The 57,671-nt window shown below is 72.6% G+C and carries 44 protein-coding genes (1 of these 44 running past the window's edge); 31 read left to right on the top strand and 13 right to left on the bottom strand.

Going from position 1 to position 57,671, the window contains the following annotated elements; genetic code table 11:
• On the top strand, positions 1 to 490 hold the 3' portion of the coding sequence (locus ACIBTU_RS13755; RefSeq protein WP_399126276.1) for a response regulator transcription factor. The gene continues 344 nt to the left of window position 1, outside the view; only the last 490 of its 834 coding nucleotides appear in the window; the start codon falls outside the window, past its left edge; its stop codon occupies positions 488 to 490.
• Positions 491 to 556: 66 nt separating this feature from the next.
• Complete coding sequence (locus ACIBTU_RS13750; protein WP_399126572.1) at positions 557 to 1,165, top strand: LysE family translocator; 609 nt, start codon at positions 557 to 559, stop codon at positions 1,163 to 1,165.
• A gap of 69 nt (positions 1,166 to 1,234) precedes the next feature.
• Here ACIBTU_RS13750 and ACIBTU_RS13745 read toward each other — a convergent pair whose 3' ends face one another.
• On the bottom strand, positions 1,235 to 2,335 hold the full coding sequence (locus ACIBTU_RS13745) for a winged helix DNA-binding domain-containing protein (RefSeq protein ID WP_399126274.1): 1,101 nt from the start codon (positions 2,333 to 2,335) through the stop codon (positions 1,235 to 1,237).
• A gap of 113 nt (positions 2,336 to 2,448) precedes the next feature.
• On the opposite strand from ACIBTU_RS13745, the gene ACIBTU_RS13740 reads away from it, so the two are divergent.
• The 3 genes from ACIBTU_RS13740 (at position 2,449) to ACIBTU_RS13730 (ending at position 8,547) form a co-directional block, all read left to right on the top strand.
• Positions 2,449 to 3,609 carry a magnesium and cobalt transport protein CorA gene (locus ACIBTU_RS13740; RefSeq protein ID WP_399126273.1) on the top strand — a complete coding sequence of 387 codons (1,161 nt, stop codon included), beginning with the start codon at positions 2,449 to 2,451 and terminating at the stop codon, positions 3,607 to 3,609.
• A 142-nt stretch (positions 3,610 to 3,751) separates the two neighbouring features.
• The gene (locus ACIBTU_RS13735) at positions 3,752 to 7,042 is read left to right on the top strand and encodes an AAA domain-containing protein (RefSeq protein ID WP_399126272.1); all 3,291 of its coding nucleotides are present in this window, start codon (positions 3,752 to 3,754) and stop codon (positions 7,040 to 7,042) included.
• Between the two features lie 125 nt (positions 7,043 to 7,167).
• Positions 7,168 to 8,547 carry a hypothetical protein gene (locus tag ACIBTU_RS13730; protein WP_399126271.1) on the top strand — a complete coding sequence of 460 codons (1,380 nt, stop codon included), beginning with the start codon at positions 7,168 to 7,170 and terminating at the stop codon, positions 8,545 to 8,547.
• 46 nt (positions 8,548 to 8,593) lie between these two features.
• Here the strand turns inward: ACIBTU_RS13730 and ACIBTU_RS13725 are convergent, their stop codons facing one another.
• Positions 8,594 to 11,866, bottom strand: coding sequence for an AfsR/SARP family transcriptional regulator (locus ACIBTU_RS13725; RefSeq protein WP_399126270.1), 3,273 nt, complete (start codon positions 11,864 to 11,866; stop codon positions 8,594 to 8,596).
• A 137-nt stretch (positions 11,867 to 12,003) separates the two neighbouring features.
• On the opposite strand from ACIBTU_RS13725, the gene ACIBTU_RS13720 reads away from it, so the two are divergent.
• Together ACIBTU_RS13720 and ACIBTU_RS13715 are read left to right on the top strand one after the other, a co-directional pair.
• On the top strand, positions 12,004 to 12,330 hold the full coding sequence (locus ACIBTU_RS13720) for a hypothetical protein (protein ID WP_399126269.1): 327 nt from the start codon (positions 12,004 to 12,006) through the stop codon (positions 12,328 to 12,330).
• The gene (locus ACIBTU_RS13715) at positions 12,327 to 12,620 is read left to right on the top strand and encodes a hypothetical protein (protein ID WP_399126268.1); all 294 of its coding nucleotides are present in this window, start codon (positions 12,327 to 12,329) and stop codon (positions 12,618 to 12,620) included. The genes ACIBTU_RS13720 and ACIBTU_RS13715 overlap by 4 nt, the downstream gene beginning before the upstream one ends.
• A 71-nt stretch (positions 12,621 to 12,691) precedes the next feature.
• Here ACIBTU_RS13715 and ACIBTU_RS13710 read toward each other — a convergent pair whose 3' ends face one another.
• Positions 12,692 to 14,014: a gluconate:H+ symporter gene (locus ACIBTU_RS13710; protein WP_399126267.1), complete on the bottom strand. Its 1,323-nt coding sequence runs from the start codon at positions 14,012 to 14,014 to the stop codon at positions 12,692 to 12,694.
• A 104-nt stretch (positions 14,015 to 14,118) separates the two neighbouring features.
• The gene (locus tag ACIBTU_RS13705) at positions 14,119 to 15,420 is read right to left on the bottom strand and encodes an enolase C-terminal domain-like protein (RefSeq protein WP_399126571.1); all 1,302 of its coding nucleotides are present in this window, start codon (positions 15,418 to 15,420) and stop codon (positions 14,119 to 14,121) included.
• Between the two features lie 470 nt (positions 15,421 to 15,890).
• Between ACIBTU_RS13705 and ACIBTU_RS13700 the strand changes: the two genes are divergently transcribed.
• The 21 genes from ACIBTU_RS13700 (at position 15,891) to ACIBTU_RS13600 (ending at position 43,370) form a co-directional block, all read left to right on the top strand.
• Positions 15,891 to 17,372: a sugar transferase gene (locus tag ACIBTU_RS13700; RefSeq protein ID WP_399126266.1), complete on the top strand. Its 1,482-nt coding sequence runs from the start codon at positions 15,891 to 15,893 to the stop codon at positions 17,370 to 17,372.
• 79 nt (positions 17,373 to 17,451) lie between these two features.
• Complete coding sequence (locus ACIBTU_RS13695) at positions 17,452 to 18,768, top strand: nucleotide sugar dehydrogenase (RefSeq protein WP_399126265.1); 1,317 nt, start codon at positions 17,452 to 17,454, stop codon at positions 18,766 to 18,768.
• The gene (locus ACIBTU_RS13690; RefSeq protein ID WP_399126264.1) at positions 18,758 to 20,020 is read left to right on the top strand and encodes a glycosyltransferase family 4 protein; all 1,263 of its coding nucleotides are present in this window, start codon (positions 18,758 to 18,760) and stop codon (positions 20,018 to 20,020) included. Before ACIBTU_RS13695 ends, ACIBTU_RS13690 begins: the two co-directional genes overlap by 11 nt.
• Complete coding sequence (locus tag ACIBTU_RS13685; protein ID WP_399126263.1) at positions 20,017 to 21,387, top strand: Wzz/FepE/Etk N-terminal domain-containing protein; 1,371 nt, start codon at positions 20,017 to 20,019, stop codon at positions 21,385 to 21,387. The genes ACIBTU_RS13690 and ACIBTU_RS13685 overlap by 4 nt, the downstream gene beginning before the upstream one ends.
• Positions 21,384 to 22,907: a Wzz/FepE/Etk N-terminal domain-containing protein gene (locus ACIBTU_RS13680; protein WP_399126261.1), complete on the top strand. Its 1,524-nt coding sequence runs from the start codon at positions 21,384 to 21,386 to the stop codon at positions 22,905 to 22,907. Before ACIBTU_RS13685 ends, ACIBTU_RS13680 begins: the two co-directional genes overlap by 4 nt.
• A gap of 2 nt (positions 22,908 to 22,909) precedes the next feature.
• On the top strand, positions 22,910 to 24,844 hold the full coding sequence (gene asnB, locus ACIBTU_RS13675; RefSeq protein ID WP_399126260.1) for an asparagine synthase (glutamine-hydrolyzing): 1,935 nt from the start codon (positions 22,910 to 22,912) through the stop codon (positions 24,842 to 24,844).
• Between the two features lie 54 nt (positions 24,845 to 24,898).
• Positions 24,899 to 27,070, top strand: coding sequence for a bi-domain-containing oxidoreductase (locus ACIBTU_RS13670; RefSeq protein ID WP_399126259.1), 2,172 nt, complete (start codon positions 24,899 to 24,901; stop codon positions 27,068 to 27,070).
• Positions 27,067 to 28,998 carry an alginate lyase family protein gene (locus ACIBTU_RS13665; protein WP_399126258.1) on the top strand — a complete coding sequence of 644 codons (1,932 nt, stop codon included), beginning with the start codon at positions 27,067 to 27,069 and terminating at the stop codon, positions 28,996 to 28,998. The genes ACIBTU_RS13670 and ACIBTU_RS13665 overlap by 4 nt, the downstream gene beginning before the upstream one ends.
• 8 nt (positions 28,999 to 29,006) lie before the next feature.
• Positions 29,007 to 30,545, top strand: a complete 1,539-nt coding sequence (locus ACIBTU_RS13660) for a right-handed parallel beta-helix repeat-containing protein (RefSeq protein ID WP_399126257.1) — start codon at positions 29,007 to 29,009, stop codon at positions 30,543 to 30,545.
• Between the two features lies 1 nt (position 30,546).
• Positions 30,547 to 31,791, top strand: coding sequence for an O-antigen ligase domain-containing protein (locus ACIBTU_RS13655; RefSeq protein ID WP_399126569.1), 1,245 nt, complete (start codon positions 30,547 to 30,549; stop codon positions 31,789 to 31,791).
• Positions 31,792 to 31,793: 2 nt separating this feature from the next.
• The gene (locus ACIBTU_RS13650; protein ID WP_399126256.1) at positions 31,794 to 33,008 is read left to right on the top strand and encodes a glycosyltransferase; all 1,215 of its coding nucleotides are present in this window, start codon (positions 31,794 to 31,796) and stop codon (positions 33,006 to 33,008) included.
• Entirely contained in the window at positions 33,005 to 34,270 is a 1,266-nt protein-coding gene (locus ACIBTU_RS13645) for a class I SAM-dependent methyltransferase (RefSeq protein ID WP_399126254.1), read from the top strand. The genes ACIBTU_RS13650 and ACIBTU_RS13645 overlap by 4 nt, the downstream gene beginning before the upstream one ends.
• Positions 34,267 to 35,061: a glucose-1-phosphate cytidylyltransferase gene (locus tag ACIBTU_RS13640; RefSeq protein WP_399126253.1), complete on the top strand. Its 795-nt coding sequence runs from the start codon at positions 34,267 to 34,269 to the stop codon at positions 35,059 to 35,061. The genes ACIBTU_RS13645 and ACIBTU_RS13640 overlap by 4 nt, the downstream gene beginning before the upstream one ends.
• Positions 35,058 to 35,705 (top strand): PIG-L deacetylase family protein, encoded by a 648-nt coding sequence (locus ACIBTU_RS13635; protein WP_399126252.1) that lies wholly within the window; start codon positions 35,058 to 35,060, stop codon positions 35,703 to 35,705. Before ACIBTU_RS13640 ends, ACIBTU_RS13635 begins: the two co-directional genes overlap by 4 nt.
• A gap of 3 nt (positions 35,706 to 35,708) precedes the next feature.
• Positions 35,709 to 36,734 (top strand): NAD-dependent epimerase/dehydratase family protein, encoded by a 1,026-nt coding sequence (locus ACIBTU_RS13630; protein WP_399126251.1) that lies wholly within the window; start codon positions 35,709 to 35,711, stop codon positions 36,732 to 36,734.
• Positions 36,731 to 38,005, top strand: a complete 1,275-nt coding sequence (locus ACIBTU_RS13625; protein ID WP_399126250.1) for a DUF4910 domain-containing protein — start codon at positions 36,731 to 36,733, stop codon at positions 38,003 to 38,005. The genes ACIBTU_RS13630 and ACIBTU_RS13625 overlap by 4 nt, the downstream gene beginning before the upstream one ends.
• 5 nt (positions 38,006 to 38,010) lie before the next feature.
• Positions 38,011 to 39,315: a hypothetical protein gene (locus tag ACIBTU_RS13620; protein ID WP_399126249.1), complete on the top strand. Its 1,305-nt coding sequence runs from the start codon at positions 38,011 to 38,013 to the stop codon at positions 39,313 to 39,315.
• Positions 39,312 to 40,268 (top strand): glycosyltransferase family 2 protein, encoded by a 957-nt coding sequence (locus ACIBTU_RS13615; protein WP_399126248.1) that lies wholly within the window; start codon positions 39,312 to 39,314, stop codon positions 40,266 to 40,268. The genes ACIBTU_RS13620 and ACIBTU_RS13615 overlap by 4 nt, the downstream gene beginning before the upstream one ends.
• Complete coding sequence (locus ACIBTU_RS13610) at positions 40,265 to 41,485, top strand: polysaccharide pyruvyl transferase family protein (protein WP_399126247.1); 1,221 nt, start codon at positions 40,265 to 40,267, stop codon at positions 41,483 to 41,485. The genes ACIBTU_RS13615 and ACIBTU_RS13610 overlap by 4 nt, the downstream gene beginning before the upstream one ends.
• Positions 41,482 to 42,036 (top strand): dTDP-4-dehydrorhamnose 3,5-epimerase family protein, encoded by a 555-nt coding sequence (locus tag ACIBTU_RS13605; RefSeq protein WP_399126245.1) that lies wholly within the window; start codon positions 41,482 to 41,484, stop codon positions 42,034 to 42,036. The genes ACIBTU_RS13610 and ACIBTU_RS13605 overlap by 4 nt, the downstream gene beginning before the upstream one ends.
• 8 nt (positions 42,037 to 42,044) lie before the next feature.
• A complete protein-coding gene (locus ACIBTU_RS13600; protein WP_399126244.1) occupies positions 42,045 to 43,370 on the top strand; it encodes a glutamate-1-semialdehyde 2,1-aminomutase in 1,326 nt (441 codons plus the stop codon).
• A gap of 429 nt (positions 43,371 to 43,799) precedes the next feature.
• Here ACIBTU_RS13600 and ACIBTU_RS13595 read toward each other — a convergent pair whose 3' ends face one another.
• Positions 43,800 to 44,435 (bottom strand): hypothetical protein, encoded by a 636-nt coding sequence (locus ACIBTU_RS13595; protein ID WP_399126243.1) that lies wholly within the window; start codon positions 44,433 to 44,435, stop codon positions 43,800 to 43,802.
• A gap of 199 nt (positions 44,436 to 44,634) precedes the next feature.
• Positions 44,635 to 45,333, bottom strand: coding sequence for a phosphatase PAP2 family protein (locus ACIBTU_RS13590; RefSeq protein WP_399126242.1), 699 nt, complete (start codon positions 45,331 to 45,333; stop codon positions 44,635 to 44,637).
• A gap of 110 nt (positions 45,334 to 45,443) precedes the next feature.
• Here ACIBTU_RS13590 and ACIBTU_RS13585 point away from each other — a divergent pair, with 110 nt between their 5' ends.
• The gene (locus tag ACIBTU_RS13585) at positions 45,444 to 46,553 is read left to right on the top strand and encodes a hypothetical protein (RefSeq protein WP_399126241.1); all 1,110 of its coding nucleotides are present in this window, start codon (positions 45,444 to 45,446) and stop codon (positions 46,551 to 46,553) included.
• A gap of 21 nt (positions 46,554 to 46,574) precedes the next feature.
• On the opposite strand, the gene xdhC is transcribed toward ACIBTU_RS13585, so the two are convergent.
• The 3 genes from xdhC to ACIBTU_RS13570 are packed head-to-tail and all read right to left on the bottom strand — an operon-like array spanning position 46,575 to position 51,215.
• A complete protein-coding gene (gene xdhC / locus ACIBTU_RS13580; protein ID WP_399126240.1) occupies positions 46,575 to 47,393 on the bottom strand; it encodes a xanthine dehydrogenase accessory protein XdhC in 819 nt (272 codons plus the stop codon).
• 1 nt (position 47,394) lies between these two features.
• On the bottom strand, positions 47,395 to 49,767 hold the full coding sequence (gene xdhB / locus ACIBTU_RS13575; protein WP_399126239.1) for a xanthine dehydrogenase molybdopterin binding subunit: 2,373 nt from the start codon (positions 49,765 to 49,767) through the stop codon (positions 47,395 to 47,397).
• Entirely contained in the window at positions 49,764 to 51,215 is a 1,452-nt protein-coding gene (locus tag ACIBTU_RS13570) for a xanthine dehydrogenase small subunit (RefSeq protein WP_399126238.1), read from the bottom strand. Before ACIBTU_RS13570 ends, xdhB begins: the two co-directional genes overlap by 4 nt.
• A gap of 525 nt (positions 51,216 to 51,740) precedes the next feature.
• Here ACIBTU_RS13570 and ACIBTU_RS13565 point away from each other — a divergent pair.
• Positions 51,741 to 53,186, top strand: a complete 1,446-nt coding sequence (locus ACIBTU_RS13565; protein ID WP_399126237.1) for a nucleobase:cation symporter-2 family protein — start codon at positions 51,741 to 51,743, stop codon at positions 53,184 to 53,186.
• A 77-nt stretch (positions 53,187 to 53,263) separates the two neighbouring features.
• Here the strand turns inward: ACIBTU_RS13565 and crcB (ACIBTU_RS13560) are convergent, their stop codons facing one another.
• From crcB (ACIBTU_RS13560) to ACIBTU_RS13545, 4 genes are all read right to left on the bottom strand, one after another.
• Entirely contained in the window at positions 53,264 to 53,638 is a 375-nt protein-coding gene (gene crcB, locus ACIBTU_RS13560) for a fluoride efflux transporter CrcB (protein ID WP_399126236.1), read from the bottom strand.
• On the bottom strand, positions 53,635 to 54,015 hold the full coding sequence (locus tag ACIBTU_RS13555; protein WP_399126235.1) for a DUF190 domain-containing protein: 381 nt from the start codon (positions 54,013 to 54,015) through the stop codon (positions 53,635 to 53,637). The genes crcB (ACIBTU_RS13560) and ACIBTU_RS13555 overlap by 4 nt, the downstream gene beginning before the upstream one ends.
• Positions 54,012 to 54,479 carry a fluoride efflux transporter CrcB gene (gene crcB / locus ACIBTU_RS13550; protein WP_399126568.1) on the bottom strand — a complete coding sequence of 156 codons (468 nt, stop codon included), beginning with the start codon at positions 54,477 to 54,479 and terminating at the stop codon, positions 54,012 to 54,014. The genes ACIBTU_RS13555 and crcB (ACIBTU_RS13550) overlap by 4 nt, the downstream gene beginning before the upstream one ends.
• A gap of 229 nt (positions 54,480 to 54,708) precedes the next feature.
• Complete coding sequence (locus ACIBTU_RS13545) at positions 54,709 to 56,181, bottom strand: hypothetical protein (RefSeq protein ID WP_399126234.1); 1,473 nt, start codon at positions 56,179 to 56,181, stop codon at positions 54,709 to 54,711.
• A gap of 419 nt (positions 56,182 to 56,600) precedes the next feature.
• Here ACIBTU_RS13545 and ACIBTU_RS13540 point away from each other — a divergent pair, with 419 nt between their 5' ends.
• Entirely contained in the window at positions 56,601 to 57,422 is an 822-nt protein-coding gene (locus tag ACIBTU_RS13540) for a polysaccharide deacetylase family protein (RefSeq protein ID WP_399126233.1), read from the top strand.
• Positions 57,423 to 57,671: the final 249 nt, after the last annotated feature.

The raw sequence follows: 57,671 nt of genomic DNA, 5'->3' as shown, positions 1-57,671 counted from the left end.
GTACGGGGCGCTGCGCTCGGCCCAGCCGCTGGGCGACCGGGCGCTCGGCGCGGCGGTGGCGGCGGCGCGGGACGTGGAACAGGCCCTCGTCGTACGGGACGAGGCGCACTCCCTGCTGGCCGCGGCGGCGGCGCCGGTGGCCGAGGGGCCGGGGGCCTGGGAGGAGGTCCGCGAGGCGCACGGCGCGCTGCGGGCCCTCGCGCCGAGGATCGTGGACCCGGCGCTGCGGGCCGAACTGCTCGCGGTGTGCGGCAGACTGGCCTCGGCGGCGTCCCCGGTGGAGCGGGAGGCGCCGGTGGTGCTCGCGCCGCGCGAGGTGGACGTCCTCACCTGTGTGGCGGCGGGCGCGACGAACGCGGTGGCGGCCGACAGGCTCGGCCTGCGCCCGGAGACCGTGAAGGGCTATCTGCGGTCGGCGATGCGGAAGCTGGGGGCGCACACGCGGGGCGAGGCGGTCGTGGCCGCGCGCCGCGCGGGACTGCTGCCCTGATTCCGCTCTTGCGATCTGAAGGGATGTACCGAGGTGTCGACGGACCGGATCCTGGCGTTCGCGGCGATGTCGCTGCTCGTCATCGTCATTCCGGGGCCGAGCGTGCTGTTCGTGATCGGGCGGGCGCTCGCGCACGGCCGGCGCACGGCGGTGGCGACGGCCCTGGGCAATGTGTTCGGGTCGTATGTGCTGGTCGTGGCGGTGGCGCTGGGGATCGGCTCGCTGGTCGAGCGCTCGGCGGCGCTGTTCGTCGCGGTGAAGCTGGCCGGCGCCGCGTATCTGGTGTGGCTGGGGATCCAGGCGTTCCGGCACCGGCACGCGATGAAGGCGGCGGACATCCAGGGCCCGGCCGGTCCCGCGCGCGGTGATCTGCGCACGCTGCTCGACGGGGCCCTGGTCGGCGTGACGAATCCGAAGGGGATCGTGTTCTTCGCGGCGGTGCTGCCGCAGTTCGTGGACCACGCGGCCGGCCAGGTACCCGCGCAGATGCTGCTGCTCGGGCTGATCCCGATCGGCATCGGCCTGGTCACGGACACCCTGTGGGGGCTGACGGCGTCGGCCGCGCGGAACTGGTTCGCGCGCTCGGACCGGCGCCTGTCGCTGATCGGCGGGACGGGCGGCTTCGCGCTGATCGGGCTCGGCGTGACGGTGGCGGCGACGGGCCGCGCGGACTGAGTGCGGGCGGCTGCCCGGGCTAGGTGCGTACGGTGCCGAAATCGGACTGAGAGCGGGCGGGTGCCCAGGCTAGGTCCGGACGGTGCCGAAATCGACGGTGACCGGACCGGGGGCCTCCAGGACTTCGGCGGTGCGCTCGGCCTCGGCGACGAGTTCCTCGCGCTGGGCGCGGGTCGGGCTGCCGAAGGGCTGCAGGGTGATCCGGGTGCCGTCGGCGGACTCCTTCAGGGTCCACAGGCCGGCGAGGAAGCCGTCGAGGAGGAAGGTCAGGTAGGCCGTGTTGACCTGCCAGTTGAGCCCCTTGTCCGCGGCGTGCACGACTCGGGTGCGGTCGGCGTGCGAGAGCAGCAGGTTGTCGAACTCGGCGAGCAGCCGGGGCGGCGCGGGCACGTCCTCGTCGGGGCGCGGCGCGTCGGGCAGGTCGAACAGCTCGACGCCGTGCTCGTCGCGGAAGGTCACGAGGCGGTCCCGCAGCCGCTCGAAGGCCGGCTTGGTGCGGGTCAGCCCGGCCCACTGCTGGAAGTCCTTGACGGAGGCGGGGCCGAACGCGCCGAGGTAGCGCAGGATCGTCCCGTCGGGCTCGGGCGGCTCGGTGGCGTCCCGGTCCAGCCAGTGCTCGGCGGTCGTCAGGCGCACCCCGCCGCTGCGGCGCCACAGGCCGCGCGGGGTGACCTGGACCAGCGGCAGGGAGCAGCGCGCGGCGATCATGAGCGCCTGCGGGTCCGCGTCCGGCCACTCCTGGAGGAGCCGCTCCCTGATCTCCTTCGGGCTGCGCGGCGCCTCCTCCACGTAGGGGCGGGTCAGGGCCCTCAGCCGCTCGAGATCCACCCCCACGAGCCCCTTGCGGAAGATCTTCAGCTCCCGGTCGCGCGCGTCCTGCACCAGCGGACGCAGCGTCATGCAGTCGTCGGCGGTGTGCAGATGGATGGTCGAGCGCAGGGTGACGAGCCGGGCGACCCGCCGCTGTTCGAGGGCGTCGGACAGGGCGGCGGGGGTGAAGCCGTCGAGGCGGGCGGCGAGCGCGAGATACGGCGGGCGCACCTCCTGCGCCTGGAGCCCCACCAGATGCGTGACGGCGTCCTCGACCGTCATCGGGGCGCGCCGCAGCAGGAGTTGGCGATCCAGGGTGGCCCGTCCCAGGGCGCGGGCGGTGATCGGCTTCGTCGTCATACGGGGACCGTAACGGGAACGAGGACAGCACGTGTCCTCGATGCACCGGCCGGGTCGGGTCACTTTCGCTGGTTACGCTGCCCGGGGACCGGACGGCGGCGGATGGAGCGGGCATGGCGCGACGGCAGGGGCGGACGGGCGAGGGCGGCGGCGGGGCGCGCCGGTACTCCTGGCGCCGCGGCGCGGCACCGGAACCGGCGGCGGGGCCGGCCCCCGCGCCCGCCGACACCCCGGCGCCGGCGCGCGAACCGGCGGACACCGTCGTGCACGCGGCGCTGTACCGCGACGGGGTCCGGGTGGCGAGCCCCGAGTCCCTGACGGACACGTACCGCCAGCTGCGCGAGCGTCCGCGCACGATGGCGTGGATCGGCCTGGCCCGCCCGACCGAGGCCGAACTCAAGTCGCTGGCCGCCGAGTTCGACCTGCACGAACTCGCCGTCGAGGACGCCCTCGAAGCACACCAGCGCCCCAAGCTGGAGCGCTACGGCGAGACCCTGTTCGTGGTCCTGCGGGCCGCCCGCTACCTCGACGCGCCCGAGGAGGTCGACTTCGGCGAACTGCACGTCTTCGTCGGACCCGACTTCCTCATCACGGTCCGGCACGGCGCGGCCCCCGACCTCTCCTCCGTCCGCCGCCGCATGGAGGCCAGCCCCGACCTGCTGCGGCTCGGCCCGGAGGCGGTCCTGTACGCGATCCTGGACGCGGTGGTCGACGGCTACGCGCCGGTCGTCGACGGCGTCCAGAACGACATCGACGAGATCGAGACCGAGGTCTTCTCCGGCGCCCCCGAGGTCTCCCGCCGCATCTACGAACTCTCCCGCGAGATGGTCGAGTTCCAGCGCGCGACCCGCCCCCTCATCGGCATGCTGCACGGCCTGATGGCGGGCTTCGCGAAGTACGGCACGGACGAGGAACTCCAGCGCTATCTGCGCGACGTCGCCGACCACGTCACCCACACCAGCGAACGCGTCGACGGCTTCCGCCAGGCCCTCGCCGACATCCTGACGGTGAACGCGACGCTCGTCACGCAGCAGCAGAACGCGGAGATGAAGGCGATGGCGGAGGCGGGCTTCGAGCAGAACGAGGAGATCAAGAAGATCTCGGCGTGGGCGGCCATCCTGTTCGCCCCCACGCTCGTAGGCACCATCTACGGCATGAACTTCGACAACATGCCAGAGCTGGGGTGGGGGTTCGGGTATCCGTTCGCGATCGGGCTGATGGGGGTGGTCTGCGTCAGCCTGTACGTGATCTTCAAGCGGCGGGGGTGGCTGTGACGGCGGGTGAGTCCAGGTAGGCAGGTCCGTCGCCCCGGACATCAATCGATCACGTCGGGGCAAGACAGAGGCGGAAGCTGTCGACGGACCGACCACCGGTGCCGGAACCCGTCGAAGAACGTGACGGGGGAGGCGACAACAGGTGGGATGGCGCGAGGAGATCTCTACCGCGTTGGGGGAGCTGGTCGCGAGCATGGGCGGCACCGGGAAGCGACCACGCTGGCAGCGCATCGGGCGCGCGATCCGCACCGGTGAGGCGGGCTGGTACTCGGTAGACACACGCGGCTGGGAGATCGCACCGGACCAGCTGGACACGCTGAGGCTCGCCGGCCGGGAACCCGACGGCATCGAGGCCGAGGGTTTCTCTGTCGGGGAGACCGTACAGAACGGTTCCTTGCTCACGTTGAAGGTCGCCGAGTTCGCCGATGTGACGGATCCTCACCTGTGGGTGCTCAAGCAGCCGCCGACCTTCCTCGTCGAGGCTCTGCGTGACGGCATCACCGGGATCGGAGAAGCTCCGCTGGCGAGCGCCTTGGCCACCGGCTCCATCGGCGGTACGTCGTCACCGGACCTCGACCCTCCGGGATTCCATCCCGCCCAGGCAGATGCCTACCGCGCATGTCTCGGCGAGGGCGTCCACCTGGTCTGGGGCCCACCCGGTACCGGCAAGACCACCGTGCTCAAGCGAGCCATCGGAGATCTGATCGCTCGAGGCGAGCGGGTCTTGCTGGTCTCGGCCACCAACATCGCCGTCGACAACGCCCTATCAGGTGTGGTTAAGGAGAACCGGCACAATCCCGGTGACATCGTCCGCGTAGGCCCTCCGCAGCTACCGGAGGTGGCCGACAACCCTGAGGTGTCCCTGCCGCTCATGATCCGCGAGCGCCTCACGGAAGCGGCCGAACGCCGGAGCCGGGTCGAGGCGGAGCTGGTGGGCATCCGGGCCCGTGCCGCGGAACTGGCTTCTCTGGACGCGGCGCTCGTGCGCTTCGATCCGCCTGCGTATTTTGCCGCTCTCACATTGCTGGGTGCCTCAGGCCAGGACCCTGCCTCCTTGCAGGACCGGGCAGCCACGGTCACGCCACTCGTGAAAGACGCCGTCGCGGCACGGGATACCGCACGGTCGGCAGTGGTGGCGGCCGAGCGACGCAGCAGCGCGGCGGAGGATGCTCGCCGGGGGTGGAGCGAGGTCGACCGCCTGCGCAAGCAGCAGTCGCGCGTCCTCAAGGCGGCAGAACGCAAAGAGGCCGACGCTCTGATGGCGGAGGACCACCTCCGGGGTCTGCAGGAGGAGCTGGAGCAACTGCATGCCCAGCGCCGTGTGGCCAGGTGGCGTGCCCGGGAGAAGCGGCAGGAGCTCATCGAGCGGATAGCCCTCGCCCATGACGACACCGAACGCGAACGCAGTGCTGCACAGACCGCTCGCATCACGGCGGATACCTACGTGACCGCAGTGGAAGCCCAGCTGACAAAGCTGATCGCCGGCATCACCCTCACGCCCCAGCAGATCAAAGCCTTGGAGCGGGAACTCACCTCTGCTCGTTCTGCCTACACGTCGGCGCTCGGCCTTGTGGCCGCACGTCGGCAGGAAGCCGACGACCTGGAGCAGGCGGTGCTCCGCGCGCAGGAGGCAGGGGCCCTCACCACCCTCGCCGACCAGCACGACTGGCCTGCCAGATACGCCGCCGCCGAGCGCCTGCGTCCTCAGGTGGAAGCCGATGCTGCTGAGCGAGGCGCGCTTGAAGACCAGTTCCGAGAGACCCAGCAGGAGTACGAACGACTCGCCCGCAATGCCCAGGGCGAGATCATCAGGAACGCCAAGCTGGTAGCCACCACCCTTGCTCGATTCCGCACGAACAAGGCTGTGTTCGAGGGGCCGTACGACGTCGTACTGGTCGACGAAGCAGGCGCGGCGACGCTGCCCGAGGTCATCCTCGCGACAGCAAGAGCGACCCGCACCGCCGTACTGCTCGGTGATTTCATGCAGCTCGGTCCAGTCATCGAGTCGCAACTCAAAGACCTGGACCGGCCCGATGTCAAGCGCTGGCTGCTCCCTGATGTCTTCCAGCACTGCGGCATTCGGGACCCGGATGACGCACTGCGCCATCCGGCCTGCATCGCCCTGTCCGAGCAACACCGCTTCGGTCCGGCCGTGATGAGGCTGGCGAACTCCCTCGCATACGGCGGCATGCTTGAGGGTGGCGGGCAGGTTACGGCTCCACGGCCACCGGACGATCCCGAAATCGTCATCGTCGACACCGACGGCCTCCACGAACTGGCGAGGGCGCACCTGACCGGAAGCCGCAGCGGTTGGTGGCCGGCCGGATCCCTCATCGCCAGAGCCTTGGTGGAGTACCACCGCGACCGGGGCGAGGAGACGGGAATCGTCACGCCTTATGGTTCCCAGGCGAACGCGACACTGGAGGCCCTGCGCGACGTGGAGAAGGACGGTGGCCCGCTGGCGGAAGTGGGTACGGCGCACCGCTTCCAGGGTCGGGAGTTCCCCGTCGTCGTCTTCGACACGGTCGAGGGCGAGTACGGCAGGGACTTATGGATGTCCCTCGCGCACCACGGCTCAGGCGCCTCCGACTGGTTACAGGACGGTGTACGCCTGTTCAACGTCGCGGCCACCCGCGTGCGAACCCGCCTCTACGTCATCGGCAGCTGGGAGCGCATCAGCTCGGCGAAAGACGGAAAGGTGTTCACTCACCTGGCCTCCTTGGTCGGCACACCCGGGGTGCGGCGGCTACGTGCCAGCCACCTCATCACTCCGCCGAGCGAGCCCACCCGAGATCTCGGCGCATTCGGAGCGGATCTCGCCGATGTCCTGGCTCGCCACGTCGAAGTATCCACTGTCGACGACGAGCTGGCCTTCTTCAGCACCTTCGAGGAGGAGATCCGTAGTGCCCGCGTGTCCGTGTGGCTGTGGGCGCCGTGGGTGGCCAACCGTGTGCGCAGCATCCTGCCCCTCCTGCGCGACGCGGCCCAACGCGGTGTGCGCGTGACCGTGTTCATCCGCGACGACACCGATCAGGTCCAGGGCCGGTCGGCCAATCAGAGCCTGATCGCGGACCTTCAGGCCGTCGTCGACACGGTCATCCGCGTCAATGTCATGCACCAGAAGATCGTGGTGATCGACGAACAGACCGTGATGATCGGGAGCCTCAACGCGCTGTCGCAGTCCTGGACCCGTGAGGTCATGCTGACGATGCGCGGCGGCTGCTTCGCTCGCAGAATGCTGCAGCACGAGCACTCGGAGGAATTCGCCAAGCCGCCGAAGTGCGCCCGCTGTGGCGGTACCAGCATCGAGCTGCGTCGTCGCAAGAACGGCACCTGGTTCTGGCGCTGCTACGACACGACCTGCAAGACAGGGCCGAACGGCAGAAGCAACGCCTGGAATCTGGACATCCAGCTCGGCAACGGTCGACGGTGAGCGCTTGACGGCCAGGTACGGCACGCAGACGCTCACCGCGGTCGATATGGCTGCGCTGGTCGGTCGAGGCCCGCGCCGATGCATACTTGCGTGCGCCCGCCCCCTCGTTCGTACGGTCCCGAACCATGTCAGCATCCACAGAACAGGTTCTCAGCCGGCTGAGCCATCGCCAGCGCGTCCACGTCAACTCGACCTCCACCTTGGTCGCAGACGTGGACAAGGCGGCCGCCGCCATCGACCGCCGGCATGCACGCAAGCATGCCGAACAGGCGCCTCGTGAACGCAAGCCCGGCGTCACGCCGCTGAGGGGCGACGATCAACGGGATCTCGTCCTCTCGCCCTGGGAGTTACTCGCGGCCTTCGCGCGAGCCTCCACCCTGGCCCGTCAGGGCCGCGGCCGGGGGCTGGCCGAGCACTGGCAAGGCCTCAAGTACTGCCAGGCCCTGTCCACCGGTGCCAACGGGTACCTGGCGCTCACCGAAGAGGGACAGAGCCCCGAACTCTCCTACCGAGCCATGCAGGCAAGGGAGCTGGGGCGGGCCTTCGGACTCGCTGCCGCTGAACGCACCGTCCAGAACCGCTTTCCCGAGCATGTGGTTTCAACGCTGGACGCGGAAGCCGTGCTGCTCGCGGCCTTCGCGCGCTCCGGACCACGTCCCTCCCTGGGCGCAAGGCCACGACCTGACTTCTTCATCGAGGCGTGGCACCCGGGCGAGCCTTCCCACGTCTTCGCCGTGACCGTCAACGGCAACCATCAGGTTGCCACCAAGCGCACCGGAAAGGCCGACCGCTCGGCGTTCCAGCAACTGGCCAGGGGCAGCGAACGCGCCGAACAGTTCCATCTTGCCGAGTGGAACACCACACCGTGTCTCCTGATGTCCACCGAACTGGTTGCGAGCGAAGGTATTGCCGTCAACGCTCTCCAAACGCCGGGCGAAGGGCTCATACCGGCGAGGCCTGCCACAGGACGCACGAGTGCCGACGCCCTGCTGTCGGAAAGAAACCCGACGTACGTCGGCGCCGTCCGGCGTCCCCGCACCCCCGGTCGAAGGGACGAGGTCGGGGACGGCTTCCTCATCCCCCGCAAGGACGTCGGTTGGTACGGTCAGCTACTTGCCCGCACCGGCGCCGCCGGCCAACTCGCTTTCGCCGGTGCAGGTCCGGAGATCGCCCAGTACCTGACCGACAGGCAGGGCCACAAGCACTACAAGCTGAGGACATTCGCCGGATCGTCCAGTGTCCGGGACGCCAGACACAAGATCGGCTCCACATGGTTCGTCGGAACCGACCAGGTGTTCCGCCTCAACCAGACTCGAGTCGAAGCGTTCTCCGGAATGGCCGAGGAGTTGTACGGCCTCCTGGTCGAGGGCGAGGTCGAGGCGTACCGGCGCCGCGTGTACGACCTGCGCGGCTCCCTGCCCAGCGGAACCACCGCCCCGGACTGGGGACCCGCTTCCTTCGGCAGGGACGGCACCGCCATGGCCTTGCGCATTCTGCTGAAGTAGAGCCTCCGGTCAGCCACCCGGCCGGGGCGCGAGTGGCTGACCAGGTTCAGATCACTCCTATGTCCGCGAGGATGTCCCGCGCCTGGCGCCTCATGGACTCGGCGGCGGCACTGTCGGTCTTCTCGTGGGCATCGGCAAGGAGGCAGAGGGTGCGGGCCTCGCCCGGGCGGTGGCCGGTCTCGCGGTGGATGGACAGGGCCTTCTCGCCCAGCTCGATCGCCTCGGGGGGTGCGTCCGACGATGCGGCGATCGCGCACAGGGCCGTGAGGGCCTGGCCCTCGACGACGCGGAAGCGGCGGGCGCGGGCCAGGGTCAGGGCCTGGTCCGCGTGGGTGCGGGCCTCGTCGAGGCGGCCCATCTCGGTGAGGGTCAGGGCGAGGCCGAGGAGGCTGTCGGCCTCCGGGCGGGCGTGTCCCGATGCGCGGGCCACGGCGAGGGCCTCCGTCTCGAGCTGGAACGACCGGTCGAGGTGGGCCAGTTCCCGGTGGGCCGCGGCCATGGTGGTGAGGATGCTGGCCTGCTGCCAGCGGCGGCCCTCGCGCTGCGCCTGCGCGTACGCGCGGGTGGACTGGTCCAGCGCCTCGTGGAACCGGCCCAGGGTCAGGTTGATCCTCGCCGCCGTGTCGAGTCCCGCCGCGCGGACGTGACGGCGCGTGCCGGTCTCCTCGCCGGGGCCCGCGGACGTGACGACCTCGAAGCCGTCGGTCAGACGGCCGAGTTCCCAGTACACCCAGCCGAGATTCTGCAGGGCGAGGGTGTTGTCCCACCACTTGATCTCGTCGCTCAGGGCCACGGCTCGTTCGAGGTGGGTCGCGGCCTCGTCCAGCCGGCCCAGGTCCCGGCAGGCCAGACCGGTGACGATCAGCCCCAACGTCTCGAGGTAGGGGTTCGCGAGGGCACGGCTCATGCGCAGGGCGGTCGCCGTGTTCTCGTGCGCGCTGTCCAGGCGCGCCAGGTACCACTCCGCCTGGCCCCGGCCGCCGATGGCCGCCGCCTCGCCCGTCTCCCAGCCGATCTCCCTGCTGATCTCGTGGGCGCGGGAGTGGCGCTCCAGTGCCTGCCCGAGGTCGCCCCGGTCGGCCAGGATCACCCCCAAGTGGATGTGCAGGGTCGCCTGGCCGGGACCGTCGTCCGCCGCCGTCGCCGCGGCGAGCGCCGCCTGCGCGGTGGCGTGCCAGGCCGCCCGGGGCAGCCGCAGGAAGAAGTAGCCGAACAGCGCGTTGGCCAGGTGCCAGGCGACGGGGCGCGGGCCGTGCTGGGCCGCGTGGTGGATCAGGAGGGGCAGATTTCCCTGCTCCTCCTCGAGCCATCGGGCGGAGTCCGTGGGGGGCCTCAGGTCGGGCCGGTCGCTGTCGGCGAGATCGGGGGGCAGGTCCGGGAAGAGCCAGGTACCCGCGACGGCCCGCACCGCGTGCAGGTACCAGAGCAGGAGCCGGTCCGTCGCGGCCGCGCGTCCGGCCGCCGTCTCCCGCGTCCGCGCCGTCTCCCGCGCGTACTCGCGCAGCAGGTCGTGGAACCGGTACCGGCCCGCCTTCACGGGCTCGACCAGGTGGGCGGCGGCCAGCGTGCCGAGCAGGCGCCGGGCCTGCGGCAGGGGCGCGTCGGTCAGGGCCGCCGCGGTCTCGGCGGTGAACTCGGTGCCGGGGAAGAGTCCGAGCAGGCGGAAGAGGCGGCGGGCCGCGGGGGCCAGGACCTGGTAGGACACGGAGAAGGCGGTCCGCAGCGGGGAGTCGGAGTCGTCGTCCGGCTCCAGGGCCGCGAGCCGCTCCCCCTCGGTCATCTCGGCCACCAGGTCGGCGAGGCTCAGCCCCGGGTCCCCCGACAGGCGTGCCGCGGCCAGTCGCAGGGCCAGCGGGAGGCCGCCGCATCGCCGGATCAGTTCGGCGGCCGCGGGCTCGTCGGCGGCGACCCGGTCCGCGCCGAGGGTCCTGACCAGCAGCGCCAGGGCCTCGGGCGGCCGGAGAAGGTCCAGGGGCAGGGCCCGGGCGCCGTCCTCGGCGACGAGGCCGCCCAGGCGGTTGCGGCTGGTGACGACGACGCGGCACGCCGAACTGCCCGGCAGCAGCGGGCGCACCTGCTCGGCCGAGGCGGCGTTGTCCAGCAGGACGAGCAGGCGCCGGCCGGCGAGCAGGGTCCGGTAGACACGTCCCTGGGCCTCGAGCCGTGAGGGGATCTCGGAGGCGGCGACGCCGAGGCTGCGCAGGAGCAGTCCGAGGGCCTCGCCGGGGTCGAGGGGCGGCCGGTCGGGGTCGAAGCCGTGCAGGTTGATGTAGAGCTGGCCGTCGGGGAAGCGGTCGCGGGCCCGGTGCGCCCAGTGCACGGCCAGCGCGGTCTTGCCGATGCCGGCGGCGCCGCCGATCGCGGAGACGACGACCGCACCGGCCGGACTCCGGCCCGCCTCGGACCGGAACAGGGCGTCGAGCTCGTCGAGTTCCTCGGCCCGTCCGACGAACCCGGCGACATCGTGCGGGAGTTCGGCGGGTGCCGGCACGCCGGCCGGGCGCCCGACCGCCGGCGTGGGGGTCGCCGGGTGCAGGAGGAAGGCGTCGTCGTGGCGCAGCACCGCCTCGTGGACCCGGCGCAGTTCCTGGCCCGGGTCGGCGCCGAGCTCGTCCCGCAGGCGGACCCGCAGATCGGTGAAGGCGTTCAGTGCCTGCGCCTGCCGGCCGCAGCCGTACAGGGCTCGTATCCGCAGGGCCGCCAGCGATTCGTCGTAGCGTTCATCGGCGGCCGGCACGGCGCCGAGTTCGTCGAGCACTTCGGCGCAACGCCCGGTCAGCACAAGGCACTTGAGCCGCTCCAGCCGGAGTGTGCGCCGCCGCTCCTCCCAGCGGCCGCGCTCCTCCCGTGCGAACGGTCCCGGCAGCCCGGCCAGGGGCTCGCCGCGGAACAGTCCGATGGCGGCGGACAACTGGTCCGCCGCGCCGGCGAGGTCTCCCGAAGCAAGGGTGCGCATCGCCTCGGCGCCGAGCTCCTCCAGGTCCGTGGTGTCGAGCCGGACCTCCTCGGCGGCGAAGCGGTACCAGCCCTTGCCGCTGCGGATCACCGATCGTGCCGGGGTGGTGCCGGGCGGATCGAGCGCCCTGCGCAGGGAGTTGACGTGGGTCGGCAGGACGCCGCGGCCTCCCGCGGGCGGGCGGGAGCCCCAGACCGCGTCGATCAGCCTCTCGTGACCGACCGCGGCCCCGTGGCGCAGCAGCAGCGCGGACAGCACCGCCTGCCGCTTGATCGGCCCCGGCTCCAGCGGTGTCGTGCCCCGCCAGGCCCGCAGCGGCCCGAGGACCTCGATCCGCAGGGGCCGGGGAGTTGTGCTGTCCACCGCGAGGGCCTCCGGTCGTCATGTCGTCCGACTCATCGAAAATTCATCGGCATTGCAGCACACCGGGGCACGGTGGTGGCACGGCATCGCACAACCGGCACGACCGGCACGACCGGCACGACCGAACGGGAGTCAGCGTGACCGAGGTGGAGTTGGTGGTCACCGCGTTGGCCACGGGTGCGGCGGAGGGACTCACCGGTGTCTCCGGCGGCCTCCGCGACCTGCACGCCGCGCTGCGAGAGGCGGTCCGCGACCGGCTGGAACCGGCGGACGCAGGATACGGCGGCCGGGTCCTGGACGCGTACGAGACGGACCCGGACGTGTGGCGGACCCGGCTGGTACGGGTCCTGGAATCCGGGCTGCGGATGGACGAGGAGGTCCTCGAAGCGGCCCGCGCCGTGCTCCGCGCGGACCGCCGCCGTCCGGGCCCCGCCGCCGTCGGGGCGCCGGAGGAGGCGGAATGAACCGTACGAGGGTGATGGTCTGGGTCGGACTGGCGGGAGCGGCCGTGCTCTCGGGGCCGGCCGCGCTGCTGAGAGACGACCGGGTCGGGGAAGCGGCGCGGGACCCGGCGATCACGGAGGTGACGATGGGGAAGAAGAAGCAAGAGCAACAGCGGGACGAGTCGGAGCGGATGAAGCGGGCGGAGGCGGAGGAGGCGCAGCGCCGGCGCGCCCGGAAGCGGAAGGACGACTACTTCCGGAAGCAGCGTGAAGAGGCGAGGCGTCAGGCGGACAGCAACAACCACGACTGACGGCACGCACGGACGAGGGCCCTGCGCGCGGTCCGGAGACCGCGCGCAGGGCCACCGCTCTGCAGCCCCGCTCACATCACCGCGTTCAACGCCAGCACCCCACCCAGCCCCAGCAGCGCCAGCACCGTCGTGTACGTGGTGCGGGCCTTGAGGGCGTCCGGGACCGAGAGGTTGAAGTACTCCTTGAACATCCAGAAGCCGGGGTCGTTGACGTGGGAGAAGGCGATCGAGCCGCAGGAGACGGCCAGGACCATCAGTTCGGGGGACGTGCCGCTGCCGGCGACCATGGGGGCGACGATGCCGGCGGCGGTGGAGACGGCGACCGTGGCGGAGCCGAGGGCGATGCGCAGGATGACGGCGATGAGCCAGGCGAGGAGGAGCGGGGAGACGGACCAGTGGGCGGTGGTGTCCTTGATGTAGTCGGAGATGCCGCCTTCGACGAGGACGTTCTTGTAGGCGCCGCCGGCCGCGATGACCAGCATGATCATCGCCATGGACTTGGCGGCGTCGGCGCAGGAGGTGGCGAGGTCCTTCAGGGAGCGGCCGACGCGGGGGCCGAAGACGTACATGGCGAGCAGCAGGGTGAGCAGCAGCGCGAACTCGGGGGAACCGGCGAACTTGATCACGCCCATGCCCGGGGCGTGGTCGTCGAGGGACATCTCGGCGACGGCCGCGCCGGCGATGAGGACGACGGGGAGCAGCGCCACGGTGAGGGACCAGGCGGTGCCGGGCAGCTCGTCCTCCTCGAAGACGCGCTCGGTGACGAGCCCGGTGGGGATCGAGGGGTTCATGCGGCGGACGAACGGCAGCCGGGGCCACACGAGGGCGATCAGGGCGCCGGCCGGGACGGCGATGAACAGGCCGACGAAGAGCGTCTTGCCGACGGAGGCGTCGAACATCTCGGCGACGGCGGTGGGCCCGGGGTGCGGTGGCAGGAAGCTGTGCATCGTGGAGAGCGCGATGGACATCGGCAGGCCGATCCACAGCAGGTTCTTTCCGGTGACGCGGACCAGGGTGAAGGCGACGGGGACGATGATGACGAAGGCGACCTCGTAGAACATGGTGACGCCGATGAGCATCGCGGTGACCACCATGGCCACCTGCACCCACCGGTCGCCGAACGCCTGCGTCAGCTTCGAGGCGATGCGCTGGGCGGCGCCGGCGTCGCCCATCACCCGCCCGACCATCGCGCCGAGTCCGATCACCGGGAGGGTGCCGGAGAGCTGGTCCCCGATGCCGGTCTCCAGGACGTCGGATATCTCGGTCAGTCCGATGCCCTGGACGACCGCGACGGCGGTGGCGACGAGCAGCAGGGCGATGAAGCCGTTGAGCCTCACCTTGGTCATCAGGAACAGCAGCGCCACAACACTGAGCGCCACGACGAGCAGGGGCATGTTCGGTTCTCCTACGGCAGGTCGGCTCGGCCGGTTCCGGGCATGCCGGACGGCGGCGCGGCGTCAGGTGACGCGTCGCGCCGCGGACGGCGGGTGAGGGGGCGTCAGCGCACGAGGGCGGGACGCTTGGCGTCGAAGGTCCAGCCGGGGATCAGGTACCGCATACCGGCGGCGTCGTCCCGGCCGCCGAGTCCCAGAGACAGGTAGAGCTGATGGGCGGCCTCGACCTGGTCGAGGTCCAACTCGACGCCCAGGCCCGGGCGTTCGGGCAGGGCGATGGCGCCGCCCTCGATCGGCAGGGGCTCGCGCGTCAGGCGCTGGCCGTCCTGCCAGATCCAGTGGGTGTCGATGGCGGTGATGTCGCCGGGCGCGGCGGCGGCGACCTGCGTGAACATCGCGAGGGACACGTCGAAGTGGTTGTTGGAGTGCGAACCCCACGTGAGACCCCAGGCCTCGCACAGCTGGGCCACGCGCACCGAACCGCTCATGGTCCAGAAGTGCGGGTCGGCGAGCGGGATGTCGACGGCGTCGGCCTTCACGGCGTGGCCCAACTGCCGCCAGTCCGTGGCGATCATGTTCGTGGCGGTCCGCAGACCGGTCGCCCGACGGAATTCGGCCATCACCTCGCGCCCGCTGTAGCCGCCCTCCGCGCCGCACGGATCCTCGGCGTACGCGAGGACGTCGCGCAGGGAGCGGCCGATGGCGATGGCCTCGTCGAGCAGCCAGCCGCCGTTGGGGTCGAGGGTGATCCGCGCGTCGGGGAAGCGCTCGGCGAGCGCGGTGACCGCCTCGGCCTCGGCGCGCCCGTCCAGGACGCCGCCCTTGAGCTTGAAGTCCTGGAATCCGTACCGCAGTTGAGCTGCTTCGGCGAGCGCGACGACGGCCTCGGGGGTGAGGGCCTCCTCGCTGCGCAGCCGCTCCCAGTCGTCCCGCACGGTCGACTCGTCGCGGTAGGGGAGGTCGGTGCGGCGGCGGTCACCGACGTAGAAGAGGTAGCCGAGGACGGGGACGCTGGTGCGCTGCACCCCCTCGCCGAGCAGGGCGGCGACCGGTACCTCCAGGTACTGGCCGAGCAGGTCGAGCAGGGCCGCCTCGACGGCGGTGACCGCGTGGACGGTGACGCGCAGGTCGAAGGTCTGCGCGCCGCGGCCGCCCGCGTCCCGGTCGCCGAACCGCTCGCGTATCGCCCGGAGCACGGCCCGCGGGTCGCCCACGGGCCGGCCCACCACGAGGTCGCGCGCCTCGTCGAGGGTGCCGCGGATGGCCTCGCCGCCGGGGACCTCGCCGACGCCCGTGCGACCGTCGGAGTCGGTGAGGATCACCAGGTTCCGGGTGAAGTACGGGGCGTGGGCGCCGCTGAGGTTCAGCAGCATGCTGTCCTGGCCGGCGACCGGGACGACCCGCATCGAGGCGACGACGGGCGTTCCGGAGTGCGGGGCGGGAGCGTTCACGGGGCGGCGCCTTTCAGAAGGGGTGCGGCAGGCATGCCTTTCCTTGCTGGCCGGAACGTTAGGAGCTCGCTGCGATGCAGGTCCAACACCATTTTGGAATCCTGCGATACCCGGGACGCATCACCGGCGCCCGCCTGACGGGGACAACTTTCACGCGGTTCCGTCACCGTGGTCAACAGGCGTCATTTTCCGTCTCAAAGCTTCTCCACATTTTCCACACATCACCCCACCAAGCCCGTCCCGATGGTCTAGATTGACCCTGCTTCTACAGATCGGACATGAAGCGACAAGTGATGATCTATAGGTCCGGGCGCTGTCCGCAGCGCTGAAATAGCCGGGATGTCACATGCGGGAGGCGGGGGCCTCCCGGGGGGCGTACAGAGCTAGTCGCACACTTCACAACCACTGGGAACCTGGGGGGTTCTGTGTGGCAGGGGGGAACTGTCGGCAGCGCCTTGCCGTCAGCGCGGGACGCGCTGACGCACGACGCGTTCGGCCGGACGACGAACGACTGGGAACAGCGCTACCGCCGCACCGTGATAACCGGCGACACCGTGGCCACGGCCGTGGTGGTGGCGTCGATAGGCAACTTCTTCGGGGCCCGGGACGCGGCCAACTGGCACGAGAAGTGGGGCATCCTCGCCTTCGGCACCTGGCTCCTCGTCCTGGGAGCGTTCACCGTGAGCCGGGCCTGGGCCCCGGCGGTGCTCGGACAGGGCGCCGAGGAGTTCCGCAGGCTCGGGCGCTCGCTGTTCACGGCGACCGTCGTCCTGGCCCTCGGCGGCATCGCGCTGACCTCGAGGAACATCAAACTCTGGATCTTCGTCGCGATCCCGGCGACGGCGCTGGTCACCATGACCGAGCGGTATCTGCTGCGCCTGTGGCTGCACAAGCAGCGCAAGGAGGGCAGATGCCTGCGCCCGGTGCTCGCCGCCGGGAGCCTCACCACCGTGCGCGACCTGATCAACCGCACCCGTAAGTTCCCGCACATCGGCTGGCAGGTGGCGGCCGTGTGCACGACGGACGGGCTCGGGCTCGAGGGCCACCAGGTGGACGGCGTACCGGTCGTCGGCCGGCTCGCGGACGTCGCCGGGCACGTGTGCCGCAGCGGCTACCGGGTCGTCGCCGTCACCCCGGACCCGCACTGGTCACCGGACCGGCTGCAGCGCCTGGCGTGGAACCTGGAGGGCAGCGACACCGAGATGGTCGTGGCCCCGGTGCTGATGGAGGTGGCGGGACCGCGGCTGCATGTCGACGCGGTGCTCGGGATCCCCCTGCTGCGGGTCAGCATGCCGACCTTCACGGGGGGCCGGCGGGCGGTCAAGGAGGTCGTCGACCGGCTGGGCGCCGCGATCCTGCTGCTGCTGTTCGCGCCGCTGATGGTGCTGGTCGCGCTGCTGGTCCTGGTCGACAGCCGGGGCGGGGCGTTCTACCGCCAGCGCCGGGTCGGCAAGGACGGCCGCGAGTTCACCATCCTCAAGTTCCGCACCATGGTCGCCGGGGCGCACCGGGCCCGGGCGGATCTCGCCGGTCTGAACGAGGGCGCGGGGCTGCTGTTCAAGATGCACCGGGATCCGCGGGTGACGCGGGTGGGCACGGTGCTGCGCCGGTACTCGATCGACGAGCTCCCGCAGCTGTTCAACGTGCTCACCGGATCGATGTCGCTCGTCGGACCGCGGCCTCCCCTGCCGGAGGAGTCCGCGGCGTACGGACCGGACATCCGGCGGCGGCTGCTGGTCAAGCCCGGGCTCACCGGCCTGTGGCAGATCAGCGGACGCAGTGACCTCCCGTGGGAGGAGGCCGTGCGCCTCGACCTGCGGTACGTGGAGGACTGGTCGCTCGCCCTCGACACAGTGATCTTGTGGAAGACGCTGCGGGCGGTGCTCCAGGGCCAGGGGGCCTACTGATGCGCGCGGGGCGGCGGCGCCGTCCGACCGGCGTACGGACCGCAGGCCGAGGGGGCCTGCTAGGGGGGAAGGACGCGTCATGAGAGTCAGTGTGTTCGGGCTCGGCTACGTGGGCTGCGTGTCGGCCGCGTGCCTGGCCAGCATGGGGCACGAGGTCATCGGGGTCGACGTCAACCAGACGAAGGTCGACCTGGTCAACGGCGGCCGTGCGCCGGTCGTCGAGGAACGCATCGGCGAGCTCACCGCCGAGGTCGTACGGAGCGGCGCCCTGCGCGCCACCCGTGACGTCCGCGAGGCGATCCGCGACAGCGAGATATCGCTGATCTGCGTCGGCACGCCCTCGGAGCCCAACGGCAGTCTGTGCACCACCTATCTGGAGCGGGTCACCGAGGAGATCGGCGCGGCGCTCGCCGAGCGCGGCGGCCGGCAGACCGTCGTGTTCCGCAGCACGATGCTCCCGGGCACCTGCCTCGACCTGCTGGTCCCGATCCTGGAGAAGAACGTCGGCGGCACCGCCGGGGTGGACTTCGGGGTCGCGGTCAACCCCGAGTTCCTGCGCGAGGGCACCAGCGTGCGGGACTTCTTCGACCCGCCCAAGACGGTCATCGGCGAACTCGACCCGGCGAGCGGCGACGCGGTCGCGGAGCTCTACAAGGGCCTGCCCGGCGACGTGTTCCGCGTCCAGATCCCGGTCGCCGAGGCGATCAAGTACGCGGACAACTCCTTCCACGGCCTCAAGATCGGCTTCGCGAACGAACTGGGCGCGGTGTGCCAGGCGCTCGGCGTCGACTCGCACCAGGTCATGGACGTCTTCCTCGCCGACCGCAAGCTGAACATCAGCCCCGCCTACCTGCGGCCCGGATTCGCCTTCGGCGGCTCCTGCCTGCCCAAGGACCTGCGCAGCCTGGTCCACGCGGCGCAGCGGGCCGACGTCTCCGTCCCCATCCTCGCGCACGTGCTGACCTCCAACTCCGCGCACCTGCAACGGGCGGTGGAGCTGGTCGAGCGCACCGGCAAGCGCAAGGTGGGCCTGTTCGGGCTGTCCTTCAAACCCGGCACCGACGACCTGCGCGAGAGCCCCCTCGTCGAGCTGGCCGAGCGCCTCTTCGGCAAGGGCTACGAGCTGAAGATCTACGACGCCAACGTGAGCCTGTCCCGGCTGATCGGCGCCAACCGGGAGTACATCGAGGGGCGGCTGCCGCACCTCGCGCAGCTCCTCGCCGACTCCGTCGACGAGGTCCTCGAGCACGCCGAGGTGTGCCTCGTGGGGACCCGCGACCCCGCCGTCCTCGCCGCGCTGCCGCACGGCGGCGGCCCGGCGATCGTCGATCTCGTCCGCCTCCCCGACGCCGAGGCGCGCCGGGCCGAACCGGGGTACATGGGCCTTGCCTGGTGACACGTCGTACGAGGAAGCGGCCGCCCGCGGCGGCCACGGCAGGCGCGCGCTCATCCTCGTGGAGAACCTCTCGGTGCCGTTCGACCGGCGGGTGTGGCAGGAGTGCACGACGCTGCGCGACGCGGGCTGGACGGTGGACGTCATCTGCCCGCAGGGCAGCAGGCGCGACACCGAGCCGGAGGCGGTGATCGACGGGATCCGGATCCACCGCTACCCGCTGCGCGCGGCCACCGGCGGACCGTCCGGCTATCTGCGCGAGTACGGCTCGGCGCTGTGGCACACGGCGCGGCTGGCCCGCAAGGTCGGCCCGGTGCACGTCGTGCACGCCTGCAACCCGCCCGACCTGCTGTTCCTGCCCGCCCTGATGCTCAAGCGGCGCGGCGCCCAGTTCGTCTTCGACCAGCACGACCTGGTGCCCGAGCTGTACCTCTCCCGCTTCGGCCGCGGCGAGGACCTGCTGTACCGCGCCGTGCTCGGCCTGGAGCGGCTGACCTACCGGGCCGCGGACATCGTGCTCGCCACGAACGAGTCCTACCGGGACGTCGCGGTGCGCCGCGGCGGGCAGCGGCCCGAGGACGTGTTCGTGGTGCGCAGCGCGCCGCAGACCGACCGCTTCCAGCCGGTGCCGCCCGAGCCGGAGCTGAAGCGCGGCAAGCCCCATCTGCTGTGCTACCTGGGCGTGATGGGCCCGCAGGACGGTGTCGACTACGCGCTGCGGGCGCTCGCGAAGCTGCGGGACGAGCGCGGGCGGACCGACTGGCACGCGGTGTTCGTCGGGTCCGGTGACGCCTTCGACGCGATGGTGGAGCTGTCCCGGGAGCTCGGGCTCGAGGAGCAGGTGGAGTTCACCGGGCGGATCCCGGACGCCGACCTGGTGCGGTACCTGTCCACCGCGGACGTGTGCCTCTCCCCCGACCCGTGCAATCCGCTCAACGACGTGTCGACCATGAACAAGGTCCTGGAGTACATGGCGATGGGCCGGCCGATCGTGTCCTTCGACCTGCGCGAGGCGCGGGTCTCCGCCGGTGAGGCCGCGCTCTACGCGTCCGGCGACGACGAGTCCGCGTTCGCGGGGCTGATCGCGCGGCTCCTCGACGATCCGGACGAGCGGGCCCGGATGGGCAAGATCGGACAGGAGCGCATCGGCGGTCCGCTGGCCTGGAGCAACTCGCAGGCCTCGCTGCTCTCCGCGTACGCCGCCGCCTGCCGCAAGCGCCGCGCGCCCCGCATCGGACGGAGGCCACGCCGTTGAACGACGACACGCTGCGCCTGGCCACCGTCGGGCGGATCCTCCGGCGGCGCTGGCGGCTGCTCGCCGTCCTCACCCTGCTGGGCGCGCTGGTCGGCTACGGCACCTCGGTGGTGTTCCCGCCGCGCTACACGGCGTCGGCGTCCGTCCTGCTGCCCGGGCAGTGGGAGGAGCGGGAGCTGCTGACCCAGGTGGACGTCGCAACGAGTTCGGCGGTCGTCGACCGCACCGCCGACGAGCTCGGCTGGAGCGACGTCAGCGGCGAGGAGCTGCGCAAGCGGGTGAGTGCCGAGGCCGCCGACGGCAACATCATCACGATCTCCGGCACCTCCGACACCCCGCGCCACGCGCAGCGGCTCGCCGACACGACGGCCCAGCAGTTCGTGAAGTTCGCCGCGCGGCTGGCCGGCGGCGGCTCCGACGCCCAGCCGGCGAACGGTCCGGAGGCGCTGCGCCGGAAGGTGGCCGAGACCAACCGCCGCATCACGGAGCTGGCGAACTCGGCCGACCCCGGCCGGACCGTGGAGAGCGTCCAGGCCCGTACCGCGCTGGAGAAGCTGCGCACCTCGCTGGAAGAGGCGATGACGAAGCTGGACCAGGCCGACCCGGCGAACGAGAAGGCCGGCATGGTCGTCATGGGCCCCGCGGCCCGGCCGACGAGCGAGGCGCCCCCGACCCGGGTGCAGTTGGTGGCGGCCGGGGCGCTGCTGTTCCTCCTGCTCGCGATCGTCGGCCACCTCGCCTCCGGGCGGGTGAACCGGCGGCTGCGCACCGAGGAGGACATCACCGCCGCGCTGGGCTCGGTGCTCCTCGGCACCGTCGACGTGGCGGGTGACCGGCCCGCGCGACAGCCCCGGGAGCGCGGCGCGCGGGCGCTGGTGCGGCGGCTGCTCGGCACGGACGTCCGCTGGGACCTGCCGGCCCCGCAGCGCTCCGGCGACGAGGCCGGGCGGCGGATCCGCTACCGGCGGGTGTGCGCCCGGCTGCGGGAGCAACTGCCCACCGCGCGGCGGCTGCTGCTCGTCGTGCCGGACGGCGACGAGATCGCCCACCGGGCCGCGGGCCAGCTCGCGGCCGAGGCCAAGGGCGATCCCGTGCTGCGAGTGGTCGAGGTGGCGGTGGACCGGCCGATGGTGCCGGACGCCGACCTGGAGTCCGGCGCCGTCGTCGTGCTCAGTCCGGGTAGCCGCACCGCGGAGGAGCTCGCGGGCATCACCGGGGCCTGCGCGGACGGCGGGCACGAGGTCGTCGGCGTCGTCGTCGCCGGCGCGGTCCGGGGCGGTCCGGCGCGGGCGGCCGGACACGGGCCCGCGGACGACGCCACCGTGGCGCTCACGGTTCGCCACCACGCGACGGGAGGTTCGGCGTGACGACGAGCACGACGACGGAGGCGAACGAGACCACGGTCCTCCTGGATCTTCAGGGGCTCGTGGTGTCGGTGCGCAGGCGCCGCCGCCTGTGGGCCTCCCTGGCCCTGTTCGGGCTGCTGCTCGGCGCGGCGGTGGCGGTGCTGCTGCCGCCGTCGCCGAGCGCCGCGACGAAGGTCCTGGTCGCGCACGCGGAGGACCAGCCGAACGACACCGGGACGCTGATCCGCACCGACGTGGAGGTGCTGGGCACCACCCGGATCGCGAACGCGGCCCTGAAGGCGCTCGGGTCGACGGAGAAGCCCGAGGACTTCATGCGGGACTACCGGGGCACCGGCCTGACCAACAACGTCCTGCAGATCGACGTGAAGGCCGGCTCGGACGCGGAGGCGGTGGCCGGGGCCCGGGCGCTGGCCGACGCGTTCATCGCGGACCACGTACGGCGGATGCGGGACACCGCGCAGGCCGAGGCCAAGGCGCTGACCGACCAGCGGGACCGCATGCGGACCGAGCTGGAGGAGGTCAACCGGACCATCGGTGACCGCTCGCCGGACAGCGACCCGAAGGCGTCGGCGAGCCTGGAGTCGCTCTTCGCCCGCCGCGCCGAACTCAACTCGCGGATCGCCGACTTCGACCAGCGCGCCGAGGAGGCCCGCATGGGCACGCCCCGGCTCGTCGCCGGGACGCAGATCGTGGACGCGCCGCGCGCGGTGCGGCACTCCCTGCCGAAGGCCGTCGCGACGAGCGGCGCGATCGGTCTCGTCCTCGGGCTCGTCCTCGGTCTCGCTCTCGCCGCGGTCGGCACCGTGGTCGCGGACCGGCCGGTGCTGCGCCGGGACGTCGCGGCGCATCTGGGCGCCTCGGTCATCGCGGAGCTGCCCCGTCGCACCGGCCGCCGGTGGCAGCGCCGCCGCACCCGCGCGGCCCGCGAACGGCTCACGACGGCCCTGGCCCGCGCTGCGCGGGACGCGGCGGAGCCGGTGTCGCTGCTCGAACTGGGCTGCGCGCGCGGCACGGGTGTCATCGCCCTGGACCTCGCCGACCGGCTGGCGCAGGACGGGCCGGTGGTCATCGTCGACGGGCAGCCGGGGCTCCAGCTCGCGAGCCGGCGGCAGAAGCCGGGCGAGCCGACCGTGGTGAGCGGCGAGCGGGCGGCGAACGTGCCGGACGGGATGCGCCGGATCGGAGTCGGCTCGGTGGCGCCCGGCACGGCGTGGACCGACCTCCAGTACCTGGGCACGCAGACCGTGCTCGTGGTGCGGGCCGGGCACGGCAGCGCCGCCTGGCTGCACACCGTGGCGCGGCAGCTCGCCGACCAGCGGATACCGGTGCTCGGTGTGGTGCTCGTCGACCCCGATCCGAAGGACCGGACCGACGGCACGCTGTGGGACGGGCTGCACACGGCGCTGCGCGGCCGCGGCGAGCGGACGGCCCGGCAGAACGGGGCCGGCCGGCGGCGGGCCGAGCGGGCCGCGCCCATGTGGGCCGCACGGGTCCCGGACAACGACCAGGAGGCGCGCTAGGCATGTGTGGCATCGCAGGGACGTACCGGTGGCCGGACGGGAAGCTCGTGACCGACCGGCTCACCGACACGCTCGCCCACCGCGGTCCGGACGGTTCGGGCCGGTACAGCCATCCGGTCGGTGACGGCGAGGTGCATCTCGGGCACCGCCGGCTGTCCATCATCGACCTGTCCGAGACCGGGGCCCAGCCGATGGTCTCGGACGGCCTCGTGCTCACGTACAACGGCGAGCTGTACAACGCGCCGGAGCTGCGGGCGGAGCTGGCGGCCGGCGGGGTGCGGTTCCGCGGCACCTCCGACACCGAGGTGCTCCTGGAGGCGTGGCGGCGCTGGGGCACGGACTGTCTGCCCCGGCTGCGCGGCATGTTCGCGTTCGGCGTCTTCGACGAGCGCACGGGTGAACTGGTGCTGGCCCGCGACCAGTTGGGCATCAAACCGCTGTTCCTGCTGCGGCGCGGCGAGGGCCTGGTGTTCGCCTCCGAGCTGAAGGCGCTCGCCGCGGCGACCGGCGGCTCCCTGGAGGTGGACCCCGGGGCGCTCGTCGCCTCGCTGCTCTACTACTGGGTGCCGGACTCGCGGTGCGCGTTCCGCGAGGCGGAGAAGCTGCCGCCGGGGAGCTGGCTGCGGGTGCGGCCCGACGGGCGTACGGAGCGCGGCCGGTACTGGCACCTCAAGGAGGTCGCCGCCGAGGGCCAGGAGCGGGCCCGCAGCGGTGAACTCCCGGATCTGGCCGCGATCGTGGAGGAGTCGACGCGGCGCCATCTGCTGTCCGACGTGCCGGTGGCGACGTTCCTGTCCGGGGGCCTGGACTCCAGCTGGCTGACCGCGCTCGCGGCCCGGCACCAGCCGGGGATCTCGGCCTACACGATCGGGTTCCGTGCCGAGGACGCCCGCTTCGAGGCCATGCCGGACGATCTGCGCTACGCCCGGCAGGTCGCGGGCCGGTTCGGGGTCGATCTGCACGAGATCGAGATCGCCCCGGACGTGCTGGACCTGCTGCCCCGGATGACGTACCACCTGGACGAGCCGATCGGTGACCCCGCCGCGATCAACACGTATCTGATCTGCTCGGCCGCCCGGGAGGCCGGGGTCAAGGTGATGCTGTCCGGGATGGGGGCCGACGAGCTGTTCGCCGGGTACCGCAAGCATCTGGCGAACCTGCTGGCGCTGCGCTACCAGCGGGTGCCGCGGCCGGTGCGGCGCGGGGTGTCGGCGGTCGTGGACCGGCTGCCGGTCGCCACGTCCCGCCGGGGTCTGCGCTCGGTGCGCTTCGCGAAGCGGTTCCTGTCCTTCGCGGAGCTGCCGGAGGAGACCGCGTTCCGGCGCAGCTACACGATGTACGACCGGGGCGAGCTGCTCGACCTCGTCGATCCGGACCTGGCCGGGACGGTCGAGGACGTGCTGACCGAGCACGCGGACGTGTACCGGGACAACGAGCTCGACGACTTCGTGAACCGCATGTGCCTGGGCGACGCCCGGATGTTCCTGCCGGGTCTCAACCTGGCGTACACGGACCGCTCCAGCATGGCCGCGTCGACCGAGGTGCGGGTGCCGTACGTGGACGTGGAGGTCGTGAAGGCGGCGTTCGCGGTGCCCGGCGACCGCAAGATCGTGGGCCGGCAGGGCAAGGCGGCGCTCAAGGAGGCGGCGACCTCGATCCTGCCGCGGGAGATCGTGTACCGGCCCAAGGGCCTGTTCAGCGCGCCGCTGCGGGCCTGGATGAGCCGGGATCTGGCGCCGCTGGTGCGCGAGGTGGTGCACGACGGGGAGCTGGTGCGCTCCGGGTTCCTGCGCCGTGAGGCGTTGCAGCGACTGGTCGCCGAGGACGCCTCGGGGCAGCGGGACCACTCCAAGCACCTGTGGCACGTGCTGACGCTGGAGCACTGGTACCGGAGCGCGACCACCGGTGCGGGGAAGGACTCGCACCTGGCCGCTTAGCAGGACCTCGCAGGGCGCTGTTCGACAACTGGGCTGGAAACAAGGGGACTTCGAGTGAAGCAGGTTGTGCAGAACTACAAGAGCGGCGAGCTGGCGCTGCTCGACGTGCCGGTGCCGGGGTGCAAGCCGGGCGGGGTGCTGGTCCGCAGCGCCTTCTCGCTGATCTCGACGGGCACGGAGCTCATGAAGGTGTCCGAGGCCGGCATGTCGATGGTGGGCAAGGCCCGCTCGCGCCCCGACCAGGTGGCCAAGGTGATGCAGAGCGTGGCCACCAACGGGGTGCCCGCGACCTACCGCAAGGTGATGGGCAAGCTGGACTCCTACACGCCGCTGGGCTATTCGCTGTGCGGGGTGGTCGAGCAGGTCGGCGCGGGGGTCGACGACGTGGCGGTCGGTGACCTGGTGGCCTGCGCGGGCAACGAGCACGCGCTGCACGCCGAGCTGAACTGGGTGCCGAAGAACCTGTACTCCCGGGTGCCGGACGGTCTCGCGCCGCGGCACGCCGCGTTCGGCACGGTCGGCTCGATCGCGCTCCAGGGCGTGCGGCAGGGCGAGCCGCAGCTCGGTGAGACGGCCCTGGTCATCGGGCTCGGCCTGATCGGGCAGCTCGTGGTGCAGCTGCTCACCGCGTCCGGGGTCCGCGTGGTCGGCGTCGACCCGGACCCGGTGCGCTGCGAGCTGGCCGAGCGGCTCGGCGCGGCGGCCTGCGGCGATCCCGAGTCGGCGGCCGTGGCGGCGGCCGTCGCCGAACTCACCGACGGGCACGGCGTGGACCAGGTGTATCTGGCGGCCGGCGGCGGCAGCAACCAGCCGGTAGAGCTGGCCGCGCGCCTGGCCCGGGACCGCGGCCGGGTCGTCGACATCGGCAAGTGCCGCCTCGACCTGCCGTGGAACGCGTACTACGAGAAGGAGCTCGACGTCCGCTTCTCGCGCAGCTACGGGCCGGGGCGCTACGACCCGGAGTACGAGCTGGAGGGGCGGGACTACCCGATCGGCTACGTGCGATGGACCGAGCGCCGCAACCTGGCCTGCTTCCTCGACCTCATGGCCCGCGGCCGCGTCGACGTGGAGCCCCTCGTCTCCCACGTCGCCGACTTCGCCGACGCGGTCGAGACGTACCGGAGCCTGAAGGAGGGCGAGCTGAAGGCCGTCGCGGTGCTGTTCGCGTACCCCGACCCTCCGGGCGAGTCCGAGGCCCCGGCGGTGAGCGTCCCCGCCGTGCACGTGAAGCGGAGTCCGGTGCGGGCCGCCGTGACGCCCGTCCGCGTGGCGTTCGTCGGGGCGGGCAACTACGCGACGTCGATGCTGCTGCCGCATCTGGCGGGCCGCGACGGCGTCGAGCTGTCGACGGTCGTCACCACGACGGCGCTGTCGGCGGCCAATGCGCAGCACAAGTTCGGCTTCCACCGGGCGACGACGGACCTGGACGCGGTGCTCGGCGACCAGGACATCGACGCGGTCTTCGTCGTCACCCGGCACAGCTCGCACGCCGAGCTGACCCGCAGGGCGCTGCTCGCGGGCAAGGCCGTGTTCGTGGAGAAGCCCCTCGCCCTGTCCGAGGAGGAGCTGGCCGATGTCCTGAAGGCCGTCGAGGAGTCCGGCAACGACCGGCTCCAGGTCGGCTTCAACCGCCGGTTCGCTCCCCTGCTGCAGGAGGCCCGGCAGCGGTTCGGGGAGCGGACGGGCCCGGCGAGCCTGCGCTATCTCGTGAACGCGGGCCGGCTCGACCACGGCAGCTGGTACCTGCGGCAGGGCACGGAGGGGTCCCGGTTCGCGGGCGAGGGCGGGCACTTCGTCGACACGGCGAGCTGGCTGCTCGGCGCCGACCCGGTGTCCGTGTACGCGACGGCCTCCTCCGGCGAGGAGGACCTCCAGGTGGCGCTGCGGTACCCGGACGGCTCGACCGCCACGATCAGCTACGTCACGACGGGCGCCCCGGGCTTCCCCAAGGAGACCCTGGACCTGGTCGCGGACGGCAAGGTGCTGCGCCTCGACGACTTCGTGCGGGCCTCGGTCTACGGACGCAAGCGGTGGGTCAGTTCGCGGCTGCCGAAGGCGCGGGACAAGGGGCAGGAGGCCGAACTGGCCGCGTTCGTCCGGGCCGTGCGCTCCGGCGGGCCGATGCCGGTGCCGCTGGAGTCCCTCGTCGCCACGACGGCGGCCACCCTCGCCGTACGGGCCGGCCTGGCCGCCGGCGCGCCGGTGACGCTGGCGAGGCAGCCATGACGATGAGCGCGGGCTGGTACCTGCGGCGGCTGTCCCGGATGGACCCGCGGGAGGTCGCGGGCCGGGTCGGCGACACGGTGCGCCGGCGGCGGTGGCGGTCGGCGCCGCCCGAGGCCCCGGCCGTGACCGGGGCCCGGTTCACCGCCGCGCTGCCCGCCAAGGCGCTCGCCGACGTGGCGCCGGACGCCGTGAAGCGGCTCGTCGCCGAGGCGGACCGGCTGATGGACGGGCACGCCGAGTTCTTCGGCGTGGTCCGCGAGGACCTCGCGGCCCCGGACTGGCGGTTCGACCCGAAGACCGGGCGCCGGGCTCCTTCGGGCTACGCGTTCGACGTGCCGTACCGGGACGAGGACGCGGTCGGTGACATCAAGCAGATCTGGGAGCTGTCCCGGCACCACCACCTGACGGTGCTGGCCGCCGCGTACGCGCTGACCGGCGACGAGCGGTACGCCGAGCGCGTGGCGGAGCACCTGCGGTCGTGGTGGGCGGGCAACGCGCCGCTGCGCGGGGTGCACTGGGTCAGCGGCATCGAGCTGGGCATCCGGCTCCTGTCGTGGGTGTGGGTGCGCCGGCTGCTGGACGGCTGGGCGGGCGCGCCCGCGCTGTTCGAGCACGACCCGGTGGCGCGCGAGCAGATCTGGCACCACCAGCGCTGGCTCGCGGCGTTCCCGAGCCGGGGCTCGTCGGCGAACAACCACGTGATCGCGGAGGCCGCCGGGCAGCTCGCCGCGGCCTGCGCCTTCGACTGGTTCCCGTCCTCGGCGCGGTGGCGCACGGACGCGCTGCGCCTGCTCGACCGGCAGCTGCGGGCCAACACGTTCGGCTCGGGGCTCAACAGGGAGCTGGCCACCGAGTACCACGGGCTCGTCCTCGAACTCGGTCTGGCGGCGGTGGCCGAGGCGGACGCGGCGGGTGTGCCGGTCCCCGCGACGACCAGACTCGTGCTGCTGCGGATGACGGACGCGCTCGCGGCCGTCGTGGACGAGCGGCTGCGGCCCCCGCGCCAGGGCGACGCGGACGACGGGCACGGTCTGGTGCTCGACGGCGCGGACACCGGCCGCTGGGGCTCGCTGCTCGCCACCGGGGCCGTCGTGTTCGGCCGGCTCGACTGGTGGCCCGAGGTGACCGGCACCGATGTGCGCACCCCGCTGCTCACCGCGCTGCTGCGGCCCGGTGCGCCCGCCGTGGCCCGGCCCGAGCACCGGCCGGTCCACTTCGCGGACGCGGGTCTGACCGTGCTGCGCGGCCCGGACGGGATCTGGTGCCGGTGCGACGGGGGGCCGCACGGCTTCCTGTCCATCGCCGCGCACGCCCACGCGGACGCGCTGTCGGTCGAGGTCCGCCACCAGGGCGTCGACGTGCTCGCCGACCCGGGCACGTACTGCTACCACGGCCAGCCCGAGTGGCGGAGCTACTTCCGCTCGACGCTCGGCCACAACACGCTGGAGCTGGACGGCGCCGACCAGTCGGGATCCGGCGGCCCGTTCCTGTGGACCCGGCACGCGACGAGCCGCGTGCTGCGCGCGACGGCGTCCGAGTGGTGCGCCGAGCACGAGGGCTACGAGGGGTCCGTGCACCGGCGCAGCGTCGAACTGGGCGAGGACACACAGGAGTTGACGATCGTCGACGAGGTGCGCGGCGGCCCGCGCCGGGACGTGCGCCTGGCGTTCCACCTCGGCCCCGAGATCACCGCCGCACTGGAGGGGAACCGCGCCGTGCTCACCTGGACGCGCGACGGCGAGGACCGTCGCGCCGTGCTCGACCTGCCGGGGCGGCTGACCTGGCGGGCGCACCGCGGCGAGAGCGCACCGCCGCTCGGCTGGTACTCCGCCGGGTTCGGGCGCAAGGAGCCCGCCACGACGCTCGTCGGGACCGGATCCACCGACGGCGCGGAGGGTTTCACCACCGTGCTCGGATTCCGCGGCTAGGGGGGCGCGTGGCGATCAAGAGGAGGCACTGGGCGTGGGCGGCGGCAGCGCTGGCGCTGGTCCTGCCGGCCACGGCCGGGTGCACGAGCTCGCCGGACGCGTCGGCGAAGCCGGGCGGCGCGCCCACCACTTCGGGGGTGCCGGCCACGACCGTGGCCCGGGTGTGCGCCGCCCCGGCGGACGGACCCGACAAGGCTCCCGAGGGCGCGGTCACCGTCGACCCGAAGGTGGTCGGCGACCTGGCGGCGAAGACGAAGAAGAGCCCGCCGAACACGACGTTCTGGCTGCGGCCCGGCGTGCACCGGCTGGACCCGGACCGCTTCGCGCAGGTCGTCCCCAAGAAGGGGGACCGCTTCGTGGGGGCGCCGGGCGCGGTGTTCGACGGCGGGAAGAAGAACCAGTACGCGTTCGCCGGCACCGCCGCCGACGTGACGATCAGCCATCTCACCGTGCAGGGCTTCGTGGCGCCGCCGGACGAGGGTGTGGTCAACCACGACTCGGGCGACGGGTGGGTGATCGAGCACTCCACGATCCAGCGGAACACCGGCGCCGGTCTGATGGCCGGGGCCCGCCAGCGGGTGCGCTCCAACTGCCTGCGGGACAACGGCCAGTACGGCATGAACGCCTACAAGTCGAAGGGCCGGATCAAGGGGCTGGTCGTCGAGGGCAACGAGATCGTCGGCAACAACACGGGCGACTGGGAGAAGAAGCGGGAGGGCTGCGGCTGCACCGGCGGCATCAAGTTCTGGGCCGTGGACGGCGCCGACGTGCGGGGCAACTGGGTGCACGACAACCGCGGCACCGGTCTGTGGGCGGACACGAACAACAACGACTTCCGCATCGAGGACAACGTGCTCGAGGCGAACGACGGCGCCGCCCTGATCTACGAGACGAGCTACAACGCGGTCGTCCGGAACAACACGATCCGGCGCAACAACTGGGTCGAGGGCCGCGAGCGGGCCGACGAGGGCGACAGCTTCCCGTTCGCGACGGTCTATCTGTCCGAGTCGGGCGGCGAGCCCCGGGTCCCGGCCCGCACCGACAAGATCGAGATCTACGGGAACGTGCTGGAGGACAACTGGTCGGGGATCACCCTGTGGGAGAACGCCGACCGGTTCTGCAACAGCCCGGCCAACACCTCGTCCGGCGACTGCACCCTGCTCGTGCCGAAGACCTCGCGCTGTGCGCGGCCCGCGATCACGAAGGAGCCGCTGTACTCCGACTGCCGGTGGAAGACCCAGCGGGTCGACATCCACGACAACCGCTTCGTGCTCGACCCGGACGTCGTCAAGTGCAAGGCGGAGTGCGGCCGCATGGCCGTCCTCGCCAACTACGGCACCTATCCCGACTGGTCCCCGTACAAGGGCGAGAAGGTGGCCGAGGCGATCACCGGCAAGCAGCACAACCGCTGGTACGACAACGACTACCGCGGTCCGTGGAGCTTCGTCGCCCACGACCCGAGCCGGACGCTCGACTTCAAGGAGTGGCAGGCGGGGCCGTACCGGCAGGACGCGGGCAGCACGCTGCGCGTACGGGACGGTGACTGAGATGGACGGCGCCGCCGCGATACGCACGCCCCGCACCGTCGGGGTGGTGTGGGGACTCCTCGTCCTCAACACGCTGGGCTCCGCCGGGGCGAAGACGATCGTCCCGCTGCCCCGCTCGGTCATCCAGGTCGTCACGATGGGCGCGCTGGTCGGCGCGTTCGCGCTGGCGCTCGCGGTCAACCTGCGGCTGCGCGTGCGGCCCAGCGCCTACCTGCTGCTGCTGACGCTGCTGGTCGTGGCGAGCGTCGTCGCGAGCGTGAACCTGGAGTCCGGCTTCGGCGCGCTGTTCCGCTGCGCCCGCCTCGCGCTGTTCGTCAGCACGCTGTGGCTGCTGAGCCGCTGGTGGGACGGCGGCCTGACCTTCGTCCGGCACCACATCCGGATGTACTTCTTCGTCCTCGGCTCGGTCGCGGCCGGTCTCGCCGTCTCGCCGGGGGCCGCCCTGCCCGACCTGTACGGGGGCCGGCTCGTCGGCGCGCTGTGGCCGCTCACGCCGCCGCAGATCGGGCAGTACGCGGCGGTGATCATCGGGCTGACCGTGCTGCTGGTGATCGGGCGCAGGACGGACCGGGCGAGCGCGGTGGTCGTCATCGTGCCGTCCCTCGTGCTGCTCGCGCTGACCCACACCCGTACGGCGACGCTCGGCCTGATCCTCGGGCTCGTCCTGGCGATCGGCTCGCTGTTCCTGACCAGTGCGGCCGCCCGGCGGTTCTTCGGCTGGGCCGTGGTCTGCGCGACGGTCGCCGCCGTCGCGTTCGCCTCCGCGCTCCAGTCCTGGTTCCTGCGCGGCCAGACGGAGGAGAACTTCTCCAGTCTGACCGGCCGGGCCAAGGTCTGGGACGCGCTGCTCTCCGCGCCCCGGACCACCGGGCAGCAGGTGTTCGGCGTGGGCCTCGGCGACAAGTCGTACGGCGGGCTGCCGATCGACAACAGCTGGCTGGCGGTCTACAACGAGCAGGGCCTGATCGGGGTGAGTCTCGTCGCGGCCGTCATCCTCGTGCTCGGCGGGGTCGCGCTGCTGCGGCCGCCGTCGCTGCAGCGGGCCTGCGCGATCTTCCTCATCAGCTACTGCGGGATCGCCTCGTACACCGAGGCGGGCCTCGGCGACGCCTCGCCGTACCTGCTGCATCTCGCCGTCGCCGCCTCTCTGTTGGCGGTGCCCGTCCGAAGCACGCCGGTGCCCTCGCCCGACGTCCCCCGGCGCCGTACCGCGCGCCTCACCCCCCGCCGTTCGGAGGTGTCCTGATCATGCGTGTCCTGGTGGTGCACAACCGCTACGGCTCGGCGCAGCCGAGCGGGGAGAACAAGGTCGTCGACCAGGAGGTGGAGCTGCTGCGCTCGGCCGGCCACCGGGTCGACCTGTTCGAGCGGCGCAGCGACGACATCGCGGAGCGTTCCCTGCTCGGGAAGGTCGCGGTGCCGCTGCTCGTGCCGTGGAACCCGGCGGTCCGTACGGAGCTGGCGGCGCGGCTGCGCGCGGAGCGGCCCGACGTGGTGCACGTCCACAACGTGTTCCCGCTGCTGTCCCCCGCGGTGCTCGCCGCGTGCGCGGACGCGGGGGTGCCCGCCGTCGCGACGCTGCACAACTACACGCAGGTCTGCCCGCCGGGCACGCTGCAGCGGGACGGTCGGCCGTGCACCGAGTGCGTCGGGGGGAGTCCGCTGCCCGCCGTGCGGCACGGCTGTTACCGCGGCTCGCGCCTGGCGACGGTGCCGCTGGCGGTCAGTCTGTCGGCGAACCGGCGCAGGTGGTGGTCCGGCGTGACGCGTTTCTTCTGCATCTCGCAGGCGCAGCGCGAGGTGCTCGTACGGGCCGGGATGCCGGCGGAGCGGATCGCGGTGAAGCACAACTTCGTGCCGGAGCCGGAGGTCCGCCGCGCGGAGTCGTCGGCGGGCGAGCACCTGCTGTTTCTCGGCCGGCTGGCCGAGGCCAAGGGTGTCCGGCTGCTGATGACGGCCTGGGACGCGCTCGCGGCGGACGGCGGGGTGGGCGTGCCGCTCGTGATCGCGGGCGCGGGACCGCTGGAGCCTGAGGTGGCCGCGTGGGCGGCGGGCCGCGACGACGTGCGCTGCGCGGGCCTGCTGGATCCGGCGGAGAGCCGCAAGGCGGTCGCGCGGGCGGTCGCCGTGGTGGCGCCGTCGACGTGGCTGGAGGCGTTCGGCCTGGTGGTCGTGGAGGCGATGGCGGCCGGGGTCCCGGTCGTCGCCGCCGGGCACGGCGCCTTCGTCGAGCTGGTCGAGGACGGGGTGACCGGGCTGCTGCACCGCCCGGGCGACGCCGCCTCGCTGGCGTCCCGGATCCGCCGGATCGCGGGCCGTCCCGATCTGGGCCGGGAGCTGGGCCGGGCCGCCCGGAGCCGCTACGAGCAGGGGTTCAGCCCCGCCGTCGGCCTGGAGCGCCTGCTGGAGGAGTACCGCACCGCGATCGCGGGACGGTCGGAACAACTGGGGGGCAGTAGATGACACGATGCCGACTGTGCGGCTCGGAGGCGATGGCGAGCGTCGTCGATCTCGGCGCGACGCCGCCGTGCGAGAGTTTCCTCGCCGCGCACGAACTGGACCGGGCCGAACCGGCGTACCCGTTGCACCTGCGGGTGTGCACGGAGTGCTGGCTGGCGCAGATCCCGCCGCTGATCACGCCGGAGGAGACGTTCAAGGAGTACGCGTACTTCTCGTCCTTCTCGACGTCCTGGGTGGAGCACGCGCGCACCTTCGTGACCGGCGCCGCGGACCGACTCGGTCTCGGCCACGCCTCGTTCGTGGTGGAGGTCGCGAGCAACGACGGCTACCTGCTGAAGCACATGGTGGAGCGAGGGGTGCGCTGCCTCGGCATCGAGCCGTCCGTCAACGTCGGCGCCGCCGCGCGCGAGGCGGGCGTGCCGACGCTCACCGAGTTCCTGAGTCCGCAGGTCGGCGGGGAGGTCCGCGCGGAGCACGGCCCGGCGGACCTCGTCGTGGCGAACAACGTGTACGCGCACATCCCCGACGTGGTCGGCTTCACGCAGGGCCTGCGGGCGCTGGTCGCGGACGACGGCTGGGTGTCGATCGAGGTGCAGCACCTGCTGACGCTGATCGAGGAGAACCAGTACGACACGATCTACCACGAGCACTTCCAGTACTACACGGTCGCGTCGGCGATCCGGGCGCTCGCGAGCGGCGGTCTGACGCTCGTGGACGTGGAGCTGCTGCCCACGCACGGCGGTTCGATCCGGCTGTGGGCCCGCCCGCAGGAGACGGCCGGCGAGCCGTCGGAACGGGTGGCGGACGTGCTGGCCCGCGAGAAGGCCGCCGGGCTCCAGGAGCTGTCCGGGTACGCGGAGTTCGCCGCCCGGGTCGCGAAGGTGCGCCGGGACCTCCTGAGGTTCCTGATCGAGGCCGCCGAGCGCGGCGAGACGGTCGTCGGCTACGGCGCCCCCGGCAAGGGCAACACGCTGCTGAACCACTGCGGGATCCGCCCCGACCTGCTGCCGTACACGGTCGACCGGAACCCGTACAAGCACGGCCGGTACACCCCGGGCGCCCGCATCCCGATCCTGCCGCCCGAGCGGATCGCCGCGGACAGGCCGGACTACGTCCTGGTCCTGCCGTGGAACCTGCGGGACGAGCTGGTGGAGCAGCTGTCCTACGTCCATGAGTGGGGCGGCCGCCTGGTCTTCCCCATCCCGGAACTGAGCGTCGTCGAGGTCGCGCCCGCAGAGGCCGCCACCGGAGGGGTCACGTCATGAAGGTCGTCCTGTTCTGCGGCGGTTACGGGATGCGGATGCGCGAGGGCACGGGCGACGACGTGCCCAAGCCGATGGCAATGGTCGGCCCGCGGCCGCTGATCTGGCACGTGATGCGCTACTACGCGCACTTCGGGCACAAGGAGTTCATCCTGTGCCTCGGCTACGGCGCCCACCACATCAAGGAGTTCTTTCTCAACTACGAGGAGACGACGTCCAACGACTTCGTGCTGCGCGGCGGGAGGACGGAGCTGCTCTCCACCGACATAGCCGACTGGACGATCACGTTCGCGCAGACCGGCATCGAGTCGCCGATCGGGGAGCGGCTGCGCCGGGTGCGCCACCACCTGGACGGCGACGAGATGTTCCTCGCCAACTACGCGGACGTGCTCACCGACGCCCCGCTGCCGCGGATGATCGAGAACTTCGAGCGGCGCGACGCGGGCGCGTCGATGATGGTGGTGCCGCCGCAGTCCTCGTTCCACTGCGTGGACCTCGGCGAGGACGGCCTCGTCGGCGGGATCACCGCGGTCAGCGACATGCCGCTGTGGGAGAACGGCGGCTACTTCGTGCTCCGCCAGGAGGTCTTCGACCACATACCGGAGAACGGGGACCTGGTCGCCGACGGCTGCGCCCGACTGGCCAAGCAGGGCCGTCTGGTGGCGCACCGGCACCGCGGGTTCTGGAAGCCGACCGACACGGTGAAGGAGCGGGCGGCGCTCGACGCCGCGTACACCCGGGGCGAGCGTCCGTGGGCCGTGTGGGAGCGGGACCCGGCGGGGGTGGGCGCGTGATCGGGCTGGGCGGCGGCCGCCTGGAGCGGATCGTGGCCGTCGGCGCGCACTGCGACGACCTCGCGATCGGCGCCGGCGGCACCCTCCTCACGCTGTGCCGGGCACACCCGGGGCTGCGGGTCGACGCGCTGGTGCTCACCGGCGGCGGCACCGAGCGCGAGCAGGAGGAGGAGGCCGCGCTCGCCGCGTTCTGCCCGGGCGCCGATCTCCGGCTGACCGTGCACAAGCTGCCGGACGGCCGGCTGCCCGTGCACTGGGACGAGGCGAAGCGCGCCGTCGAGGAGCTGCGCGCGCAGGGCGACCCGGACCTGGTCCTCGCCCCGCGCACGGACGACGCGCACCAGGACCACCGGGGCCTGGCCCAACTGATTCCCACCGCGTTCCGCGACCACCTGGTCCTCGGCTACGAGATCGTCAAGTGGGACGGCGATCTCGGCCGCATGGCCGCGTACCAGCCGCTGTCACCGGAGACGGCCGAGGACAAGGTCCGGCTGCTCCAGGAGCACTACCCCTCGCAGCGGCACCGTCCCTGGTACGACCGGGAGGCCTTCCTGGGCCTCGCCCGGATCCGCGGCATCGAATGCCACGCGCGCTACGCCGAGGCCTTCGCCGTCACCAAACTCACTCTCAACCTGGGGGGTTGAACCTTGCGCGTACTGCTGACCGGACACCAGGGCTATCTGGGCACCGTGATGGCCCCGGTCCTCGCCGCCGCCGGACACGAGGTCGTGGGCCTCGACTCCGGCCTCTTCGCCGACTGCGTGCTCGGCCCGGAACCCGCCGACCCCAAGGGTCACCGGGTGGACCTGCGCGACGTCACGGCCGAGCACGTGGCCGGGGTGGACGCCGTGATCCACCTGGCCGCGCTCTCCAACGACCCGCTGGGCTCGCTGGCCCCCGAACTCACCTACGACATCAACCATCACGCGTCGGTCCGGCTCGCCCGGCTGGCCCGCGACGCCGGGGTGCGGCGCTTCCTGTACGCGTCGACCTGCTCCGTGTACGGCGCGGCGGGCGGTGACGAGCTGGTCGCCGAGGAGGCGCCGCTGCGCCCGGTGACCCCGTACGCGGAGTCCAAGGTGCGGGTGGAGGACGACCTGCACGCGCTGGCCGACGCCGACTTCACGCCCGTCTACATGCGCAACGCGACCGCGTTCGGGTTCTCCCCCAGGCTGCGCGCCGACATCGTGCTCAACAACCTGGTCGGGCACGCCCTGCTGACCGGCGAAGTGCTCGTCCTGTCCGACGGCACGCCGTGGCGGCCGCTGGTGCACGCCGCCGACATCGCGCAGGCGTTCACGGCCGCCCTTCAGGCGCCGCGCGAGGCGGTGCACGACCGGGCGTTCAACGTCGGCAGCGAGGTCAACAACGTGACGGTCACCGAGATCGCCGTGCAGGTCGCCGAGGCGGTCGACGGCGCGAAGGTGCGGATCACCGGCGAGAGCGGCGCCGACCCGCGCTCGTACCGGGTGGACTTCTCCCGGATCCGCGCCGCGCTGCCCGGCTTCGACTGCGCGTGGACGGTCAAGCGGGGCGCGCTCGAACTCGCCGACGCGTACCGGACGCACGGGCTGACCATGGCGGCGTTCACAGAGCGTTTCACCCGGCTCGCCGTGCTGCGCGCGGCGTCGGAGGCGGGCGCCGTCGACGACACTCTGCGGCGGCGCGGATGACCGGTGTCGGCGAGGAGATGCACGCGCTGGTGGAGCGGATGTACCCGCTGTGCCGGAGCATCACGGGCGACGGGGTGCGCGCCACCCTGGACATCGTCGGCGAGCACGTCCCGCTGACCCGGCACGAGGTGCCGACGGGGACGCAGGTGCTCGACTGGACGGTGCCGCAGGAGTGGAACATCCGTGACGCGTACGTCGCGGACGCCACCGGCAAGCGGGTCGTCGACTTCGCCGCGTCGAGTCTGCACGTGCTCGGCTACAGCGTGCCGGTGTCCACGCGGATGCCGCTGGCCGAGCTGAAGGAGCATCTGTACACCCTGCCGGAGCACCCGAAGTGGGTGCCGTACCGGACCAGTTACTACAAGCCGGAGTGGGGGTTCTGTCTGGCCCAGGAGACCCTGGACGCGCTCCCCGACGGCGAGTACGAGGTGGTGATCGACTCCACGCTGACGGACGGTCATCTCAGCTACGCCGAGCACGTGGTCCCGGGGCAGGTCTCCGACGAGGTGCTCGTCTCCTGCCACGTCTGCCATCCGTCGCTCGCCAACGACAACCTGGCCGGGATCGCCGTCGCGACGTTCCTGGCCCGGGAGCTCGCCGAGCGGGAGCCGTACTACACGTACCGGTTCGTGTACGCGCCCGGCACGATCGGGGCGATCACCTGGCTGGCCCGCAACAGGGAGCGGGTGGGACGGGTGAAGCACGGGCTCGTCCTCGCCTGCGCGGGCGACCCGGGGAGCCTGACGTACAAGCGGAGCCGGCGCGGCGACGCGGAGATCGACCGGGTGCTGCGGCACGTGCTGGCCGCCTCGCAACGGCCGCACGAGATCAGGGAGTTCACCCCGTACGGCTACGACGAGCGGCAGTACTGCTCGCCCGGGTTCGACCTCGGTGTGGGCTCGCTCACCCGGACCCCGTACGCGGGCTATCCGGAGTACCACACCTCGGCGGACGACCTGGACTTCGTGTCCCCGGCGGCGATGGCGGACACCCTCGCCGTGTGCCGCGAGGCCTTCGCCGTCCTGGACCGCAACCGGCGCTTCCTCAATCTCAGCCCGTACGGCGAACCCCAGTTGGGGCGGCGCGGGCTGTACGACGCGCTCGGCGGGCGCAGCGACACCAAGGAGGCCCAGATGGCGATGCTCTGGGTGCTCAACCTCTCCGACGGCGAGCACGATCTGCTCGACGTCGCCGAGCGGTCCGGGCTGCCCTTCGCCACCGTCGCGGACGCGGCCGACGCGCTCGGCGCGGCCGGCCTGATCAAGGCGTGACGCCGATGACCACCGAGAAGGAGACCGAGGAGGTGCGGGCGACGGCACGGGCCGGGTCCGCGCGACGGGCCCTCGTCGGCCGGCTGTCCTGGGGGCTCGCCGACCAGGCGGCCTCCAGTCTGTCCAACTTCGTGGTGGGCGTGTACGTGGCCCGCTCGCTGGGCGTCACCGCGTTCGGCGTGTTCAGCCTGGCCTGGGTGACGTACGGCGTGGTGCTCAACGTCTCCCGGGGCCTGGCCACCGACCCGCTCGTGGTGCGGTTCAGCGCGGTGCCTCAGGCGGCCTGGCGCGGGGCCGTCGCCCGGTCGACGGGCACCGCGCTCGGGGTCGGCGTCGTCATCGGCGCGGCCTGCCTGGCCGTCGGGCTCGCGCTCGGCGGCCGGGTGGGGCCCGCGTTCGCCTGCCTCGGCGTCGTCATGCCGGGGCTGCTGCTCCAGGACGCCTGGCGGTTCTCGTTCTTCGCCGCGGGCGCGGGGCGCAAGGCGTTCGTCAACGACCTGGTGTGGGGCGCCGCGCTCCTCCCCGGCATGGTCGTGGCCGCCCATGTGGGCGGCGTCGGCGCGTTCGTGCTGGCCTGGGGCGCCTCCGCCGCGGTGGCCGCCGCGTACGGCTGCGTCCAGTCCGGGATCCGGCCCCGGCCCGGCCGGGCCCGCTCCTGGCTGCGCGAGCAGCGCGACCTCGGCTACCGCTACCTCGTCGAGAACGTGAGCCTCAGCGGCGCGAGCCAGCTGCGCGCGTACGGGCTCGGCGTGATCGTCGGCGTCGGCGCGGTCGGCGCGGTGCGCGGCGCCGAGCTGCTGCTCGGCCCGTTCCTCGCCGTGCTGATGGGCCTGTCCCTGGTCACGGTCCCCGAGGCGGCCCGGGTGCTGCGCAGTGCCCCGCACCGGCTCGGCCGGTTCTGCCTCCTGCTGGGCGGCGGACAGGCCGGTGCCGCCGTCCTGTGGGGCGGCGCCCTGCTGCTGATGCCGGACCGGCTCGGCGAACTGGTCCTCGGCCACGTGTGGGAGTCGGCCTCCCCGCTCGTCGTGCCGGTGACCCTCGCCGTCGCCGGGGCCGGTCTCGGCACGGGCGCGGCGGCCGGGCTGCGCGCGCTCGGCGCGGCCCGGCGCAGTCTGCGCTGCCAGCTGTTCGCCTCTCTCTGTTACGTCACCGGCGGGCTCGGCGGGGCGGCCGCCGGCGGCACGGTCGGCTCGGCCTGGGGCGTCGCCGCCGCGACGCTGAGCGGCTCGGCCGTGTGGTGGCTGCACCTGCGGTCCGCCCTGCGCGAGCACCACCGGAACCACGAGAACCACGAAGCGAGGACGTCATGACCCCCCACCCCAGGCTGAGCATCGGCCTGCCCGTGTACAACGGCGAGGAGTACCTCGCCGAGTCGCTCGACGCACTGCTCGGCCAGACCTACGAGGACTTCGAACTGGTCGTCTCCGACAACGCCTCGACCGACGCCACCCAGGAGATCTGCCGCAAGTACGCGGCGCAGGACTCCCGGATCCGCTACCTGCGGCTGCCCCGCAACGTCGGGGCGACCCCGAACCACAACCGGGTGTTCGCCGAGTGCCGCGGCGAACTGTTCAAGTGGGCCTCGCACGACGACCTGTACGGCCGGGACCTGCTGCGCCGCTGTGTGGACGCCCTGGACGAGCGGCCCGACGTGATCCTCGCGCACACCGACCAGGCGGTCATCGACGCCGACGGCCGGGTGAAGGTGCCGTACGCGTACACGCTCGACACCGGCTCGCCGAGCGCCCCGGACCGCTTCCGCAGCCTGCTGTTCGAGCCGGGCGGCGACGACTTCTACGGGGTGATCCGGGCCGACGTGCTGCGCCGCGTGAAGCCGCTCGACAGCTACCACCACGCGGACCGCACCTTCGTCGCCGAGATCACCCTGCACGGGCGCTTCCACCAGGTGCCGGAGCTGCTGTACTTCCGCCGCGACCATCCGAACCGCGCCGAGCGGGCGAACCCCGGCAAGCGGGCCCGCTGCGTCAATCTGGACCCGCGCCGGGCGGGCCCGCTGCATCCCACCCCGCGGCTGCTCGCCGAGTACCTGTGGGGGTTCGTCGCGGCGATCCGGCGGGCGCCGCTGTCCCCGGCCGACCGGCGGGCCTGCTTCGGCCATCTCGCCGACTGGATGAGCAGCCGGGTCAGGCCGGGCGCCGGTGAGCGGGTGGAGGACCGCGCGCCGGTCGACCCGGACCTGCTCACGGTCTCCGTCGACGAGCTGGTCGCCGGGCGCGAGGGCCGGGCCGGGGGGCGGGCGTGACGCGGGTGCGCGTCGGGGTGTTCGGCCTGCTCGGCTCCGGCAACCTCGGCAACGACGGCTCCCTGGAGGCCCTGCTCGGATATCTGCGCGCCGAGCATCCGGACGCGGTCGTGGACGCGCTGTGCGGGGGACCCGAGGCGGTCACGGCCCGGTTCGGGATCCCCGCGACACGGCTGCACTGGTACCGCGGGGAGTACCGGACGGCGTCCCGCGCCGGGGCGATCGTGGGCAAGGGCCTCGGCAAACTCGTCGACGCGTTCCGCACCGCCGCCTGGGTGCGCCGGCACGACGTGGTGATCGTGCCGGGCATGGGCGTCCTGGAGGCCACGCTGCCGCTGCGGCCCTGGGGCTTCCCGTACGCGCTGTTCCTGCTGAGCGCGAGCGGGCGGCTGCTCGGCAGCAAGGTCGCGTTCGTCAGCGTCGGCGCCGCCCCGATCGGCAATCCGTCGACGCGGGCCCTCGTGCGCTGGTCGGCGCGGCTGGCCGCGTACCGCTCGTACCGGGACGAGCGGTCCCGGGACGCCCTGCGGGGCATGGGCGTGGACACCGTACGCGACCGCGTCTACCCGGACCTCGCGTTCGCCCTGCCCGCCCCGGAGCCGAGGACGCCCTCGGGTCCGCCGGGGCCGGTCTGTCTCGGCGTCATGGACTTCCACGGCGGCGACGACGACCGCGCGCGGGCCGACGAGATCCACCGGCGCTATCTCGACGGCACGATCCGCTTCGTGCGCGCGCTGGTCGACGAGGGCCGGCCGGTGCGGCTGCTCACCGGCGACACCTGCGACGCGTCGGTGGTCGCCGCGATCCTCGACACGGTGGACTCGCCGCTGGTCACCGCCGCCGAACCGGCGTCCCTCGCCGACCTGATGGACGAGATGACGGCCGCCGACACCGTCGTCGCCGTCCGCTACCACAACCTGATCTGCGCCCTGAAGACCCGAACCCCGGTACTGGCCGTGACCTATGCGGCCAAGAGCGAGGCGCTCATGGAGCGGATGGGCCTCGGCGCGTACTGCCATCCGGCGCGCGAGGTCGACGCGGACCGGCTGCTCGAACAGTTCCGGGAGCTGGAGAAGAACGCGCCGGACGTCCGGCACACCCTCGCCGAGCGGGGCGAGGTGGCCGCCCGGCACCTGCGCGAGCAGTTCGACGCGCTCACCGCACTCCTGTCCCCACCCACCGACACCACCACCCCCACTTTGCGAGAGGCCCCATGAAAGCGACCGAAGTCCCGGAGATCTCCGGCGCGTTCCTCTTCGAGTCCACCCCGTACGCCGACGAACGCGGCTTCTTCTGCCGCACCTTCGACGCGGACGTGATCCGCTCGGTGGGCCTCGATCCGCACGCCTTCGTCCAGGACAGCGTGTCCCGCTCGGTCCGGGGCGTGCTGCGCGGGATGCATCTGCGCTCGGGCGCCGGGGAGGCCAAGCTCGTACGCTGCTCGTCGGGGCGGATCTTCGACGTCGTCGTCGACCTGCGCGAGGACTCCCCCACGTACCTGGGCCGGGCGTTCTTCGAGCTGTCCGGCGAGACGCAGGCGACGCTGTACATCCCGGCGGGGTGCGCGCACGGCTTCCAGGCGCTCAGCGAGAGCGCCGACACCTCGTACCGGATCGACCGTCCGCACGATCCTTCTGAGGACGTGACGATCGCCTTCGACGACCCCGAACTCGCGATCCCCTGGCCGCTGCCCGCGACGTCGATGTCCCGCCGGGACCGGGAGGCGCCCGGGCTCGCGGAGGTCCTCAAGCAGCGGAAGGAAGGGTGACCCGGGCCGTGGACGCCGAAGAGTTCGAACTGCCCCGCTCCCGCGCGGCGAACGAGCGGCTGCACGCGCTCGTCCCCGGAGGCGCGCACACCTACGCCAAGGGCGACGACCAGTACCCCGAGCACCTCGCGCCGGTGATCAGCCACGGCCGGGGCGCCCATGTGTGGGACGTCGACGGGAACCGGTACATCGAGTACGGGTCCGGGCTGCGCTCCGTGAGCCTCGGGCACGCGCACCCGCGCGTCACGGAGGCGGTACGGCGTGAACTGGACCGCGGCAGCAACTTCGTGCGGCCGTCCATCCTCGAGGTGGAGGCCGCCGAGCGGTTCCTCGCGACCGTGCCGACGGCCGAGATGGTGAAGTTCGCCAAGAACGGCTCGGACGTCACCACCGCCGCGGTGCGCCTGGCCCGCGCCGTCACCGGCCGCACGCGGGTGGCGATCTGCGCCGACCACCCCTTCTTCTCCGTGGACGACTGGTTCATCGGCACGACACCGATGTCCGCCGGCATCCCGGCCGCGATCACCGACCTGACCGTCGGGTTCCCCTACGGCGACCTGGCCGCCACGGAGGAAGTGCTCGTCCGGTACCCGGGCGAGATCGCCTGCCTGGTCCTGGAGCCGGCCGGCCATGTCGAGCCGCCGCCCGGGTACTTGGAGGGGCTGCGCGAACTGGCCCACCGGCACGGGTGCCTGCTGGTGTTCGACGAGATGATCACCGGGCTGCGCTGGTCCGAGGCGGGGGCGCAGGGCCTGTACGGGGTCGTGCCCGATCTCTCCACGTTCGGGAAGGCGCTGGGCAACGGGTTCGCGGTGTCGGCGCTCGCCGGGCGGCGGGAGCTGATGGAGCGGGGCGGGCTGCGGGACTCCCACGACCGGGTGTTCCTGCTGTCCACCACGCACGGGGCGGAGACGCATGCGCTGGCGGCGGCGATGGCGGTGCTGGACACGTATGTCGAGGAGGGGGTGACGGCGCGGCTGCACGCGCTCGGGGAACGCCTGGCCTCCGGCGTGCGGGAGGTCGCGGCCGGCCTGGGTGTCGGGGAGCACGTCGTCGTCCGGGGGCGGGCCAGCAACCTGGTGTTCGGCACGCTGGACGAGTACGGGCAGCCCTCCCAGCCCTACCGCACCCTGTTCCTGCGGCAGTTGCTCGCGGGCGGGGTCCTCGCCCCGTCGTTCGTGGTGAGCAGCGCGCTCGACGAGGCCGACATCGACCGCACGGTGGAGGTCGTGGCCGACGCGTGCGGGGTCTACCGCAAGGCCCTGGACGCGGGCGACCCCACCCCTTGGCTGGGCGGCCGCCCCGTCAAGCCCGTCTTCCGCAGCCGGTCCTGATCGCGGCGGCCGGGACAACTCCCGGGCGCCGGGGCGAATGGTCGCCCCGGCGCCTTGGGGGTGTGGCGACGCGGCGCGGGGCGCGGTGAGGGGCCATTCGTCTCTCGGCGACTCCGGCGCGGGGCTGCATCCGATCCGCGCCTTCGTCTGGGACCCGAACCTGTGCCGATCAGCAACTCGGTCGTGGGGCGCCTCTTGCCTCCGGTCCAGCACCTCCCGCCCCTGGCCTGCCCCCTTCTCCCACCCGCCCGCGCCCTCCGGGGGCGTCGGCCCGGCGCCCTGCCTCGGGCGCAAGGTGCCCCCAGGCCAGGGCGGTGCTGATTCGGCGCCGGGCCGGAACCTCCCCGCCAGGGGCGCGGGTAACTGCGCGGCCCGCCACGACGGCGCGGCGCCCGGCGACGGTGCCGAGGCCGTTTCCGCGGACGATCCTCAGCCGGCCGGGACCTTGTCCGTGAGGGCGTAACCGCCCTTGATCACCTTGGAGTCGGCGGCCGGCGCCATGCACTTGGTCAGCAGCGGCTCGCCCTTCTCCGTGCCTCCGGAGATCCCGATGCGGCTGGGCCCGCCGCCCTCGCCCTCTGCCACGTAGAAGCTGATCCCCATGCGGACATGCCGCTTCAGATAGTCGTCCCAGGCGCCGACGTTGCCCCCGGTGCGCACGAGGCGCCCGGTCACGGTGGCGGTGGGGCCGCCACTGGTCAGGCAGTCGACCTTGAAGTCGCCCCAGTTGACCTTCGCGGGCTCGCCGTCGGCGGCCGGCATCCGGTGGTAGATACGGAAGGTCCCCCAGGCCTTGTCGGGCTGGGCCCAGCCCACGCCCTTGAAGACGGCATGGGCGTCGACCGTGACCTGGATGTCGTCACCGACGGCGGGATAGTCCATGCGGCCCCAGCCTTTGAGTCGGGAGGTGAGAGCCCCGGACGGGGCGGAGGCGTGCACGGCCTCGCCGGAGTCGGGCGTGGGGGACGCCGGCGTCGAGGCGGAGGCGACCCCCGCGGTGGTCGCCAGCACGGCGCTCGCCGCGAGGAACGTGACGGCGCGGTGGGACAGCTTGAACCGGGACATGGTGAAGCTCCATTCGGGGTGCGGAACCGAAGCGTCGGAGGGAGAGAACCTCCGCTCTGCCACGACCGATCCTGCTCGGCATCCGCTGCGCACACGTCAGTCACCGGTCGCGACCTCGTTCCGCCGCGCGGCCGAGCCTGCCGGTGGACCGGTCCCCCTCCCGACGTACGCGACGGCGGCGTCCTCCCGGCGGGCGGGGCTAATTCGGCGCCGGGGCCGAGGCCCCCGGTCTCGAACCCCGCCGCGCTGCCGCGTCGAAGAGCCCGGCCAGCGTCAACGTGAGCGCCAGCGCCACGCACCAGCCGCCCAGGACATCCGTCGGGTAATGCGCCCCGAGGGCGACCTGCGCCCACCCCATGGCGGCGCCGCCCACGAGCGCCGCGCCGAGGACCACCCCCCGCCGCCCGTTCACGACCAGCGCCACCGCGACGGCGAGCGCCGTGAAGAAGGCCGTGTGCCCGCTCGGGTACGACAGGTTCCCGTCCCCGTGGATCGTGCGGCCCACCACGTGCTTGAGCAGCGTCGCCACCGCGACGGCCACCACCGTGGCGCCGACCAGGAAACCCGCCGCCCACGGCCGCCGCCGCACCAGACAACAGACCACCGCCGCACCCACCAGCAGCACGGCACCCACCGGCTCCCCCAGAAAGTCCAGCGCCAGCGCGACCCCCCGCCACGGCTGCCCCACCGTGTCGTCCGTCGGGTCGACGAACCACCGGTCCACCCGTCCCGGCTGCCCGTGCCCGGCGTACAGCACCCCGATCACGGCGACGACCAGCACGGCCACCACCCCGGTCAGCGCCGCGAACCCCCGCAGCGCCGGAGGCAGCAGCGCCCGTTCCCCCTCCGCACCGTCCCGCCCCGACTCGGACTCCCCCACCGACGTGCCCCCTGTCATGTTCGCCGCCCTGGTCATGGGCGACGGTTCCAGTATCGAGCCCGCTCCGGAGACCCGCACCCAGAGCGCCCGTGCGATCATCATGCCTCGCCGAAGATCAGGAGGAGTGCGTGAACTCGGGTGGGGACAAGGGCGGTTCGTCCGTTTCGGACGAGGAGTGGGAGCGCTTCCTCAGGGAGTCGGCGGAGGGGGTGCGCGACGCGCCGCAGGAGCCGTCGGCCCGCGCCCGGATGGTCACCCGCCGTCTCCAGGAAGAGGACGTCCACGGCAGCAACGGCGACGGCTGGCGAACGTACAGCCCCGACCGCCCCCGCAGCCGCAGCCGCACCGGCTGGTACGTGGCCGGAATCCTCGCCGCGCTCGCCGTCCTGCTCTGGGCGCTGGCCCCGGACCGGGTGACGAACCTGCTCGGCGCGGGCGGCACACCGGACGCCGGCCCGCTCGGCGCGGAGACGGCACGCCCCTCGGGCCCGCCGCCCTCCACGGGCCCCCGACGCGGTACGCGCGCCGAACCGTTCCGGGGTTCGCCCGCCGCCCGCTGGGCCGACGGCGCGGCCGGCATCTCGGTCCCCGCGCCCCGCGCGACGGCCTGGATGGACGAGGCGCGGGTCGCGAGGGCCCTGGACCGCAGCCGTGACTTCCTCGTCGCCTCCAGCCTCGACCGGGCAGTGCTGCGCGGCGAACGCCCGAGCGAGGCCATCGCGTACATCAATCCGGAGCAGTCGCAGGAGCAGGAGTTCCTCGAGACGGCCCTGCGCTCCCCCAGCGAGAAGTACAACCCGCTGGTGCTGTTCAGCCGCTTCGACCCCGACCGGACGTCGCTGGTCGGGGACGTGGTCAAGGTCCGCGGCCGGCTCTCGTACGAGGAGGGGCCGGGCCCGCACCACGCGCTGCGGGTGACCAGCGACGTGACGTACGTGTACCCGGTCGCGGCCGTGGCCGGCGACCCGGACGAGGTCACCCGGGTCATCGTGCGGCGCCAGGTGGTCATGGACTGGCAGAACCCGGAGAGGGTCCACACCAAGGACGGCACCTTCTCCGTGCACAGCAACATGATCCACACCACGAACGCCGGCTGCCGCACCTACAACGGCTTCCTCACACCGGTGTTCGGCGAGGCCGAGCCTTCGGACGGGCCGACCTCGGACCCGTACGACCGCAGCGCGCCGGTGGTCTCCGAGGACGGCGACGGGAAATGCGGCACCGCCACCCGCTCCTAGCCCCGGCCCCTACCCCTACCCCTACCCCTGAGCGTCCTCGTCCTCGAAGGTGCGCAGCAGATCGGCGGCGACGCTCACGGCGATCGTCGCCGGTTCCTTGCCGGTGATCTCGGTCAGTCCGATCGGGGTCTTGATCCGGGCGATGGCCTCGTCGTCGTGTCCGCCCTCGTCGGCGAGGCGGCGGCGGAAGCGGGTCCACTTGGCCGCCGAGCCGATCAGGCCGATGGAGCCGAGGTGACCGGTGCGCAGGGCGGCGTCGCACAGCGCGGCGTCCTCGGCGTGGTCGTGCGTCATGATCAGGACGTGCGTGCCCTGCGGCAGTCCGTCCAGGACCTCCTCGGGCAGCAGCGGTGTGTGGTGGGTGTGGACCTGGGCGACCGCGTCGGAGGTCAGCACGGCGAGCCGTTCCTCGGTGAGGAGTTCGGCGCGGCTGTCGACGAGGTGGAGGTCCAGGTCCTGGCGGGCCAGGATCCGGGCCAGTTCGAAGCCGACGTGGCCGACGCCGAAGACGGCCACCGCCCGGACCACGGGCAGCGGTTCGAGCAGGACCTGGACGGTGCCGCCGCAGCACTGCACGCCGTGCCGGTTGGTGACCTTGTCGTTCAGGGCGAAGTCGATCAGCTCGGGTGCGGTCGCGGCCCCGGCGATCATCTCCCTGGCGCGGTCGATCGAGACGGCCTCGACGTTGCCGCCGCCGATCGACCCCCAGGTGGCGCCGGCGCCCACGACGAGCTTGGCGCCGGCGTCGCGCGGGGCGTGGCCGCGCACGGCCGTGACGGTCACGAGCACGCCGGGCTCCCGGCGTGCCCGCAGCCGCGCGACCGCGGCGACCCAGGCCATGTCAGGCACCGACCGGCGCTTCCGCGTCCGCCCGGGCATCGCTCGGGGCGCCGGCGCGGGCCGCCTCGATCGCCCAGAACACGGCCTCCGGCGTGGCGGGCGAGGCCAGTTCGACCGCCGTGCCGGGCGCACCGAACGCGGCGGCCGCCTGGCGCAGCGCCTCGCGCACCGAGAACGCGAGCATCAGCGGGGGCTCGCCGACCGCCTTGGAGCCGTAGACGGCGCCCTCCTCGGTCGCGTTCTCCAGCAGCTCCACGTGGAACTCCTCGGGCATCTCGGAGAAGCTCGGCAGCTTGTAGGTGCTGGCGGCCTGGGTCTGGAGCCGGCCCCGGTGCGGCCCGTCGCCGGTGTCCCAGCGCAGGTCCTCGAGGGTCAGCCAGCCCGCGCCCTGCACGAAGCCGCCCTCGACCTGCCCGATGTCGATCATCGGGGAGAGGCTGTCGCCGACGTCGTGCACGATGTCCACGCGCCGCACCCGGTAGGCGCCGGTGAAGCCGTCGACCTCCACCTCGGCGGCGGCCGCACCGTGCGAGAAGTACTTGAACGGCGAGCCCTGGAACGACTTCGCGTCCCAGTGCAGCCCCTCGGTGCGGTAGAAACCGGCGGCCGACAGCTGCACCCGCTGGAAGTACGCGGTGCGCACGAGGTCGTCCCAGGCCAGCTCGCGGTCGCTGCCGAGGACGCGGGCGACCCCCTCGACGATGCGGACGTCGGCGGCGCTCGCGCCGAGCTGTGTGCCGGCCACCTGGCGCAGGCGCTCGCGCAGTTGCTCGCAGGCGTTCTTCACGGCGGCGCCGTTCAGGTCGGCGCCCGCGCTGGCGGCGGTGGCCGAGGTGTTGGGCACCTTGTCGGTGCGGGTGGGGGCGAGGCGGACCTTGTGCAGCGGGATACCGAGCGTGGTGGCGGCGACCTGGAGCATCTTGGTGTGCAGGCCCTGGCCCATCTCGGTGCCGCCGTGGTTGATCAGGACCGAGCCGTCCTTGTAGATCAGCACGAGGGCGCCGCCCTGGTTGAAGGCGGTGAGGTTGAAGGAGATGCCGAACTTGATCCCGGTGACGGCGAGCGCCCGCTTGGTGTGCGGGTGCGCGGCGTTGAACGCCTCGATCTCGCGCCGCCGTTCGGCGACGGCCCCGTTCTCCCGCACCTTGTCCCAGACGGCCCCGATCCGTTCGGGCTGGGTGAGCGGCTGCCCGTACGGGGTGGTGTGGCCGGGGCGGTAGAAGTTCCGTTCGCGCAGCTCCATCGGGTCGAGGCCGAGCAGCGGCGCGCACCGGCCCATGATGTCCTCGATGACGAGCATGCCCTGAGGTCCGCCGAAGCCGCGGAAGGCGGTGTTGGAGACCTTGTGGGTGCGGGCGATGCGGCCGGTGACGCGGGCGTTGGGGATCCAGTACGTGTTGTCGATGTGGCACAGGGCGCGGGCGACGACCGGCTCGGACAGGTCGAGGCTCCAGCCGCCGTCGGCGGTGAGTGCGGCGTCCAGGGCCTGGATGCGGCCCTCGGCGTCGAAGCCGATGCGCCAGCGGGCGTGGAAGCCGTGCCGCTTGCCGGACATGGTCAGGTCCTGGGTGCGGGTGAGGCGCAGCCGGACGGGGCGGCCGGTGAGCTTCGCGCCGAGCGCGGCGACGGCCGCGAAGCCGTGCGGCTGCATCTCCTTGCCGCCGAAGCCGCCGCCCATGCGCAGGCACTGCACGGTCACCTCGTGGCTGCTGAGCCCGAGGACGTGCGCGACGATCTCCTGGGTCTCGGAGGGGTGCTGGGTGCTGCTCTGCACGAAGACCTGGCCGGCCTCGTCGATCTGCGCGAGCGCGGCGTGCGTCTCCAGGTAGAAGTGCTCCTGGTCGGAGAACTGGAACTCGCCGCTGAACACGTGGGCGGAGTCAGCGAATCCGGCGTCGATGTCGCCGGTCTCCATGACGGGCCGGGCGCCGTGGAAGCTGTCGGCGGCGATCGCCTCGTCCAGCGTGATCACGGAGGGCAGTTCGTCGAGGTCGACCTCGACGGCCTCGGCGCCGAGCCGGGCGGCTTCCAGGGTCTCACCGAGCACCCAGGCGACGGCGTGGCCGTGGAACATGACCTCGTCGGGGAAGACCGGCTCGTCGTGCTTCATGCCGGCGTCGTTGACGCCGGGCACGTCGGCGCCGGTCAGCACGCGGACCACGCCGGGCACGGCGAGGGCGCGCTCGGTGCGCAGGGCGGTGATCCTGCCGTGGGCGTGCATCACCTGGACGGGGTGGGCGTGCAGGACGTCCTTGGTGCGGGCGACGAGGTCGTCGGTGTAGAGGGCGGTGCCGGTGACGTGCTGGACGGCGCTCTCGTGCGGCATCGACAGGCCGACGACGGCCTTCTCCGGGCGCTCGGACAACTGGCTCATGCCGACACCTCCGCGGTGGTCTGTGCGTACAGCTTCTTCAGGCTCTGGCCGAGCATCGCGGAGCGGTAGAGGGCGCTGGCCCGGTGGTCGCTCATGGGGGTGCCCTCGCCGCGCAGCACGCGGGCGGCGGCCTCGACGGTCGCCTCCGTCCACGGCTCGCCCTCCAGGGCGGCCTCGGTGGCGAGCGCCCGGACCGGGGTGGCGGCCACCCCGCCCAGACCGATGCGCGCCTTGCGCACGGTCCCGTCCTGGATGTCGAGCGCGAAGGCGACGGCCACGCTGGAGATGTCGTCGAAGCGCCGCTTGGCGATCTTGTGGAAGGCGGTGACGGGCGACAGCGGCAGCGGCACGCGCACGGCGCGGATCAGCTCGCCGGGGCGGCGCACGCTCTGCCGGTAGCCGGTGAAGTACTCGGCGAGCGGCACGACGCGCTCGCCGTCGGCGTCGGCGAGCACGACCGACGCCTCCAGGGCGAGCAGCGCGGGCGGACTGTCGCCGATGGGCGAGCCGGTGCCGAGGTTGCCGCCGAGGGTGGCGCCGTTGCGGATGAGGCGGGACGCGAACTGCGGGAACAGGTCGGCGAGGAGCGGTACGAAGCCGTCGAGTCCGCGCTCGATCTCGCTGAGGGTGAGGGCGGCGCCGATCTCGACGTGGCCGGACTCGGTGCGCAGTTCCCGCAGTTCGGGCAGCCGGTCGACGGCGATCACGCAATCGGCCCTGCGGGAGCGGATATTGACCTCGACGCCCCAGTCGGTGGACCCCGCGACGACCGTGGCGTCGGGCCGCTCGCGCAGCAGCCGCAGCGTCTCGGCGAGCGTGTTCTTCCGTACGAAGGTCCGCTCGCCCTGCGTGTAGGCGGTGGCGACGGGCGCGGGCGGCGCCTCGTTGCGGCGGCGGGCCAGGGTGTCGTCCTCGCCGGGCGCGCCGACGGCGAACGCGGCGTCGCGGATGGGCCGGTAGCCGGTGCAGCGGCACAGGTTGCCGCTCAGGGCGTGCAGGTCGAAGCCGTTCGGACCGTGCTCGGCGTCGGTGTCCCCCGCGGGGTGATCGCAGCGGTCCGGCCGGTAGTACTCGGCGGCCATGCTGCACACGAACCCGGGCGTGCAGTACCCGCACTGGGAGCCGCCGCGGACGGCCATCTCCTCCTGCACGGGATGCAGTTCACCGTCGGCGGCGCCCGCGGCGAGGCCCTCCGCGGTGACGAGCTCCTGGCCGTCGAGGGCGGCGGCGGGGATCAGACAGGCGTTGACGGCGACCCAGTCGGTGGGCCGGTCCGTGCCGGGGCGGGCCACGAGCACGGAGCAGGCGCCGCACTCTCCTTCGGCGCAGCCCTCCTTGGTGCCGGTGAGGCCGCGCTCGCGCAGGAGGTCGAGGGCGGTGGTGTGGGGCGGGGCCGGTGCGAGCGGGATGTCGGCCCCGTTGACCGTGAGTTGAACGTGGTTCGCCAAGGTCCAGGCAGCTTTCTGTGTGCGCGCCGGATGTCGGGAAGGGCGCGGGAGGGCACGCGGGAACGGCGTGCCGAAAGGCGGTGGAGACGGGAGACCCGGAAAGGACTGAGGAGGTGAGGGGACCGCGACGGGCGCCCCGTGAGACCGGAAGGGCGCGGTCAGCAGCCGTGCGCGATACGGCCCGGCGCCCAGGCGGTGCGCTGGGCGAGACGACCGAGATCGGAGCAGGTGTTCATCCGCCGGTCGCCTCCCTTCGTTCTGCCGCGCGTCGTCGCGCGCGTCCTGCCGCGCGCGTTCCGTCACGCACGGGCCGATGGCACCCGGACGCTAATCGCTCGGGCCGCGAGGGGTCAAGACCCCTCCGCACTTCGGACACACGCGCGCGCTAGCAGGGCAGGCGACCTGCGCACAAGAGCCGATCGGCCGACAACCCTGTCCACCGCCCGGCCGGTCCCCCGCTCCTGCGGTGGCTCAAAGATGGCCGGTTAGAGGCGTGCAGGACAACGAGTTCGAAGGGCCATCCCCATGAATAACCCACAAGTGGCTGACGTTCCCTGTCACCCCGTGGATGAGAAACTCCCCGCACGAAAGCTCATTCCGTCGGCGCTCCAGCACATCGCCGCGATGTACTCCGGGGTGGTCGCCGCTCCTCTCGTGATCGGCCCGACGGTCGGTCTCAGCGCGGGCAATCAGGTGCTGCTCATCTCGGTGAGCCTGTTCATCGCCGGTCTCTGCACGCTCACCCAGACGCTCGGCGTCGGCAAGGTCCTCGGCAACCGGCTGCCGTTCGTGAACGCCGCGGCCTCCGGCGGCATCGCGCCGCTCCTCGCGATCGGCCAGAACACGGCGAAGGGGCACGAACTGCAGACGATGCTCGGCTCGCTGCTCGTGGCGGGTGCCGTGTGTCTGGTCATCGGCCCGTTCTTCGGCAAGCTGATGCGCTTCTTCCCGCATCTGGTGACCGGCGTCGTCATCACCCTCATCGGCGTCTCGCTGATGCCGGTTCCGGTCCGCTGGGCGCAGGGCGGCGCGGGCGCCGAGAACTTCGGCTCGACGTCGAACCTGGCGCTCGCCGCGTTCACGCTCGTCATCATCGTGGCGATGCAGCGCCTGTTCACCGGGTTCCTGCGGCAGATCTCGCTGATCCTCGGCATGGTGATCGGCACGCTCGCCGCGATCCCGTTCGGGATGCTGAACACGAAGACGTTCGAGTCCGCGCCGCTGGTCTCGATCCCGACGCCGTTCCACTTCGGCATGCCGGAGTTCCAGGTCGCCGGGATCATCTCGATGACCATCATGATGCTGGTGCTGATGACGGAGAGCGCGGCCGGCATGCTCGCCGTCGGCGAGATCTGCGACCGTCCCGTCGACGGCCGCACGATCAGCAGCGGTCTGCGCATCGACGGCCTCGGCACGATGATCGGCTCGCTGTTCGGCGGCTTCGCCATCAGCGCGTTCGCCCAGAACATCGGCGTCGTCTCGCTCACGAAGGTGCGCAGCCGCTTCGTCGTCGCCACGGCCGGCGCCGTCCTGCTCGTCCTCGGAATCTTCCCGGTGCTCGGCGCGGTCGTCTCGCTCGTCCCGATGCCGGTGCTCGGCGGCGCGGGCCTGGTCCTGTTCGGCACCATCGCGATCAGCGGCGTGCGCACCCTGTCCCGCGCCCACCTCGACGAGGGCGCCAACATCGTGATCGCCGCGGTCTCCCTCGGCGTCGGTCTCATTCCGCTCGCGGCCCCCGAGATCGTCGCGAACGGCAAGGTCGTGCAGCCGGGCATCTACCACGCGTTCCCGGACTGGGCGCAGACGATTCTCGGTACGGGCATCTGCGCGGGCGCCATCACGGCGGTGCTGCTCAACATCGCCTTCAACCACCTCGGCAGGAAGAAGCCGGAGCAGCAGCCGGAGACGGAGGTGCGGGCCGGGGAGTCCGCCCCTGAGCATCCTCAGCACCCAGCACCCGCACGCCCCTGACCACGGTGTGCCGAAGGCCCCGGTCGCTCCGCTCGGAGCGACCGGGGCCTTCGTCCTCGCCGGGCGCGGCGGCGCCGTCAGGTCCAGAGGGCCTCGGCGAAGGCCGCGCCCAGGAACGCGGCGCCGAGCCCCGCCGCGATGCTCCCGAGCACGTTCACCGCCGCGTAGAAGCGTGCCCCCGTCTCCGCGAGCCGCAGGGTCTCGTAGGAGAAGGTGGAGTACGTGCTGAGGGCGCCGCACAGTCCGGTGCCGAGGAGGAGTTGGACCTGGGAGGACGCGGCGCCCGCGGCCACCGCCCCGGTGACGAGGCCGAGGATCAGGGATCCGGCGACGTTCACGGCGAAGGTGCCCCAGGGGAACACGGAGTCGTGCCGGGTCTGGACGGTGCGGTCCGTGAGGTAGCGCAGCGGGGCGCCGACCATGGCGCCCGCGATGACGAGGAGCCAGTTCACGCCGTGTCCTCCCCCGCGCGGCCCACGTAGCGGTGGACCTCGCAGTCGTCGAGGATCACCAGCCCCTCGGTGACCAGTTCGTCGATCTGCGGCAGGAACGCGCGGACGCGGTCCTCCGTGTCCACGATGAAGATCGCGACGGGGAGGTCCTCGCTGAGCGAGAGCAGTCGGTGGGTGTGGATGAGGGACCCGGCGCCGAAGCCCTCGATGCCGCGGAACACGGAGGCTCCGGCGAGGCCCGCCCTGTGCGCGCGGTGCACGATCTCGGCGTAGAGCGGCTTGTGGTGCCAGGTGTCGTTCTCGCCGACGAAGATGGTCGCGCGCAGCGCGGGGCCGCTCAGCGGGCGGGCGGCGCGGGCGGGCTCCGGTGCGGTCATCGTGGGGTCCTCCGTTCGACGGCACGGCGGGTCAGATGGGCGGCCGTCCACACCGCGGCGAGCGCGGTGACGGCGGTGAGGGCCAGGTAGCCGAGCGCGGTGCGGGCCGCTCCGGCGTCGGTCAGCTGCCGGATGTCGACGGCGTACGTGGAGAAGGTGGTGAAGCCGCCGAGGACGCCCGTGCCGAAGAAGGGGCGCACGAGGTGGTGGGCGGCCCACACGTCGGTGATCAGGACCATGAAGACGCCGATGACGGCGCAGCCGATCACGTTGACGACGAGGGTGGTCCACGGGAAGGCGCCGGGGGCGGTCGGCCAGACCAGGGCGGCACCGTAGCGGGCGCAGGCGCCGATCGCGCCGCCGGCGGCCACGGCCGCGAGCACGGGTCCCTGGCCGCGCAGGATCGCGGGCCGGCGGACGGCGGGCGCCGGAGCGGCGTCGGGATCGACCGGTTCCTCGGTCATGGACGTGCGGGCCTCTTCCACGGGTGCGTCTCCTACTCGCCGGACGCCCGCGCCCGGTGCGGGCAGGGCGTGCGTGGTCGCAAGTAGGGACCGTCGGCGGCGCCTGTGCCGCGGTTGGGTACGGCGGGCCCCACCGCCGTACGGTGCGCCGCCGGCCGCGGGGGCCGACGCGATCACCGCCCGAAAAGCCTACCCCGCCCGTCGCAGGGGCCGCCTGCCGGAGGCCTGCTCAGAGGTCGGCCCCGAGTCCGCCTCCCCCGGTCACGACGTAACTGCACTGCGTGTACGTGTACCCGGGCTGGATGCGGCCGCCGGCGGCCCGGCCGCGCGCGGTCCCGCTCGCGCCGCCCGGCTTGTGCAGGAAGTGGTAGGTGCCGGCGGGCAGCCGCAGGGTCTTCTTCGGGTACGTCCGGCCGCTCGCCTTGCAGGCCTTGCCGCGTCCGGCGGCCTCGCTGGAGTACGTCGAGCAGGAGCCGCAGGCGCCGACGGTGATCCGGCCGGTGACGGGCCCGGTGTAGAGGATCTCGACGGGGTCGGGGCCGTCGTTGCTGATGACGAGTTCCATCCGGGCGCCGCCGGGGGTGCCGGTGGGCGGCAGGCGGTCGCCGGCCGAGGGGCGCAGTTCGGCGATCTCGGCGGCGGTGGCGATCTGCCGGGCCCGCGCCCGGCGCTTGTCGCTCGTGTAGGTGCCGGCGAAGTCGGTCAGTGTCTTGCGCGCCTCGGCGAACTCCTTGTCCTCGAACTGGTCGACGCCGCACGCGTACGTGCCGTCGCGCACGGCGCCGGCGACGCGGCCGCGCAGATGGCCGGGCACGGGCGCGGGCAGGGCCTTCGCGGTGTCGTCGATGCGCCGCAGCTCCTCGGTGGCGCGGCAGGGCTCGGCGCCCTTCAGGTCGGCGGAGCGCCGGTCGACGGCGGCGCGGAGGGCCGGTTCGACCCGGCCGGCCTGCGCCGAGTCGGGGAACGTGCGCAGGAGTTGGCCGAGCTCGCCGCCCTCGCCGTCGCTCTCGGCGGTGCCGAGCTTGCCGGTGCCGCAGTCGAGCAGGGAGGTGGCGAGGGGCTTGTCGGGCCAGCTCGCGAGGTCGCCGAGGACCTCGCGGTCGATGGTGTCGGGGACGTCCCGCAGGTGTTCGAGCGGGGCGACGGCGGCGCAGCGGTCGGCCTTGCCGTAGGGCGCGGAGACGGCCTTGTAGTAGGCGTCGAGGCTGTCGTGGACGCGGTGGGCGGCCCGGGATCCGGGGTGGTTCTCGGTCAGGTCGCGGTAGCGGCCGAGGGCGGTGAGGTAGGTGCTCCTGGCGCGGGCGAAGTCCTGGCCCGAGGCGCCTTGGACGAGGGCGTCGGCGGCGTCGAGGCGGTCGAGCAGCATGTCCTCGACGGCGTCGTCGCGCAGCCCGTCGTACGCGTAGGCGCCGCCGGCCGGGACGGCGAGCAGCACCAGGCCGAGCGCGGCGGCGAGTACGGGCCGGACGGCGGGGGCCGTGGGCCCGGAGCGCAGTCCGCGGCGGGCCCCGTCGAGGGCGGCGAGCAGCAGCAGGGCGCCGTAGCCGGCGAGGGCCCAGGCGGGCACGCCGTCGGGGTCGGCGGGCAGAGCGACCACGGCGAGCGCGACGGTGGCGGCGAGGCAGACCAGGGCGGGCAGCCATCGGCGCAGCAGGACGTAACCGAGGCCCAGGCCACAGAGGTTGAGCAGCGCCACGGCCACGGCGCGGAGCGGCTCGGCAGGTCCGGGCGGCGCGGGAGGCGGGGACGGCGGGGGCGGTGCACCCCAGGACGGCAGCGGTCCCGGCGGCACGGGCGGGGTGCCGGGCGGCATCGGGGGCGGGGTTCCGGGCGGCGTCGGCGGCGGAGGCCCGAAGCCCGTACCACCGCTCACCGGCCCTGCGGCCTGACCCTCTGCTCCGTCGGACGCGTCCCCCGGCCACCTCATAGCGGTCCCCCAACCGTCAGGTGTCACACCCAGGTTGTCACCATCCGGGGTGTTTCGACGCCTGTCAATCAGCCGGAGGGCACCACTTTCCGGCCGCTCGCGGGCCGCTTTTCGGTCATCGGGAGAACAGCAGCTCAGGGCACTATGCACCCCTCGTATACATGCAGCGTATACACGCTATGTATAGTGCGCGCATGTCTGCCACACCCGTGAAGATGCGAAAGATACGAAGGGGGTTGCGCGCGGCCGCGTTCGCGCTGACCGCCTCCACCCTGACCCTCGCCCTGAGTGGCTGCACGCAGTACGACACGACGAAGCCGAGCGCCGCCCGCAAGGCGGACCCCGTGGACGTCGGTGACGCGCGGGCGGTCGATCTCGGCGACCGCGCGCGGGACTTCGGCACCGTGGACTGCCGGCGCGCCAAGTGCGTGGCGCTCACCTTCGACGCGGGCCCGAGCGAGAACAGCCCCCGCCTGCTGGACATCCTGAAGGAGCGCAAGGTCCCCGCGACGTTCTTCCTGCTCGGCAAGAACCACATCGCGAAGCATCCGGAGCTGGTGCGGCGCATGGCGCGCGAGGGCCACGAACTGGCCAGCCACACCTGGGACCACAAGATCCTCACGGACCTCGGGGACGACGAGATCCGGGACGAGCTCCGGCGCACCGACGACGCCGTCGAGCAGCTCACCGGCCGGCGGCCCACCCTGATGCGGCCGCCGCAGGGACGCACGAACGACCACGTGAGCGCCCTCGCGAAGGAGGAGGGCCTCGCGCAGGTCCTGTGGGACGTGACCTGCAAGGACTACGCGACCACGGACTCCGCGCTGATCCGGGACCGGGCCGTGGACCAGACCCGGCGGGACAGCATCATCCTGCTGCACGACCTCTACAAGGGCACCGTCCCGGCCGTCCCCGGCATCATCGACGCGCTCAAGGAGAAGGGCTACGTCTTCGTGACGGTGCCCCAGCTCCTCGCACCGGGGAAGGCCGAACCGGGCAGGATCTACAAGCCCTGAGCCCTGAGCCCTGAGCCCTGAACGGACGTGCGGCGGCGGCTACCGGGATCTATTCGCAGTGCTCCGGCCTTCAGGCCGGAGGTGAAGCGAATCTGCCGGTATGACGCGGAGCGTCACCGCAAGCCGTCGGGCGGAGCCGGACGGAGGTGTGTCGCCTGTGGCGCGGAGCGCCGCGAGGCTTGTCCCGGCGGAGCCGGGCACAGCTCACCCTGGCCGGTTCTGCTGCTCGATGTACTGCCTGACCACGGA

This window comes from Streptomyces sp. NPDC050145 (assembly GCF_044460245.1).
Classification (GTDB): Bacteria; Actinomycetota; Actinomycetes; order Streptomycetales; family Streptomycetaceae; genus Streptomyces.
This window is presented reverse-complemented; position numbering and strand designations above follow the sequence as displayed.

What these genes read in the sequence shown, in the direction of transcription:
- ACIBTU_RS13750 (WP_399126572.1), top strand. Translation starts at nt 557, where the DNA reads ATGTCGCTGCTCGTCATCGTCATTCCGGGGCCGAGCGTGCTGTTCGTG.
- ACIBTU_RS13745 (WP_399126274.1), bottom strand. Translation starts at nt 2,335, where the DNA reads ATGACGACGAAGCCGATCACCGCCCGCGCCCTGGGACGGGCCACCCTG.
- ACIBTU_RS13740 (WP_399126273.1), top strand. Translation starts at nt 2,449, where the DNA reads ATGGCGCGACGGCAGGGGCGGACGGGCGAGGGCGGCGGCGGGGCGCGC.
- ACIBTU_RS13730 (WP_399126271.1), top strand. Translation starts at nt 7,168, where the DNA reads ATGTCAGCATCCACAGAACAGGTTCTCAGCCGGCTGAGCCATCGCCAG.
- ACIBTU_RS13715 (WP_399126268.1), top strand. Translation starts at nt 12,327, where the DNA reads ATGAACCGTACGAGGGTGATGGTCTGGGTCGGACTGGCGGGAGCGGCC.
- ACIBTU_RS13710 (WP_399126267.1), bottom strand. Translation starts at nt 14,014, where the DNA reads ATGCCCCTGCTCGTCGTGGCGCTCAGTGTTGTGGCGCTGCTGTTCCTG.
- ACIBTU_RS13705 (WP_399126571.1), bottom strand. Translation starts at nt 15,420, where the DNA reads ATGCGGGTCGTCCCGGTCGCCGGCCAGGACAGCATGCTGCTGAACCTC.
- ACIBTU_RS13695 (WP_399126265.1), top strand. Translation starts at nt 17,452, where the DNA reads ATGAGAGTCAGTGTGTTCGGGCTCGGCTACGTGGGCTGCGTGTCGGCC.
- asnB (WP_399126260.1), top strand. Translation starts at nt 22,910, where the DNA reads ATGTGTGGCATCGCAGGGACGTACCGGTGGCCGGACGGGAAGCTCGTG.
- ACIBTU_RS13665 (WP_399126258.1), top strand. Translation starts at nt 27,067, where the DNA reads ATGACGATGAGCGCGGGCTGGTACCTGCGGCGGCTGTCCCGGATGGAC.
- ACIBTU_RS13655 (WP_399126569.1), top strand. Translation starts at nt 30,547, where the DNA reads ATGGACGGCGCCGCCGCGATACGCACGCCCCGCACCGTCGGGGTGGTG.
- ACIBTU_RS13650 (WP_399126256.1), top strand. Translation starts at nt 31,794, where the DNA reads ATGCGTGTCCTGGTGGTGCACAACCGCTACGGCTCGGCGCAGCCGAGC.
- ACIBTU_RS13645 (WP_399126254.1), top strand. Translation starts at nt 33,005, where the DNA reads ATGACACGATGCCGACTGTGCGGCTCGGAGGCGATGGCGAGCGTCGTC.
- ACIBTU_RS13640 (WP_399126253.1), top strand. Translation starts at nt 34,267, where the DNA reads ATGAAGGTCGTCCTGTTCTGCGGCGGTTACGGGATGCGGATGCGCGAG.
- ACIBTU_RS13625 (WP_399126250.1), top strand. Translation starts at nt 36,731, where the DNA reads ATGACCGGTGTCGGCGAGGAGATGCACGCGCTGGTGGAGCGGATGTAC.
- ACIBTU_RS13620 (WP_399126249.1), top strand. Translation starts at nt 38,011, where the DNA reads ATGACCACCGAGAAGGAGACCGAGGAGGTGCGGGCGACGGCACGGGCC.
- ACIBTU_RS13615 (WP_399126248.1), top strand. Translation starts at nt 39,312, where the DNA reads ATGACCCCCCACCCCAGGCTGAGCATCGGCCTGCCCGTGTACAACGGC.
- ACIBTU_RS13605 (WP_399126245.1), top strand. Translation starts at nt 41,482, where the DNA reads ATGAAAGCGACCGAAGTCCCGGAGATCTCCGGCGCGTTCCTCTTCGAG.
- ACIBTU_RS13595 (WP_399126243.1), bottom strand. Translation starts at nt 44,435, where the DNA reads ATGTCCCGGTTCAAGCTGTCCCACCGCGCCGTCACGTTCCTCGCGGCG.
- ACIBTU_RS13590 (WP_399126242.1), bottom strand. Translation starts at nt 45,333, where the DNA reads ATGACAGGGGGCACGTCGGTGGGGGAGTCCGAGTCGGGGCGGGACGGT.
- xdhC (WP_399126240.1), bottom strand. Translation starts at nt 47,393, where the DNA reads ATGGCCTGGGTCGCCGCGGTCGCGCGGCTGCGGGCACGCCGGGAGCCC.
- xdhB (WP_399126239.1), bottom strand. Translation starts at nt 49,767, where the DNA reads ATGAGCCAGTTGTCCGAGCGCCCGGAGAAGGCCGTCGTCGGCCTGTCG.
- ACIBTU_RS13565 (WP_399126237.1), top strand. Translation starts at nt 51,741, where the DNA reads ATGAATAACCCACAAGTGGCTGACGTTCCCTGTCACCCCGTGGATGAG.
- ACIBTU_RS13555 (WP_399126235.1), bottom strand. Translation starts at nt 54,015, where the DNA reads ATGACCGCACCGGAGCCCGCCCGCGCCGCCCGCCCGCTGAGCGGCCCC.
- crcB (WP_399126568.1), bottom strand. Translation starts at nt 54,479, where the DNA reads ATGACCGAGGAACCGGTCGATCCCGACGCCGCTCCGGCGCCCGCCGTC.
- ACIBTU_RS13540 (WP_399126233.1), top strand. Translation starts at nt 56,601, where the DNA reads ATGTCTGCCACACCCGTGAAGATGCGAAAGATACGAAGGGGGTTGCGC.